The organism is Bacteroides sp. AM16-24 (assembly GCF_003471885.1).
Taxonomy (GTDB): Bacteria; Bacteroidota; Bacteroidia; order Bacteroidales; family Bacteroidaceae; genus Bacteroides.
In genome coordinates this window covers 57,672-113,288 of the sequence record NZ_QRKI01000004.1, presented here as the reverse complement: position 1 = coordinate 113,288, position 55,617 = coordinate 57,672, and the positions used below count along the sequence as shown (strand labels likewise).

The 55,617-nt window shown below is 45.8% G+C and carries 65 protein-coding genes and 1 tRNA gene (2 of these 66 running past the window's edge); 36 read left to right on the top strand and 30 right to left on the bottom strand.

What is annotated here, in order from left to right; translation table 11 throughout:
• From DW182_RS06770 to DW182_RS06760, 3 genes are all read right to left on the bottom strand, one after another.
• A protein-coding gene (locus tag DW182_RS06770) for a primase-helicase family protein (protein WP_004328112.1) crosses the window boundary here: on the bottom strand, window positions 1-466 show its 5' portion. The gene continues 740 nt to the left of window position 1, outside the view; only the first 466 of its 1,206 coding nucleotides appear in the window; the start codon lies at window positions 464-466; its stop codon lies beyond the left edge, outside the window.
• A gap of 277 nt (window positions 467-743) precedes the next feature.
• A complete protein-coding gene (locus DW182_RS06765; protein ID WP_004328110.1) occupies window positions 744-1,133 on the bottom strand; it encodes a hypothetical protein in 390 nt (129 codons plus the stop codon).
• Window positions 1,130-2,353 (bottom strand): site-specific integrase, encoded by a 1,224-nt coding sequence (locus DW182_RS06760; RefSeq protein WP_005775881.1) that lies wholly within the window; start codon window positions 2,351-2,353, stop codon window positions 1,130-1,132. The genes DW182_RS06765 and DW182_RS06760 overlap by 4 nt, the downstream gene beginning before the upstream one ends.
• Before the next feature lie 302 nt (window positions 2,354-2,655).
• On the opposite strand from DW182_RS06760, the gene DW182_RS06755 reads away from it, so the two are divergent.
• A complete protein-coding gene (locus DW182_RS06755) occupies window positions 2,656-5,319 on the top strand; it encodes a transglutaminase family protein (RefSeq protein ID WP_118295161.1) in 2,664 nt (887 codons plus the stop codon).
• 50 nt (window positions 5,320-5,369) lie between these two features.
• Here the strand turns inward: DW182_RS06755 and DW182_RS06750 are convergent, their stop codons facing one another.
• The 4 genes from DW182_RS06750 to DW182_RS06735 all read right to left on the bottom strand — a co-directional run bounded on the left by DW182_RS06750 (window position 5,370) and on the right by DW182_RS06735 (window position 8,545).
• Window positions 5,370-6,143, bottom strand: a complete 774-nt coding sequence (locus tag DW182_RS06750) for a copper homeostasis protein CutC (protein WP_118295062.1) — start codon at window positions 6,141-6,143, stop codon at window positions 5,370-5,372.
• A 132-nt stretch (window positions 6,144-6,275) separates the two neighbouring features.
• Window positions 6,276-7,811 carry a ribonuclease Y gene (rny, locus tag DW182_RS06745; RefSeq protein ID WP_021967590.1) on the bottom strand — a complete coding sequence of 512 codons (1,536 nt, stop codon included), beginning with the start codon at window positions 7,809-7,811 and terminating at the stop codon, window positions 6,276-6,278.
• 141 nt (window positions 7,812-7,952) lie between these two features.
• The gene (locus DW182_RS06740) at window positions 7,953-8,243 is read right to left on the bottom strand and encodes a cell division protein ZapA (protein WP_007213043.1); all 291 of its coding nucleotides are present in this window, start codon (window positions 8,241-8,243) and stop codon (window positions 7,953-7,955) included.
• 8 nt (window positions 8,244-8,251) lie between these two features.
• Window positions 8,252-8,545: a hypothetical protein gene (locus tag DW182_RS06735; protein ID WP_044155370.1), complete on the bottom strand. Its 294-nt coding sequence runs from the start codon at window positions 8,543-8,545 to the stop codon at window positions 8,252-8,254.
• A gap of 641 nt (window positions 8,546-9,186) precedes the next feature.
• Here DW182_RS06735 and DW182_RS06730 point away from each other — a divergent pair.
• The 12 genes from DW182_RS06730 to DW182_RS06680 all read left to right on the top strand — a co-directional run bounded on the left by DW182_RS06730 (window position 9,187) and on the right by DW182_RS06680 (window position 15,873).
• Entirely contained in the window at window positions 9,187-9,570 is a 384-nt protein-coding gene (locus DW182_RS06730; RefSeq protein WP_118295061.1) for a DUF2141 domain-containing protein, read from the top strand.
• Window positions 9,571-9,596: 26 nt separating this feature from the next.
• On the top strand, window positions 9,597-10,199 hold the full coding sequence (locus tag DW182_RS06725; protein ID WP_118295060.1) for a hypothetical protein: 603 nt from the start codon (window positions 9,597-9,599) through the stop codon (window positions 10,197-10,199).
• Between the two features lie 20 nt (window positions 10,200-10,219).
• Complete coding sequence (locus DW182_RS06720; RefSeq protein ID WP_044533421.1) at window positions 10,220-10,837, top strand: hypothetical protein; 618 nt, start codon at window positions 10,220-10,222, stop codon at window positions 10,835-10,837.
• Between the two features lie 123 nt (window positions 10,838-10,960).
• Window positions 10,961-11,164: a hypothetical protein gene (locus DW182_RS22420; protein ID WP_233564094.1), complete on the top strand. Its 204-nt coding sequence runs from the start codon at window positions 10,961-10,963 to the stop codon at window positions 11,162-11,164.
• Window positions 11,165-11,183: 19 nt separating this feature from the next.
• Complete coding sequence (locus DW182_RS22415) at window positions 11,184-11,456, top strand: hypothetical protein (protein ID WP_233564093.1); 273 nt, start codon at window positions 11,184-11,186, stop codon at window positions 11,454-11,456.
• Window positions 11,457-11,513: 57 nt separating this feature from the next.
• Entirely contained in the window at window positions 11,514-12,101 is a 588-nt protein-coding gene (locus DW182_RS06710; protein ID WP_118295059.1) for a hypothetical protein, read from the top strand.
• Complete coding sequence (locus DW182_RS06705; RefSeq protein WP_118295058.1) at window positions 12,098-12,871, top strand: hypothetical protein; 774 nt, start codon at window positions 12,098-12,100, stop codon at window positions 12,869-12,871. The genes DW182_RS06710 and DW182_RS06705 overlap by 4 nt, the downstream gene beginning before the upstream one ends.
• Before the next feature lies 1 nt (window position 12,872).
• Window positions 12,873-13,157 carry a transcriptional regulator gene (locus DW182_RS06700; RefSeq protein ID WP_007666109.1) on the top strand — a complete coding sequence of 95 codons (285 nt, stop codon included), beginning with the start codon at window positions 12,873-12,875 and terminating at the stop codon, window positions 13,155-13,157.
• A gap of 184 nt (window positions 13,158-13,341) precedes the next feature.
• Entirely contained in the window at window positions 13,342-14,184 is an 843-nt protein-coding gene (locus DW182_RS06695) for an alpha/beta fold hydrolase (RefSeq protein WP_118295057.1), read from the top strand.
• The gene (locus tag DW182_RS06690) at window positions 14,185-14,655 is read left to right on the top strand and encodes an RNA polymerase sigma factor (RefSeq protein ID WP_007666083.1); all 471 of its coding nucleotides are present in this window, start codon (window positions 14,185-14,187) and stop codon (window positions 14,653-14,655) included. It begins immediately after the preceding gene.
• Entirely contained in the window at window positions 14,645-15,238 is a 594-nt protein-coding gene (locus DW182_RS06685) for a hypothetical protein (RefSeq protein WP_118295056.1), read from the top strand. The genes DW182_RS06690 and DW182_RS06685 overlap by 11 nt, the downstream gene beginning before the upstream one ends.
• A gap of 50 nt (window positions 15,239-15,288) precedes the next feature.
• Window positions 15,289-15,873, top strand: coding sequence for a nucleosidase (locus DW182_RS06680; RefSeq protein WP_118295055.1), 585 nt, complete (start codon window positions 15,289-15,291; stop codon window positions 15,871-15,873).
• A gap of 4 nt (window positions 15,874-15,877) precedes the next feature.
• On the opposite strand, the gene DW182_RS06675 is transcribed toward DW182_RS06680, so the two are convergent.
• Window positions 15,878-16,237: a YbaN family protein gene (locus DW182_RS06675; protein ID WP_007666073.1), complete on the bottom strand. Its 360-nt coding sequence runs from the start codon at window positions 16,235-16,237 to the stop codon at window positions 15,878-15,880.
• Window positions 16,238-16,346: 109 nt separating this feature from the next.
• Here DW182_RS06675 and DW182_RS06670 point away from each other — a divergent pair, with 109 nt between their 5' ends.
• The 3 genes from DW182_RS06670 to DW182_RS06660 all read left to right on the top strand — a co-directional run bounded on the left by DW182_RS06670 (window position 16,347) and on the right by DW182_RS06660 (window position 18,226).
• Window positions 16,347-17,204, top strand: coding sequence for a phosphodiester glycosidase family protein (locus DW182_RS06670; protein WP_118295054.1), 858 nt, complete (start codon window positions 16,347-16,349; stop codon window positions 17,202-17,204).
• 114 nt (window positions 17,205-17,318) lie between these two features.
• The gene (gene queD, locus DW182_RS06665) at window positions 17,319-17,651 is read left to right on the top strand and encodes a 6-carboxytetrahydropterin synthase QueD (protein WP_118295053.1); all 333 of its coding nucleotides are present in this window, start codon (window positions 17,319-17,321) and stop codon (window positions 17,649-17,651) included.
• A 29-nt stretch (window positions 17,652-17,680) separates the two neighbouring features.
• Window positions 17,681-18,226 carry a radical SAM protein gene (locus DW182_RS06660; RefSeq protein ID WP_118295052.1) on the top strand — a complete coding sequence of 182 codons (546 nt, stop codon included), beginning with the start codon at window positions 17,681-17,683 and terminating at the stop codon, window positions 18,224-18,226.
• Between the two features lie 81 nt (window positions 18,227-18,307).
• On the opposite strand, the gene DW182_RS06655 is transcribed toward DW182_RS06660, so the two are convergent.
• The 6 genes from DW182_RS06655 to DW182_RS06630 form a co-directional block, all read right to left on the bottom strand.
• Window positions 18,308-18,380, bottom strand: a tRNA-Trp gene (locus DW182_RS06655).
• A gap of 75 nt (window positions 18,381-18,455) precedes the next feature.
• On the bottom strand, window positions 18,456-19,031 hold the full coding sequence (locus DW182_RS06650) for a uracil-DNA glycosylase family protein (RefSeq protein WP_118295051.1): 576 nt from the start codon (window positions 19,029-19,031) through the stop codon (window positions 18,456-18,458).
• Between the two features lie 108 nt (window positions 19,032-19,139).
• Window positions 19,140-21,233 carry a KamA family radical SAM protein gene (locus DW182_RS06645; protein WP_118295050.1) on the bottom strand — a complete coding sequence of 698 codons (2,094 nt, stop codon included), beginning with the start codon at window positions 21,231-21,233 and terminating at the stop codon, window positions 19,140-19,142.
• Window positions 21,234-21,724: 491 nt separating this feature from the next.
• The gene (locus DW182_RS06640) at window positions 21,725-22,351 is read right to left on the bottom strand and encodes a hypothetical protein (protein ID WP_118295049.1); all 627 of its coding nucleotides are present in this window, start codon (window positions 22,349-22,351) and stop codon (window positions 21,725-21,727) included.
• Window positions 22,352-22,472: 121 nt separating this feature from the next.
• Window positions 22,473-23,864: a sodium:alanine symporter family protein gene (locus DW182_RS06635; protein WP_118295048.1), complete on the bottom strand. Its 1,392-nt coding sequence runs from the start codon at window positions 23,862-23,864 to the stop codon at window positions 22,473-22,475.
• A 288-nt stretch (window positions 23,865-24,152) separates the two neighbouring features.
• Window positions 24,153-24,794: a helix-turn-helix domain-containing protein gene (locus DW182_RS06630; protein ID WP_044264935.1), complete on the bottom strand. Its 642-nt coding sequence runs from the start codon at window positions 24,792-24,794 to the stop codon at window positions 24,153-24,155.
• Between the two features lie 155 nt (window positions 24,795-24,949).
• Here DW182_RS06630 and DW182_RS06625 point away from each other — a divergent pair, with 155 nt between their 5' ends.
• The 3 genes from DW182_RS06625 to DW182_RS06615 all read left to right on the top strand — a co-directional run bounded on the left by DW182_RS06625 (window position 24,950) and on the right by DW182_RS06615 (window position 27,342).
• The gene (locus DW182_RS06625) at window positions 24,950-25,123 is read left to right on the top strand and encodes a histone H1 (protein ID WP_007213067.1); all 174 of its coding nucleotides are present in this window, start codon (window positions 24,950-24,952) and stop codon (window positions 25,121-25,123) included.
• Window positions 25,124-25,291: 168 nt separating this feature from the next.
• A complete protein-coding gene (locus DW182_RS06620; RefSeq protein WP_118295047.1) occupies window positions 25,292-26,557 on the top strand; it encodes a putative DNA modification/repair radical SAM protein in 1,266 nt (421 codons plus the stop codon).
• Window positions 26,558-26,571: 14 nt separating this feature from the next.
• Window positions 26,572-27,342, top strand: coding sequence for a TIGR03915 family putative DNA repair protein (locus DW182_RS06615; protein ID WP_044532474.1), 771 nt, complete (start codon window positions 26,572-26,574; stop codon window positions 27,340-27,342).
• 25 nt (window positions 27,343-27,367) lie between these two features.
• Here DW182_RS06615 and DW182_RS06610 read toward each other — a convergent pair whose 3' ends face one another.
• The 6 genes from DW182_RS06610 to DW182_RS06585 form a co-directional block, all read right to left on the bottom strand.
• Window positions 27,368-28,036, bottom strand: coding sequence for an MgtC/SapB family protein (locus DW182_RS06610; protein ID WP_118295046.1), 669 nt, complete (start codon window positions 28,034-28,036; stop codon window positions 27,368-27,370).
• A 266-nt stretch (window positions 28,037-28,302) separates the two neighbouring features.
• Window positions 28,303-29,283 carry a lytic transglycosylase domain-containing protein gene (locus DW182_RS06605; RefSeq protein ID WP_118295045.1) on the bottom strand — a complete coding sequence of 327 codons (981 nt, stop codon included), beginning with the start codon at window positions 29,281-29,283 and terminating at the stop codon, window positions 28,303-28,305.
• Window positions 29,284-29,366: 83 nt separating this feature from the next.
• Window positions 29,367-30,092 (bottom strand): SDR family oxidoreductase, encoded by a 726-nt coding sequence (locus tag DW182_RS06600; RefSeq protein ID WP_118295044.1) that lies wholly within the window; start codon window positions 30,090-30,092, stop codon window positions 29,367-29,369.
• A 10-nt stretch (window positions 30,093-30,102) separates the two neighbouring features.
• The gene (locus tag DW182_RS06595; protein WP_044532998.1) at window positions 30,103-30,564 is read right to left on the bottom strand and encodes a GNAT family N-acetyltransferase; all 462 of its coding nucleotides are present in this window, start codon (window positions 30,562-30,564) and stop codon (window positions 30,103-30,105) included.
• Window positions 30,565-30,569: 5 nt separating this feature from the next.
• Complete coding sequence (locus DW182_RS06590; protein ID WP_044532997.1) at window positions 30,570-30,995, bottom strand: secondary thiamine-phosphate synthase enzyme YjbQ; 426 nt, start codon at window positions 30,993-30,995, stop codon at window positions 30,570-30,572.
• A gap of 69 nt (window positions 30,996-31,064) precedes the next feature.
• Window positions 31,065-31,925 (bottom strand): ion transporter, encoded by an 861-nt coding sequence (locus DW182_RS06585; RefSeq protein WP_044532996.1) that lies wholly within the window; start codon window positions 31,923-31,925, stop codon window positions 31,065-31,067.
• Between the two features lie 215 nt (window positions 31,926-32,140).
• Here DW182_RS06585 and DW182_RS06580 point away from each other — a divergent pair, with 215 nt between their 5' ends.
• On the top strand, window positions 32,141-32,911 hold the full coding sequence (locus DW182_RS06580) for an SDR family oxidoreductase (RefSeq protein WP_118295043.1): 771 nt from the start codon (window positions 32,141-32,143) through the stop codon (window positions 32,909-32,911).
• A 26-nt stretch (window positions 32,912-32,937) separates the two neighbouring features.
• Window positions 32,938-33,402, top strand: coding sequence for a MaoC family dehydratase (locus DW182_RS06575; RefSeq protein ID WP_007666016.1), 465 nt, complete (start codon window positions 32,938-32,940; stop codon window positions 33,400-33,402).
• 394 nt (window positions 33,403-33,796) lie between these two features.
• Here the strand turns inward: DW182_RS06575 and DW182_RS06570 are convergent, their stop codons facing one another.
• From DW182_RS06570 to DW182_RS06550, 5 genes are all read right to left on the bottom strand, one after another.
• On the bottom strand, window positions 33,797-34,111 hold the full coding sequence (locus tag DW182_RS06570; RefSeq protein ID WP_118295042.1) for a nitrous oxide-stimulated promoter family protein: 315 nt from the start codon (window positions 34,109-34,111) through the stop codon (window positions 33,797-33,799).
• Window positions 34,108-34,851 (bottom strand): GrpB family protein, encoded by a 744-nt coding sequence (locus DW182_RS06565; protein ID WP_118295041.1) that lies wholly within the window; start codon window positions 34,849-34,851, stop codon window positions 34,108-34,110. The genes DW182_RS06570 and DW182_RS06565 overlap by 4 nt, the downstream gene beginning before the upstream one ends.
• 151 nt (window positions 34,852-35,002) lie before the next feature.
• Window positions 35,003-35,275, bottom strand: coding sequence for a zinc ribbon domain-containing protein (locus DW182_RS06560; RefSeq protein WP_007666010.1), 273 nt, complete (start codon window positions 35,273-35,275; stop codon window positions 35,003-35,005).
• A 38-nt stretch (window positions 35,276-35,313) separates the two neighbouring features.
• Entirely contained in the window at window positions 35,314-36,060 is a 747-nt protein-coding gene (locus DW182_RS06555; protein WP_118295040.1) for a GNAT family N-acetyltransferase, read from the bottom strand.
• Between the two features lies 1 nt (window position 36,061).
• Window positions 36,062-36,511, bottom strand: a complete 450-nt coding sequence (locus tag DW182_RS06550) for a GNAT family N-acetyltransferase (protein ID WP_118295039.1) — start codon at window positions 36,509-36,511, stop codon at window positions 36,062-36,064.
• A gap of 400 nt (window positions 36,512-36,911) precedes the next feature.
• Between DW182_RS06550 and DW182_RS06545 the strand changes: the two genes are divergently transcribed.
• From DW182_RS06545 to DW182_RS06505, 9 genes are all read left to right on the top strand, one after another.
• The gene (locus tag DW182_RS06545; RefSeq protein WP_118295038.1) at window positions 36,912-38,663 is read left to right on the top strand and encodes a helix-turn-helix domain-containing protein; all 1,752 of its coding nucleotides are present in this window, start codon (window positions 36,912-36,914) and stop codon (window positions 38,661-38,663) included.
• Window positions 38,664-38,862: 199 nt separating this feature from the next.
• Complete coding sequence (locus DW182_RS06540) at window positions 38,863-39,081, top strand: hypothetical protein (RefSeq protein WP_115502420.1); 219 nt, start codon at window positions 38,863-38,865, stop codon at window positions 39,079-39,081.
• Complete coding sequence (locus DW182_RS06535; RefSeq protein ID WP_118295037.1) at window positions 39,078-40,298, top strand: DUF3575 domain-containing protein; 1,221 nt, start codon at window positions 39,078-39,080, stop codon at window positions 40,296-40,298. The genes DW182_RS06540 and DW182_RS06535 overlap by 4 nt, the downstream gene beginning before the upstream one ends.
• A gap of 21 nt (window positions 40,299-40,319) precedes the next feature.
• Window positions 40,320-41,228, top strand: coding sequence for a FimB/Mfa2 family fimbrial subunit (locus DW182_RS06530; RefSeq protein WP_118295036.1), 909 nt, complete (start codon window positions 40,320-40,322; stop codon window positions 41,226-41,228).
• A 41-nt stretch (window positions 41,229-41,269) separates the two neighbouring features.
• Window positions 41,270-42,229 carry a fimbrillin family protein gene (locus DW182_RS06525; RefSeq protein ID WP_118295035.1) on the top strand — a complete coding sequence of 320 codons (960 nt, stop codon included), beginning with the start codon at window positions 41,270-41,272 and terminating at the stop codon, window positions 42,227-42,229.
• Between the two features lie 28 nt (window positions 42,230-42,257).
• Window positions 42,258-43,148, top strand: a complete 891-nt coding sequence (locus tag DW182_RS06520; RefSeq protein ID WP_118295034.1) for a fimbrillin family protein — start codon at window positions 42,258-42,260, stop codon at window positions 43,146-43,148.
• Window positions 43,149-43,188: 40 nt separating this feature from the next.
• On the top strand, window positions 43,189-44,814 hold the full coding sequence (locus DW182_RS06515; protein ID WP_118295033.1) for a fimbrillin family protein: 1,626 nt from the start codon (window positions 43,189-43,191) through the stop codon (window positions 44,812-44,814).
• A 200-nt stretch (window positions 44,815-45,014) separates the two neighbouring features.
• Window positions 45,015-46,493 carry a metallophosphoesterase gene (locus DW182_RS06510; protein ID WP_118295032.1) on the top strand — a complete coding sequence of 493 codons (1,479 nt, stop codon included), beginning with the start codon at window positions 45,015-45,017 and terminating at the stop codon, window positions 46,491-46,493.
• A gap of 250 nt (window positions 46,494-46,743) precedes the next feature.
• Entirely contained in the window at window positions 46,744-47,205 is a 462-nt protein-coding gene (locus tag DW182_RS06505; protein WP_118295031.1) for an HU family DNA-binding protein, read from the top strand.
• Window positions 47,206-47,383: 178 nt separating this feature from the next.
• On the opposite strand, the gene DW182_RS06500 is transcribed toward DW182_RS06505, so the two are convergent.
• Together DW182_RS06500 and DW182_RS06495 are read right to left on the bottom strand one after the other, a co-directional pair.
• Window positions 47,384-48,304 (bottom strand): Rpn family recombination-promoting nuclease/putative transposase, encoded by a 921-nt coding sequence (locus DW182_RS06500; RefSeq protein ID WP_199678555.1) that lies wholly within the window; start codon window positions 48,302-48,304, stop codon window positions 47,384-47,386.
• Between the two features lie 140 nt (window positions 48,305-48,444).
• Window positions 48,445-49,137, bottom strand: a complete 693-nt coding sequence (locus tag DW182_RS06495; RefSeq protein ID WP_233564092.1) for a hypothetical protein — start codon at window positions 49,135-49,137, stop codon at window positions 48,445-48,447.
• A gap of 167 nt (window positions 49,138-49,304) precedes the next feature.
• On the opposite strand from DW182_RS06495, the gene DW182_RS06490 reads away from it, so the two are divergent.
• The 4 genes from DW182_RS06490 to DW182_RS06475 are packed head-to-tail and all read left to right on the top strand — an operon-like array spanning window position 49,305 to window position 52,075.
• Window positions 49,305-49,556, top strand: coding sequence for a hypothetical protein (locus DW182_RS06490; protein ID WP_118295028.1), 252 nt, complete (start codon window positions 49,305-49,307; stop codon window positions 49,554-49,556).
• A gap of 1 nt (window position 49,557) precedes the next feature.
• Window positions 49,558-49,968, top strand: coding sequence for a type II toxin-antitoxin system VapC family toxin (locus DW182_RS06485; protein WP_117987380.1), 411 nt, complete (start codon window positions 49,558-49,560; stop codon window positions 49,966-49,968).
• A gap of 19 nt (window positions 49,969-49,987) precedes the next feature.
• The gene (locus DW182_RS06480; RefSeq protein WP_118295027.1) at window positions 49,988-51,748 is read left to right on the top strand and encodes an AAA family ATPase; all 1,761 of its coding nucleotides are present in this window, start codon (window positions 49,988-49,990) and stop codon (window positions 51,746-51,748) included.
• A gap of 9 nt (window positions 51,749-51,757) precedes the next feature.
• A complete protein-coding gene (locus DW182_RS06475; protein ID WP_007665990.1) occupies window positions 51,758-52,075 on the top strand; it encodes an MGMT family protein in 318 nt (105 codons plus the stop codon).
• Here DW182_RS06475 and DW182_RS06470 read toward each other — a convergent pair.
• Window positions 52,065-53,240, bottom strand: a complete 1,176-nt coding sequence (locus tag DW182_RS06470) for an MFS transporter (RefSeq protein ID WP_044532388.1) — start codon at window positions 53,238-53,240, stop codon at window positions 52,065-52,067. The two genes, DW182_RS06475 and DW182_RS06470, sit on opposite strands and share 11 nt — an antisense overlap.
• Before the next feature lie 43 nt (window positions 53,241-53,283).
• Window positions 53,284-53,727 carry an HD domain-containing protein gene (locus DW182_RS06465; RefSeq protein ID WP_118295026.1) on the bottom strand — a complete coding sequence of 148 codons (444 nt, stop codon included), beginning with the start codon at window positions 53,725-53,727 and terminating at the stop codon, window positions 53,284-53,286.
• 102 nt (window positions 53,728-53,829) lie between these two features.
• Here DW182_RS06465 and DW182_RS06460 point away from each other — a divergent pair, with 102 nt between their 5' ends.
• Complete coding sequence (locus tag DW182_RS06460) at window positions 53,830-54,132, top strand: GNAT family N-acetyltransferase (RefSeq protein WP_021967813.1); 303 nt, start codon at window positions 53,830-53,832, stop codon at window positions 54,130-54,132.
• A 69-nt stretch (window positions 54,133-54,201) separates the two neighbouring features.
• Window positions 54,202-55,038, top strand: a complete 837-nt coding sequence (nfo, locus tag DW182_RS06455) for a deoxyribonuclease IV (protein WP_118295025.1) — start codon at window positions 54,202-54,204, stop codon at window positions 55,036-55,038.
• A 114-nt stretch (window positions 55,039-55,152) separates the two neighbouring features.
• On the opposite strand, the gene DW182_RS06450 is transcribed toward nfo, so the two are convergent.
• Window positions 55,153-55,617: the 3' portion of a glycoside hydrolase family 28 protein gene (locus DW182_RS06450; protein WP_118295160.1), read on the bottom strand. The gene runs 834 nt beyond the window's last position; the window shows 465 of its 1,299 coding nt (coding positions 835-1,299); the start codon falls outside the window, past its right edge — the gene reads right to left on this strand; it ends in the stop codon at window positions 55,153-55,155.

Sequence of the window (55,617 nt, the reverse complement as noted above, 5' to 3'; positions counted from 1 at the left end):
TGACATTGTTTTGAAACACAGCTTTCAGGAAGTTCAGGAATGTACTCTTGCCCGTGTTGCGTTCTTCTGATACCAACAGCAGGATAGGCAGTTTCTGCACGGGTTGCAGGTAGAGCAATTGAAGATAGTCCATGCCCAATTCATACTGTTCACCGAAGATATGGCGCACCAATGACCGGATACAGGGAAACTCGCCTTGTTGCGGACGGTGTCCTATCGGCTCGTAGAGGTTCAGGAACTTGTCCACCACGGGACGGTAGTCCACATGGTCGGGGACGGTGCAGAAGCCGTCGTACTTCGGCACGGTGGCGAGATAGTCCTTGCCGTAGTCCTGCCGCAGTGTTTCGTTGTTCCACACGATGCGCTTCTTCACATAGCCTCCGTTCAGACGGGGCTGGTTCACTAACTTGTAGAGGGTAGTACCCACACGGATAAACTCCTCATTTTCAAAGTTGCCTTGTTTCATTAGCACTTCATTTTTTTGTTTAATCAGTGCAAAACTCGGCAATTAGCGCAGAACGGATTAACAACTCACGCATACCTCACGTAAGATTTTCTTGGATTTGGCTTTATGACATACAACAAAAGCCCGAAGAAATGCCATTCTAATGGATTTTTCTTCGGGTTTGTCGTAATCGTACGTATGAATGGCAATACACCTATTCACATACTCGTATAAATACATTGTTGGCAATGGGAATACGCATAGGTCTCACTACTTCATGTCGTCATATCATTAGAACTTATGCCTGATAATTAGACATATCCCAACCATTTATACCCAGCGAAAAGAAGATATTTGTTTTCTCTTTTCGCAAGTACAGCCTTTTAAATATGGCATTGCGCACCTGTTCCGCACCGAAGCTGTCAATGCGGAAAGCAAGTGCGACTATCATCGGAAAGCTGAACACATCGGCATGATACCCGTTCTCCTGCCGAACATACTTCTGTACCTCGTATTCTTTTAATGCTCCACTGTTATAGATGTTTCTGATGGCAGAACGAAGTGTCGGAGCAATTACTCCGAACAGTTCCACCAATTCCGGCTCGCTCATCCAAATGTTTGAGACATTCTCCGGCATGATGATATTGCCGGATTCATTCACTGTTATGCTGTTTCTTCTCATACTCATGACATCGTTATTCCGTTAAACGTCTTACTCAGTTTGTCGCCGAACATGGTCAGGTCGTTGTCGAGCTTCTGCGTGGTTATCTTTGCGTAGAGTTGGGTCGTGACTATATTCGTATGTCCCAACACACGGCTTACGCTTTCAATGGGCATCCCCTTGCTCAAAGCTAATGTTGCGAAGCCATGACGACTGCAATGAAATGATATTGACTTGGTTATGCCACATTCCCTTATCATCCGTTTCAACGGTTTGCAGATAGACCAATAGTTCAAGCCGGGGAATATACGATTGTCTTTCTGCATCGGTCGGTAGCGTTCGACTATCTGCAAGGGTATATCCAGCAGCTTCACTTGGAAGGCGACTTTTGTCTTGTGGCGTTTGGACAATATCCACTTCTCGCCGTTCACCTCCACGATGTTGTCATTCGTCAGTTCCTGAATGTCCACGAATGACAAGGCGGTGAAACTGGCAAAGATGAAAATGTCACGGATGTATGCGAGCTTGCTGTCTGCAAACTCATGTGTCATGACCGCTTTCAGTTCATCCTCCGTCAGATATTCCCGTTCTTTCACATTGGGGCTGATATGAAACTGGATGAAAGGATTGCGCGGTATCAACCCGTTATAATGCGCTTTCATGACCACGCCTTTCAGCCACATACAGTTTGCCCATATCGAACCGTTCCGCAATCCGGCTTCAGTCGAGAGGTATGCGGCGAACTCCTTGATGAAATCGGGAGTAAGTTCCAACATGGACATATCGCTGCGTCTGTAAAACGACTTGATAAAGGCGGCTACATGGTTTCTTGCCCGTACACGTGCCCGATAGGTAGCCATTACCCTGTCTTTGCCTACCCGTTTCTTGAACACTTCGTTCTCACGGTCGAATGCTTTTAGCAGCGTCTCATACTCGCTGCCGATTCCCTGATAGGCGTTGCGCACCATCTCAGCCGTAACAAATGCCTCGCGGTCTGAAATGCGCTGGTAATGTTTGATGATTTGCGCCTTGATGTTGTCAAGGGCAAGGTTGATGTCTCGTGCCTCGCGGCTCTTGCCTTTCGCCTTGTTTCCTTTCACGTCCCAAAGCGTTTTCGGGATGTTCTGCTTACAACTGAACTGCGCCACAGTCCCGTTGATTGTCACTCGTCCCATGATGGGGACAATACCGTTTTTCTCCTTGCTGCCGTTCACGTAGAACAGAACCTTGAATGTGCTTCTTGCCATACTCGTTTTTTGTTTGCAAAGTTATTACTCAACGAGTTAGACCTTGATATGCCAACCTGTGCCACAAGCTGCCAAATACAACACGGTGTGTTAAAAATCACCATTCGGCGGGTAATGATTTGGAGACCGTTCTTCTTCATAAATCCGCTTTCCTTTACGTTACCTCGATTTTTCGCCTGTCCTCATTTGTCTTCGCAAACGCCTTATTGACAGGCATTACGAAGACATTTGTCCCTTTTTATTCGTCTTTTCCAGAGATATTCTTTAACTTTGTAGCTCACACCTTAATTAATGTAAGTATTATGAGACGAGCTACACAACTTTTCGGAATATGCTGGCTACTTTGTCTGCTTGCTGCCTGTGGAGAATCCCATTTCATGACCGATGCCTCGTATCGTTTGCGCGTGGAGCAGGACTTTCAGCAAAAGAAGGCTCTGATGCCGCAGGGAGAACTATTTACGATACTGGATGATGCTTCGCTGAGCACTTATGAGCAGGAAGCCTTGGAATTCCTTTATGCCTATATGCCACTGGCGGATATTACTGATTATCCCGGTGAATTTCACTTAATGAATATCCGCGCATCCCAGCGTGCCGCAGAGGAAATGCCTTGGGGAAAGACCATTCCCGAAGATTTGTTCCGCCATTTTGTACTTCCGGTGCGGGTGAACAACGAACAACTGGATAGTGCGCGGGTAGTGTTCTATAAGGAGTTGAAAGACCGTGTGAAGTCCCTTTCTTTGTATGATGCCATCCTGGAAGTGAACCATTGGTGTCATGAGAAAGCCGTCTATATGCCTTCCGATACCCGTACCAGTTCACCACTGGCAACAGTGAGTACTGCTTACGGGCGTTGTGGCGAAGAATCTACCTTGCTGGTGGCGGCACTTCGCTCGGTAGGTATTCCGGCACGGCAGGTTTATACACCACGATGGGCACATACGGACGATAACCATGCATGGGTGGAAGCCTGGGCAGATGGTAAATGGCATTTCTTGGGTGCCTGCGAACCGGAACCGGTACTGGATCTTGGTTGGTTCAATGCCCCTGCCAGTCGCGGAATGTTGATGCATACAAAGGTTTTCGGACGTTATGAAGGAAAAGAAGAAGTTATGTCCGTTAACCCCACGTATACGGAAATCAATGTAATTGATAATTATGCACCTACAGCGCAAGTCAAGGTTATGGTGAAAGATGAAGCGGGAAATCCGGTTCCTGACGCCTGTGTGGAGTTCAAACTCTACAATTATGCGGAATTCTATACCGTAGCAACGAAATATACCGACGATAGTGGTGTGTGCGGACTGACTGCCGGAAAAGGGGATATGCTTGTCTGGGCCTCCAAAAATGGTCGTTTCGGTTTTGCCAAACTTTCTTTTGGCAAGCAACCGGAACTGACTGTAACTCTTGATAAGGAAGCGGGTGACAGTTTCACGGTAGATATTGATATCGTGCCTCCTACAGAGAGTGCCAACTTGCCCGAAGTGACGCCGGAACAGCGGGCGGAAAATGACCGCAGACTGGCGATAGAAGATTCTATCCGTAATGCCTATGTCGGTAAATTCATTTCGGAAGAGGCGGCACGCAACTTTGCGAGAGATTATAAATTAGATCGGGATGCAGTAGCTAAGATTCTTATTGCCGCCCGTGGGAACTACAGAGTAATTTATGAGTTCATGACTCGTCTGCGTTCTGAGAACTCCAGGAAAGGAGGAATAGACCTTTTGCAGCAGATTTCGGCAAAAGACCTTCGTGATGTCCGGTTGGATGTGTTGATAGATCACATGCAGTCTCGTGTACGCACGTCGAATACCGGATATTTCCGTAAATATGTACGCAACCCGCGCGTAAGCAATGAAATGTTGACTCCGTATAAGACTTTCTTTGGCAAGGTGATTTCGAAAGAAGATGTTGAGGCTTATGTGGCAGAGCCTATGAAGATGGTTGCATGGGTGGCAAAGAACATCCAGGTGAACAAGGAATGTAATCTGGGGGCACCTCCTGTATCTCCCGAAGGTGTGTGGAAAGCACGTTTGGCCGATGCCCACAGTCGTGATATCTTCTTCGTGTCCATGGCACGCAGCATGGGAGTGCCTGCACGCATTGATGAGGTGACGGGTAAAGTACAACTGATAACTGACGATGGAGCCATAGATGTGAACTTCGAAGCAGCCGGACAGGCATCTGCGCAGAGGGGCAGGCTTGCAGCTAAATATACACCGATTCAGTCATTGGATAATCCGAAATATTATTCTCATTTCACTATTTCCAAAGTAACTCCGCAGGGTAATTTGCAGTTACTGTCTTATGATGAGGGTGACACAGACATGGGTGGCGGCGTTACATGGAGCAGTTTGCTGAAGGAGGGAACGTCTCTGGATGCCGGAGATTATATTCTGGTAACCGGTACCCGCCTGGCAAGTGGTGGTGTATTGGCGCAAATGACATCATTGAATGTGAAAGCAGGCGGACGTACAGAAACGAAACTGGTGATGCGTGAAAACAAAGATGAAGTACAGGTTATCGGAAACTTCAATTCGGAGAGCTTGTTCACAACATTGGAAGGTGGTAATAAGCAAAGCCTGCTTCAAGCCTGTGGCCGTGGATATTTCGTTGTCGGTATTCTTGGAGTGAACCAGGAGCCTACAAACCATGCCTTACGGGATATCTCTGCTTTGAAAACCGACTTGGAGAAATGGGGCAGAAAGCTTGTATTACTCTTCCCGAATCAGGAACAAGTCGGCAAATATCGTGCTGCTGACTTTCCCGGTTTACCCGATACTGTGATTTATGGAATCGACACAGAAGACATTGTCCAGCAGATTGTGAAGAATATGAAGCTGAAACGCAAAGATACATTGCCCATATTTATCATTGCCGATACCTTCAACCGTGTGGTGTTTGTTTCACAAGGTTATACCATTGGCTTAGGTGAGCAGTTGATGAAAACGGTGAAAGGACTATGATGAGAATGAAGAAAGGACTATAAGAAAAGAAACAGTAGAGTGGGAGAGGCTTATTTACAAGCCTCTTCCTGTTTCAGATCGGTCAATGCCTTTATCGTTTCTTTCACACGTTCTACAGTAGTGATAGGGCGTTGATATTCTTCTATGTTCACAGTACCCCCCATCGAAACAGTTCCGTTCCTATGCAGCATCTTGCTTTCGATAGTCTCTCTTGCTGAGAAGTGGAACTCCCGGATACCGGTTTCCGTGGCGATGTGAGCGATATTATTTTCATTTACTCCGCAACCTGCCAGTAGGATAATACGCCCGTCTGCCTGCTGCTGCAATTTCTTTAATAAAGGGATGCCCTGTTCGGCCGTGGCCTGTGCACCGGAAGTAAGAATACGGTTACAACCTAACTCTATGATTTGCTCCAGCGCTTCCTGCGGATTGCGGCATACGTCGAAAGCACGATGGAACGTTATGGACATACCTTGTGAAACTTCGATCAGCTGCCTCATTAAGGACAGGTCTACATCTCCTTTAGCGGTAAGACAACCGAATACAACTCCGTCTGCTCCCAATTGACGGGCGTTGTCGATATCCTTCAGCATAATGCGTTGCTCAATGGGGGAGTACAGAAAATCTCCGCCACGGGGACGGATGATGACGTGCAAAAGAGTCTTTGTTAAGGCTTCCCGGGCAATGACGATATCTCCGTAAGATGGGGTAGTACCTCCTTCCGGTATTCCGGCACATAGCTCCACCCGGTTTGCTCCCCCTGCCTGTGCGGCGAGGCAACTCTCTACGGAGTTGGCACAAACTTCAAATTGATATGGCTCCATAATTGACAATCAGGATTACTTGGTTTGTGGATGCAAAAATAAGAAACAGTTTCGTGAATAGCAAAGAAAACAAAAAGAGGCAGGGATTTTTTGTTTCCCCACCTCTTTATCACTAATTTCAATCTTTACAATTTATTTCGCATAACTTACTGCGCGTGTCTCACGGATTACCGTGATCTTCACTTGTCCCGGATACGTCATCTCATCTTGTATCTTCTTCGCGATTTCACCGGAAAGGTTTTCAGTCTGCTTGTCGTCAATCTTATCGGCACCAACGATTACGCGCAACTCACGACCTGCCTGGATAGCATACGTCTTCGTCACACCCGGATAGGCCATTGCCAACTGTTCCAGATCGTTCAGTCGCTTGATGTAAGCTTCAACAATTTCGCGGCGTGCTCCTGGACGGGCACCAGAGATAGCATCACATACCTGTACGATGGGTGCCAAAAGGCTCGTCATCTCCACTTCATCGTGGTGGGCACCGATAGCGTTGCAGATATCCGGTTTTTCTTTGAATTTCTCAGCCAGTTTCATACCATAGAGTGCATGCGGCAATTCCGGTTCTTCATCGGGCACTTTGCCGATATCATGCAGCAATCCGGCACGTTTTGCTTTCTTGGGGTTCAGCCCCAGTTCCGATGCCATCACAGCACAAAGGTTGGCTGTTTCGCGGGCATGCTGCAACAGGTTCTGACCATAAGAAGAACGATATTTCATCTTACCGATAATACGGATCAGTTCAGGATGCAAACCATGGATACCGAGGTCAATCGTAGTACGTTTACCGGTTTCGATGATTTCTTCTTCCACTTGCTTGCGTACCTTAGATACAACTTCTTCGATACGTGCCGGGTGGATACGTCCGTCAGTCACCAACTGATGCAGTGCCAGGCGGGCTATTTCACGACGTACAGGGTCGAAAGCTGATAATACGATAGCTTCGGGCGTATCATCTACTACGATTTCCACACCTGTTGCGGCTTCAAGCGCACGGATATTGCGGCCTTCGCGACCGATAATGCGTCCTTTGATTTCATCCGATTCAATGTGGAATACGGTCACTGAGTTTTCGATGGCAGTTTCCGTAGCTACACGCTGGATAGATTGTATCACAATACGTTTTGCTTCCTTACTTGCCGTCAGTTTGGCATCGTCCATGATGTCGTTGATGAAAGACTGTGCCTGTGTTTTGGCCTCTTCTTTCAAAGATTCGATCATGCGTTCTTTAGCTTCTTCGGCCGAGAGTCCGGAAATGGTTTCCAGTTTCTCAATTTCCTGCTGTTGCAGTTTATCCAGTTCGTCTTTCTTCTTGTCGATAATAACCAACTGGGCTTCCAGGTTTTCTTTCACCGCTTCAGCTTCCGACTTCTTACGCTGTATCTCTTCCTGGCGTTGGTTCAGCACCAACTCACGTTGTTTCAACTTGTTCTCCGCTTGCTGAATTTTCTGGTTGCGGATCGCCACTTCTTTCTCCAAGTCTGCTTTTTTGTTCAGGAACTTCTCCTTTACTTCAAGCAACTTATTCTTTTTAATCACTTCCGCTTCAGCCTCGGCTTCTTTCAGAATATTGTCATATTTGGACTTCAAACCATGCTTGAAGAACATGTACGACAGAAATCCACCGATAATGAAACAGGCAATGGATACTAGTATTGTTACTGTCATTTCAATTTGTTTTAAGTATATAAATAAAAAACGCACTGCAAGAAAGCCACCCTTGTTTTCAGAAGGGACACTTTCACACAGTGCGTGGATTTTCTAATTCTTTTGCTGGCTTTGGTATTTTGAGGAAAAGCTTCCGGACGTTTACAGTCCTTTGAAGTATGTTTCCAACACCTCTGTCAGTTCTTCTATCTTGTCGGCATACGGACGAGTGTCGTTTCGGTTTTTCATTTTCAGGTTCTCCAAGGCAAATTGATAGGCCACCATGGCTATAATCTTCTCAGGAGTCACATTCTGGTAATGTTCTCGATACGCATTGAGCCGTATATCCACCTGTTTGGCTGCTTCTCTCACCATTTCTTCCTCTTCACGCAATATGGTGAGGGGATAGGTGGAGCCTGCCATCTGTAGGTTTATCTTTATCTTATCGTTCATACATCTTGTTATTCATTCAACAAAGCGATGCATTTATCGACTTCACGCACTAATTTGGACAATCGCAGTTTCGTCTCTTTTACGTCGCTGCCGTTAAGGCTGATTGTCATTGCTGTTTTTAGGTTCGTATAGTCATCTTCCAAAGCTTCATATTCAGCATGTACCTGCTCGCATTCTTCTTGTTTAGTTTTTAGAAGTTGCTTTAATTCAGCATTTTCGCGCCTCAATTCATCATACAAAAAGATCAAATGGCGCAGTCTCGCTTCAAAGGTACTTAATCGCTTCTTTTCTTCGTCAGTCATTACTATACCAAAATTGTACACAAAAATACAATTAACTTGGAGATTACAAAAACTTTTCAGGGAAAAATGTTGCCTGAGCATCGAAATAACATGAAAACGGCACTTATGCGGACTGAAAAGGGTTTGTTTGGCGGATGCCTAAAACTATTCCTATTTTTACAAGAAACTAATCCCGGCATTGCGATGAACTAATATTTTCTTGCATATTACTATTCATACAACAGCTATAAAAGTTTCATACAACAATTATATTTCTTTATTACAACATTTGTTGTAAGAAACTATAATATATATTGTATGAATAATAAAATGCAAGAAAATATTAGTTCATCGCAATGCCGGGATTAGTTTCTTGTAAGGTAGGTATTAGTTTCTTGCAGCGTAAGGGGTAGCTTTTTGCAATGGTGGAATTATTCGTCTCTATTAGGTGATGGTTTACTGAGTATCTGTCATCCTGAGCTTCATTCCTGTGCACTTGTGAATTAATTCCGGAGTATTCGTACCTTCTTGAAAACTTTCTTTTTATTTTTCATAAATTAATTTATAAAATAATTTGGTTTATAAAATAAACCATCTATCTTTGCATCGGAGTTCGAACCCGAAATGTATGATTATTGTAGAATTTTAATAGATGTACAGTTATGAAAACGATTGGTTTTAAGTGGGTTGCATTGTTTGTTGTAAGCGTATGTGCTGTCTCGGTATCAGCACAGAGTGACTTGACAGTGAAAGTGAAGAACATTCGTTCTGCAAAAGGAAAGGTGATGATTGCTGCTGATAAAGGGCAATATGCAATGGTGGATGCTATGGGTGATACGGTAACACTTGTATTAAAAGAAGTGCCCGAAGGAAAATGTAAATTGTATGTCTATCACGATGAAAACGGTAATTATCAACTGGACCGGGAAGACGGGATACCAGCAGAGAATTGCGCGATTGTAGATTTGGACATGACGGCTGAAGCAAAAACGATTGATGTAGAGTTGAAAGATGTAAAGGCCTTACAGGACAAAGCAAAAAAATAATTTTATATATAAAGAGAAACACTGTTATGGAAGACAAGAAAATGACTGAAAAGGAGAGTTTGGAACTTATCACACAGATGATACAGAATAGTAAGAAAAACCTTCGGTTGGGGAATGTGAATATCCTTTTGCTATGGGGGTATCTTTGTACGATAACTGCACTTGTGGTTTATGTTCTGATTCTGATAACTGGTAATCCGCTTTGGAATTGGTTATGGCTGGCTATACCGGTTATTGGTTTTCCGGTGATGCACTGGTTGAAGAAAAAGGAAGATAAGCCGGTTTTGACTTACACGGATAAGGTTTTACTTGCTATCTGGAGTAATATCGGGCAATATGGAATTGGTATTTCTATAATATCTGCTCTCTATTTTGACTCCATGTTATTATTGTTGCCGATTATTCTGCTGCTGTGCTCATTGGGAGTTAATATTATGGGGAGTATCATAAATGATTCATGGATGAGAAATGCTGCTGGTTGTGCATTGGCAATATCCGTGGTTATGATATCGCATATTCTGTTTAATCCGCCTGAATTCAACTTTATGTATCCTGCCTTTGCTGTTTGTTTTGTTATTATGTTGATTATTCCCGGACATCGATTGAACAGAAGACATACAAAAGAGTAATTGCATTAAATCAATAAATTATGGAAGATAGAAAAATAACCGAGCAAGAGAGTTTTGAACTCATCTCTCAAATGATACAGAATACACGTCGTAATCTAGATGCGGGGAGCGGAAATATATTTCTGTTGTGGGGATATATTGGAACCATAGCGACTTTAGTTGTGTACGGAGGCTTATGTTTTACGAAAGACCCTCATTGGATGTGGGGCTTTTGGGGAATACCTGTTATTGGAATCCCTTTGGGAATATATTTAGAACATAAATCACAGAAACGGGCTAAAGCCTATTCGGATAAGGTGCTGACTGAAATATGGCGTATACTGGGTGGACTTTGTATGGCTGTGGCAATAGGAGCTACCTGTATGAAACAGTTTGAATTTATCCTGCCGTTAGGAACATTGATTATGTCGTTGGGGAGTATTATTACAGGTGTTATTGTTCGCTACAAGGCTTTTTATCTTTTTTCGTCAATCGGGTTGGCGATAGGCTTGTATATGGTGTTTGTAGCAATGGGAGAAGATGCTCCTACCTATGTTTCTTTACTTTGTTTCGCTGTGGCTGCTGTCTTTGCAATGATTATTCCCGGGCACATGCTGAATTATGCAGCAAGGAAAGAAAACTATGTTTCAAATAACTAACTGGAGGAAATACTATGAACTCACTTCTAGGCTGTCTTCTTATTGGAAACATGGTGTTGCTGGCTTTCTTGCTGGTGAAGGTGCTCGATCTCACAGATTATTAATTTCTAAAGTAGACATGAAATGATGGATGTTGCAAGATTAGATAAACAAAAGAGCCAATTATGGTGGACGGTTACGATACTGATGATAATGTGCATGTATTGGCTTTCCAATGTCGTATTATGGGTTCCTTGGAGTCATAATCCGCAGTTGGGAATACTGTTGATGCTTACGGTGAATCCTCTTTTCTGGGCGGCAAGGTATTTATATATGTCTGGCTTCTGAAAATAGAACAGGGAATCTGATGAAAAAAGCCCTTGTGGTGGCATCGCTTGCCGTTGGGATATCGTTGATTTTTGATTACCTGTTTTTTGCAGTATACATGGGGTCGAAGGATGTTTGGCATATCACGACTTTTTATGGTTATGCCTGGTTGGCTGTATTGACATTCGGCGAGGTACTTTTATTAAAGAAAAAGTTGCTTACCAGACAATATGCTGTGACGACAAGGCTGTTGCTGATATTAACCCTGTGTTTATTGTTTCTGCTGTTCTTCCTGTTTTATTATTTAATGTAAGATAAGGAATGAATGTTCGTTTGTATGTATGATTTCGGATAAATAAAATAGTTGGTAATGGATAATAAAAATATGACTGAGAAAGAGAGTTTGGAACTCATCACTCACATGATACAGAACGCAAAGTACAAGATGGCTGAGAACGCCGGAATGCCTTTTCTGATATGGGGATATTTGTGTACGGTGATATCTCTGGTGATTTGGTTTCTCCTGAAAGAAACCGGTAATTACAACTGGCAATGGATGTGGTTCCTGTTGCCCGCGATTTCTTTTCCTGCCACCTTGTGGATAAACCGGAAGAAGCAGAAGATGGCACGAACCTATATCGACCGGATATTAGGGTACGTCTGGACCGTATTTGGGCTGGGTGGTTTTCTGATAACCTGGGTCGCTATCTTCTACTGGAGTTTGCCTGTCTTGTTCATCATACTGCTGATAATGGGAATGGGTACGGCGTTGACCGGTCTTATTGTAAACATGAAGGTAGTGACTATAGGAGGAACTTTGGGAGCTCTGTCGTCATTAGGTTGCCTCTTTATACACGGATTCGACCAGATATTGCTTTTTGCATTGGCTTTTATTTTTATGATGGTTATCCCGGGACATTTTCTGAACTATAAAGCGAAGAAAGGAGGCGGTATATGACAAAAAGTCGTTTCGAGAATTTCCTGACCTCTTGGAAGTTCTTTTTGTTACTTGTACTTTTGCAGTTCCTTTTGATGCCGATGGCGACGAAAGGCTTTAAGTTTGAGGCTGCGGGAGATTTGATATTTTATACACTGGGGCATGCCTTTATTATGGATATGTACGCTTATGCTGTTTATTTTCAGATAGTAATGATATTGGCTCTGATGGCTGTTATTGTCTGTAGAGGTAAGTTCAGCAGATGTTTTATGGCGATTGCAGGGTGTTTCTATCTGCTGTATGCCGTGATACAAAATATGGCTGTGACGGAACAGTACGGTTTCAGCATGGTGACGGTGAATGTGGTGATGATGGGATTTGTGGCATTTATCTGGTTTTGGTCTGCGTGGAAGGGTAATACCGTATTCTCTTTTGATAATATTACCTGGAAAACGGGTTGGACAATTCCTGTTGCTCTATTCTGCCTGTGGTGGCCGATGGATTTACGTACGGCTTTGCCCGACTTCCGGTTGCACTATCTGCTGGATAGCGGCGCTGTGCTGGGCTTCTGCCCGATGACGCCTGTCTTTCTTACTTTGCTGATATTGAGTAAGCGGAGTGTAAGCAGGGTTGTGTTGCGGGTGACGGCAATGGTAGGGGTTATTATAGGATGTTACAATATGGGCTATTTTGCCACTGATACCGGATTTTATCTGGGACTGTATCATTTGCCCCTGTTGGGTATATCCCTATTTGCATTGTTGAGTAGTAAACGAAAGAAAAACGAATGATATGTTTAAAGAACTGAACCCTTTGCTCCACTCTGAGCTGCGTTTAGCGGTGATGTCGTTGCTTATTGGCGTTGAAGAGGCAGACTTTGTCTTTATTCGCCAACAAACAGGGGCAACGGCCGGCAACCTCAGCGTGCAGATTGACAAGCTCAATAAAGCAGGCTATGTGGAGGTGACAAAGACGTTCAAAGGAAAAATGCCTTGTACTCTCTGCAAGATTACGCCGCAGGGGGTGGACGCCTTTGAGGAATATGTGGAGGCACTGAAAACGTATATTATAAAATAATGAAAGCAGACTTTGTGATCAGAGTAGCTGGCTTTCTCTTACTAATTTCTGGATGGCTAAACAAATGATATATCCGGAAAACTTATAGAATAGACAGAAATCAGATTGAAGTTTTCCGATACTATTCTCTTTTTCTTGTAACATTCCGGAGTGGCCCGTATCTAAAGGAAAAACTTTAGAATATATGGCGATGAAAAGATTACTTTTGACCCTGATGTTATTGGGAACTTCTCTTTTGATTTTTGCACAGGATTATCCTTTTTCGGTAGTAAAATCGGGAACAGGAAAACAAGCGGTTATATTTATACCCGGTTTTGCATGCTCGGGTGATGTCTGGGCAGAAACAGTCAGCGTACTGAAAGACAGCTATACCTGCTATGTGCTGACGATGGCGGGCTTCTCGGGCGTTGCACCTGAAGAGTGTCCATCATTCGAAAGATGGAAAATGCAGATTGCAAAGTTTATCAAAGAGGAGCGGATAGAGAAACCTATTCTTGTGGGGCATAGTATGGGAGGTGGTTTGACACTTGCAATTGCGGCTGAATTCCCGGAGCTTACAGGAAAGATTGTGATTGTAGATGCCTTGCCTTGTCTGATGGCTTTGACAGTTCCTGATTTTAAATCTGCTCCTGATAATGACTGCACTGATCTGATTGACAGGATTACAGCTATGGATGAGGAGCAATTTGTGCAAATGCAAAGAATGAGTGCGGCAACGCTTACCACTGATTCATTGAGATTTGCCGAAATAGTAAACTGGGGATTGGCATCTGACAGAAAGACGTATGCTAAACTCTTCTGTGATTTCTCGAATACAGATTTAAGGGAATGTATAAAGAATATAGTTGTTCCTTCTCTCGTACTTTTGGAGCCTTATTTCAAACATATAGATACGGTCATTAAGAATCAATATAAGAATTTGTCAGTAGCACAAATCAGATATGCAGATAAAGGCTTGCATTTTGTGATGTTTGATGATAGGGAATGGTTCATCCATCAAATTTGTGAATTTATAAAAGAGCGTTAAGTGGAATTTGAAGATATATATAGGAGGTACTGGAATAAAATATTCCGCTTATGCATGGGGTATGTAAATGACTACAGCTTAGCTCAGGACATGGCTCAGGAAACTTTTATTAAAGTCTGGCAATATCTGCCTACCTTCAGGAATGAAGCCAATATTGATACTTGGATATTTCGTATTGCAACCAATAACTGTCTGCGTCAGCTGGAACGGAAGAAGCAAATCTTATCTACGCAGTTTCCTGCCGATTTATTTGAAGATGAAAAGACGGATATTGAGCCGCAGATTCAGTTACTATACAAGTTTATTGCAGAACTTTCGGAGATAGACCGCATTATCATTTCGCTGGAACTGGAAGATGTCAGGCAAGCGGATATAGCGCAAATCATTGGATTGTCGGAGAGTAATGTCCGTGTAAGAATTCATCGTATAAAAGCCCAGTTAACAAGAAAATTCAAAGAATATGGAGAGTAATATTGATATAAAAGAATTGTGGAACAGGCAGGCTGTTCCGGCTGCCGATCAATCTGAAATATTGAATAAGATCAGCCGTTTCAGAAAGAGCGGTCTTAAAAAGGGGATATTTCTTGATGTTATCTTAGTGTTGACTATCCTTTTTATGATATTTATCTGGATCTATTTCAAACCGCAATTCTTGAGTACTAAGATTGGAATCATTGTGGGAATCTTGCCGATGTGTATTGTGGTGGTGGTCAATCGGAAGATAACTTCTTTGTATAGGTCATTGGACGAGAAACAGTCGAATATCGATTATCTGAATAATTTGCTTATGCTGAAAGGGAAAGAAACTTTCATGCAGACTAAGGTAATGAGTTTATATTTCATTTTGCTATCCTTCGGTATCCTTCTTTATATGTATGAATATACTCTTAATTCATCTTTTACGTTCAGACTGATAGCGTATTCTGTTTTGTTTTTATGGATTGCCCTTAATTGGTTTGTTCTGCGTCCTGTAATGATTAAAAAGAATAGGCGGAAGATGGATTGCTTGATCAGACAGATCGAAAAGATTAAGTCGCAAGTGGATGAATTTTAGTTTCTAAAAAAAAGTTGTACATTTACTCGCTCAAAATAAAAAGATGCAGTATGAAAATTTTAGTTACTTACGCCGTACAGGGTGAGTTTACGGAGTTAAAGTTTCCCGGATTGATAGGAGAGGAAGAAGTTCACATCGGCTATATTCGTACAGGAGTAGGCAAAGTGAAGTCAGCTTATTATGTTTCTGAAGTGTTCAATCAGGCTAAGCCGGACTTGGTGATCAACGTAGGTACGGCAGGAAGCATTGATTGCCAGGTAGGAGATATTCTGGTGTGTCGTCATTTTATAGACCGTGATATGCAGAAGTTAGCCGATATGGGCTTGGAATATGAGATTGATTCTTCTACTTTGCTGGCAGAGAAGGGATACTGTATGCATTGGGCAGGAGAAGGCATTTGTAATACAGGCGATACTTTTCTGACGGAACTTTCGGATGTGAAAGGCGATGTGGTCGATATGGAAGCTTTTGCGCAAGCCTTTGTTTGCCGTGCCAAGAACGTGCCTTTTATTGCTGTGAAGTATGTGACGGATATCATAGGACAGAACTCCGTGAAGCATTGGGAGGATAAACTGGCTGATGCTCGTAAGGGGTTGGGGGAATTCTTTGAACAGATAGGTGGAGCGGTAAAATAAGCATCTACTTCAGCGTCTTAAACGAAAGGATATGATAGGTTACTCCTGCTGCAATAATCAGGAGTATTACTTTTACCCATATATACGGTATGATAAAAAACACGCAGTAGAGCATGGTGATCCACATCAGCGAGATGGAAATTATCTTTGCACGTAGAGGGATGGCTTTGTTTTCACGAAAGTTGCGGATATAAGGGCCGAGATGCTTATGATTTAATAACCAGTTATACAGGCGAGGCGAACTTTTAAAGTAGAGTGCAGCCGTGAGTAGCAGAAATGGAGTAGTGGGTAGCAACGGCAGAAAAATGCCGAGGATACCAAGTGCCAAAGAGAGTGTACCAAGTGCTATATAAAGGGTTTTCATGCCGCAAAAGTACTCTTTTTTTGTTTACGGAGAAAGTTCTGTTTGCTTTGTTATCTGACATTCACTTTAAATGCTTATGTTTGCGAAGAATTTTCAATAAAGTCAAAACATGTATTTGAGAAAGTCCGTCTTCGCGCTATTGCTGATACTGTGTAATGTATTTGTTGTGGTGGCACAGACCACCGCAGACTCTTTAGCACTTGTTACTGCTCGCTGGAATGTAACTTCTATGGGAAAAGGTGTACTTTGTCGTGAAGCGGAGTTCGTATCTTTGTATGGTGTTCCGCAGCATGTCGCTATTCTTGAAATCAAACCGGAGCAACATCGGTTTGACATTTTAATTCATTCTCCTAAAGAAGAAACCAGTAATGCTGCCCGTCGTTCCGGTGCAGTGGTGGCTATTAACGGTTCTTATTTCAATATCAAGCAAGGAACTTCTATCTGCTATTTGCGGAAAGACGGGGTGGTTGTGGATACTACTGCGACCGGTGTACTCAGTACTGTATCCAATGGTGCCGTGAAAATAGATAAAGGGAAACTGGACATCATAGCCTGGAAGAAACAGGATGAGAAAACTTGCGAACAGAAAGAAGGGAGTATTCTCGTTTCCGGTCCGTTGATGCTGCTGGATGGAAAAGCTTGTGATTTGTCTGTTTGTAACCGGTCATTCGTTCAGACTAAACATCCACGGAGTGCCGTAGCTCTGATGAAGGATGGAACGGTATTTCTGATTGCGGTTGCTGGCCGTTTCGAAGGTAAGGCGGAAGGTATCAATATCCCTGAGTTGACACATCTTCTTCGTGTATTGGGTACAAGGAAAGCTTTGAACCTGGATGGTGGTGGTTCTACTACACTCTGGAGTGCTTCTGCACCGGATAATGGAATTGTAAACAAGCTTACTGACAATAAACTTTATGATAATAAAGGGGAGCGTAAGGTTGCCAATTCACTTTGTGTTTACGAATAAAAGCAGAAGATTTAAACTGTAATCCTTAGAATTTTTGTACTTTTGTGCCGTGCCGAGGTGACATTAGGTGCGACAACAGATAAAGTATTTTTTTATTAGCGTATTAACAAGAATATGTATACAGTTATCAAACGCATGGAAATATCAGCTGCCCATAGCCTGAAACTTTCCTATCGCAGCAAATGTGAGGATCTGCATGGTCACAATTGGATTATCACAGTCTACTGTCGTTCCCGGGAACTCAATGCCGATGGAATGGTAGTTGATTTCAGCCACATCAAAGAAACGGTGAAAGGAAAGCTCGATCACCGTAATCTGAATGAAGTTCTTCCATTCAATCCTACTGCAGAGAATATAGCTCGTTGGATTTGTGAGCAGATACCTACTTGCTTCAAAGTCGAGGTGCAGGAATCCGAATCCAATATAGCTACTTATGAGAAAGAATAACTCTACTGAAAGCGGCACGAATATTTTTTATGAGAAAGATTAATGAGATTTTTTATAGCTTGCAGGGTGAAGGCTATCACACTGGCACGCCTGCTGTCTTTATCCGTTTTTCCGGTTGCAATCTGAAATGCTCTTTTTGCGATACACGGCATGAGGAAGGTGTACTGATGTCCGATGATGAAATTATTGCCGAAGTACGGAAATATCCAGCTGTTACAGTTATCCTGACGGGTGGAGAACCTTCCCTCTGGATTGATGAGATTTTTATCGACTGTTTGCACCAGGCGGGAAAGTATGTCTGTATCGAAACGAATGGAACGAACCCATTACCCCAAAATATTGATTGGGTGACGTGTTCTCCCAAGCAAGGAGCGAAGTTGGGAATTACCCGCATGGATGAGGTGAAGGTCGTTTATGAAGGTCAGGACATTGGAATCTATGAATTGCTTCCGGCTGAATATTTCTTTCTGCAACCCTGTTCGTGTAGTAATACTACGGAAACAGTGGCATGTGTCATGCAACATCCTAAATGGCGATTAAGTTTGCAAACACATAAACTGATTGATATCCGTTAATGAATCGGGTAGTGTTATAAGATGACAGAGGTAATAAATGAAAATAGCTGCAAGTAAAAACTCACAGCTATTTCTATCTTGCACGGGAGGAGAGGCTCGAACTCCCGACACCTGGTTTTGGAGACCAGTGCTCTACCAACTGAGCTACTCCCGTGTTTGCGGCTGCAAAGGTAATGTAAACTTTTAAATATGCAAGAGGGATGAGCGATTATTTTAACGCTCTTTCGTCTTATAACATCTGTAAGTCCTGATACATAATGCGGTAGGCGGCTGCTTTTTTTTCTAAAGCAAGTGGATAAGCACGCGAAGAAGAGGGCATCCGATAAAGTCGCATAGGTCTGCCATCAAAAATAAATTCTGTAAAATCTCCCACTTTCGGCTTATCAAGAGAGAACTGTTCGCATAAAGTTTCCGTTGCTTTCTCACCTGTAGTAACTATGGCTTTACACTTTGGTAAACGGCGGAGCATGCCCTCGATATCCGTAGGTTCTACAACTTCCAGGAATTTGTCGGATGCGTTGTCCTGCAATCGTCGTATGGCGGTAGCTGTATCAAATAGGGCAATGCCTTTTTCTTGCAGGAAAGGGATAATGCGATCTTTGTCGAAAGCTTTTGCCGCTTCGTTCAGAAAATGATTCTTATCATTGAAGAACAGGAGTCCTACAATCCGCCACATATCATTGTTCCAGTTCGGATAATAAAACTCCATCGACCACCTTTTCTTTTGAGGTGGAAAACTTCCCAGCATTAGCAAACGGGCGTTAGCAGGAAGAAAGGGGGCTAAAGGGTGTCGTTCGATTTTCATACTCACTATTTTTAGGATAAAAAATGTCTGAAAAGCCCGGAATATAATTCAGACTTTTCAGACGACTCTGTGATTTTCTTATGCAAAAGTACAGATTATTTCCGGAAGTTACTCTGCTATTTCCAGATTACTCATTTTTTCTGTGATGCGGAAAGGGAAGTCCGGATATTCGTATAGGCTGAATCGTGATTCGGTTTTGCCTTCCGTATAATTCCAGATACTTGCGTAGTCTTCTACATCTTCTCCCATGGCGCGCAGTTGGCGCAGGTAGGCAGCTATGGACTTATTTTCTACGATATAGACCTGTCCGAGCTGGTTGATTATCGGGCTGTGGCGACGTGTTCCGTCGTGGTCGAAACGAAGGATGCGCTTTCCGTCTTCAGTCATTCCCACCAGATTGAATGTCATGCTCTTTCCGATGGCAGGCAGGTTCAACACGCTGCGGTCTGTAGCAAGGAACGGAAGATGATGTATCTTCAGGAACTGGCGGATACAGGAGGCGGGATCGAGTGCCGTTTCAAGCGATGCAGACAGATTGAAGGCATCTTCTTTATTTAGTTTGCCGAAACGCTTCTCTTCTTGTTGTTCCTGCATGGAACGGCTGTTTGGCGTAAAGACTGCGTTGTTTTCTTCGAAACCTTTTACGGAAAATGTATAGTAACAGACAACTCCCAGTTGGTTAAGTACCTGGCGCAGGCGGGTGGTGTGTCCCCGACGTGAGGCAGCTACGTTATACACAAGTTGGTTGGTAATCAGCCAGCCTGCCGATAATAATTTACGTATGCCTTCTTTTGCTTCGGGAGTAACCTCCAGTGGCGTTTGGAAGTGTGTTTGAATAATGAACTGGCGGATACCGATGACGGATGCTTTCTCCTTGAAAGTTCGCAGAATTTCTACCAATTCATCGTTGATACGCATTGGAAGATAAGCAGGTAAACGCGATCCGAGACGGATACGCTGTAATTCGGCATACTTTTCTCCTTCCGGACGTTCTTGATTGGCTTTCCGTTTACGGGCAGCCATACGGTAAACGGCTTCCAGAATTGTGTTCAGCGTTTTGTTCTGACTCATGAGGGCATCTCCACCTGTAATGAGGATATCACGCAATTGGGTATCTTCCTCAAAGTAAGCCATCAGACGGCGTAATTTCTTCTCCCATGTTTCTTTAGGACGCAGGGAGTCAAACTCAAAATTGAGTCGTTTACTCTGGAAGTCATACATGCGCTGGCAGGAAGCACAAAGCCCGCCACAAGCGCGTCCCATGGTGTCTGGAATGAGGATGGCTACTTCCGGATAACGACGGTGGATGTTGTGTCCGTCGGGCAGGAGCCAGCCGGCCGCATTGGGTTTTCCGGCTTTTACTATGTCTTCACGTTCCCAGGCGCGGATTTGTCCGTAAGTTTCTACCAGTTGCGGGGAATAGAGGATGTAGCTGCGCAGAGATTCATCGTTGTATCCTGTGCTGCCGGGATTTAACAAGTGCAGATAGTAAGGCGTAACGAAGAAAGGCATTCCTTTCTTGCGGGCACGAGATAGCAGATACATGGTTTCAGCCGAAAGTGAATTACCAAGGAAGCGATTCAATTCCGTAGGGCTTTTGGTAGCCATGGCCAGATGGAAACGGAAATCGTTCCACCATTCGCTGACGAGACGGTATTTCTCTTCATAGCTGATGCCCTCTTCAAAATGGAAACGTGAAACAGTGGTACGGTGCTCTATCTTTTGTATCAATGCGTGCAGAATACGTTCTTTGTTTTTGGCACGGATCAGTTGCACGTCTTCGTTCAGTCCGCTGGGCCAGCGCTCGGTCCACGCTTTGACGCGTTGGGGTGCGGGGAGTGGGGCAGCAGGATGCTGTAAGCGTTTGAATTGCTGGAAAATATCCAGGAACACGTCTGTTTCCACATCTTCTTCCAGGTTTCCGGTAAGAAACGCGTATAGAAGTGACAGGGTAGAAACAGTCATTTGTTCATCGGTAGAAAGTTCATGGACTTCCCGGCCGTCATATTCAATCAAAAGTCGAATTTGCCTGATAACTTCACTTTCCGTATCAGCTTGACTGGTAATGAATTCCGAAATGCCTTGCTTGAAGCTTTCCGTACCGTCGCTCTGTTCGGCGATGCGTACAATTTCGGGAAGTTCATTTCGATACAGTTGCTTCAACTGGGATAAAGTGAGTGCAAGCATTTTCTTTTGTTTCATAAGCGGTTGTTTTTTAATGATTAATACTGAAATAGTTACGAGTTACAAGTAATGAGTTAAGTAACAAGTAATAAGCTACAGCTGATGAGTGTCTTTTCGGGGTGATTCTCTGATAGACTAAAGCGTCTGGTGGCTTACTCCGATAGTTCGGAAGTTTGACAGCTTGAAATAGACATTCTGAATTATCGAATTGTCTGAACTAATAGATTTTCTGAAATACCAGCTTATCAGGGTTATCAATTTATCAGAGTTTTCAGCTTACCTTGTGTAACTGTTTGTCACTGGTAGCTTGCAGCCTGTAGCTTAGCGGACAAAGCCCGCTGTATCTTACAACAATCTCTTTACATAAAGTGTTGTTGTTCCTTCGAATAAAAAGTTGCATAAAAATAACAAAAAAGAGCGAGAAAATCATTTCTCGCCCTTTTTATTGATTGTTTCTTTAGAGAACTTTCTCTTTTGATAACAGTTTTTGTCTGATAGATATTTCAAACTTATTTCTCTTCTGTGGCTTTACTTTTCGGCTCTTTTTTAGCAAGTAGCACAACGTTATACACGTATTCTGTCATCCATTGCTCGGAGTATCCCAAACGCTCTTTATATTGACGGACTGCCATAGCCGTCTTATGTACATCGTCCTTTTTCCATACGGTTTTAGTACAAACGTCATGTACGGTCTTTTCGGTCATAGTGCGCAGCGCGCCTTTAAAAACAGAGGGCACACGGAACTTCCATTGCATCAAGTTGCCCATCAACATCATCAGGTCTTGTGAAAAGCCTTGATACATAAACAAGTATGCCTGCACATCATTCTGCGTGCGGCAATGTTTTTTTACGGAGGCATCGATTTCCTTGAAAAAGTTTTCACTTAGTCCATAGTCCTGCATCAGCATTTTGCGTGAAGCGGTCTTTTCGGCTTGTCCCAGTCGTCCGCCCTGAGTCGGTATTTTGAACAGACGTTTGAAGTTGGCTACATCCGGCACGAAACGAATGTTCGTAATTCCCAGATTAGCGGCAATCACGGACTGGAAATAAACACGTGTCAGTGACACGAAATCTTCCACGTTTTTGGAGGAAGTACCCTCGGAATTCTTTTTAAATAGTTTGGCAAATATACCCATCTGATTTATGTTTTATGATTTATGATTTATAATTGCCGGGGCAATTGCGGTTGCAAAAGTACGAAATAAGTTGATTTACACCAACAATTGTATAAATCATAATTTATAAATCATAAATCTCTTACCAGCACTCTATGTCATTTTCCACTTCTTCGAGGCGGTCTTTTGTGAAAACAGGGTCTTTGATACCCGCGCGTTTCTGTGCACGGTAGTCTTCCAGCAGTTTGAAAGCGTATTTACCGAGCAGGCTGATGGCAATCAGGTTGCAGAGCGCCATCAATCCCATGGTGACGTCTGCCAGACTCCATGCCACATCCAGTGCAGCGAGTGCGCCAAATAGTACCATACCACCTACCAGGATGCGGTAAATGCTCAATATCCATTTCTTCCGAGTAAGATAACGCACATTGGCTTCTCCATAATAATAATTACCCAGAATGCTGCTGAAGGCGAAAAAGAACAAAGCAATGGCAACAAAAATGCTTCCTGCCGAGCCAATCTCGTTTGTCAGCGCCTGTTGCGTAAGTTGTACCCCATTGGCAGAGCCGTCCAGTGGCGCACCACTGAAAAGTATAATGAACGCGGTGCAGGTACATATAATCAATGTATCGGTGAAGACGCCCAAGGTCTGTATCAGCCCCTGCTTTACGGGATGTGTGACGTGTGCGGTAGCCGCCACATTGGGAGCGGAACCCATACCGGCTTCATTGCTGAACAATCCCCGCTTGATGCCTTGCATCAATGCAATACCTACGCCACCACCCAATGCCTGTTGCCAGCCGAAGGCATGGCTGACGATGAGTTTGATAACGGCAGGAAGTTCAGTGATATTGATAGCTACGATAATCAGTGCCAAAGCAATATATCCCAATGCCATAATGGGGACAATGATACTGCTCACTTTAGCAATGCGCTGTACACCACCAAAGATAATAAGCAGCGTAGCTATGGTAATAACCCCTCCTACAATGACGTGATCGAAACCGAACGCATGTTCGAAAGCTGCACACAGTGTATTGCTTTGCACGGAGTTGAAGGCGAAGCCGAAAGTTATCGTAATGAGTACGGCAAACACACTACCCATCCACGGTTGTTTCAATCCTTTCCGCATATAGTAGGCGGGACCGCCAACAAAGGAGTCTTTGCCTTTCACCTTATATAATTGTGCCAATGTGGATTCTACAAATGAACTGGCAGCCCCAAACAGGGCAATGACCCACATCCAGAATACTGCTCCCGGTCCGCCTACAGCAATGGCAGTGGCTACACCCGCCAGATTGCCCGTGCCTACGCGGCTGGCAATGGAGATGGCAAACGCCTGAAATGAAGAGATATGCTTTTCACCTGGCTTGCCGTTTGTTCCTGCTGAGTCACCTAGTAAACGTACCATTTCCCTTATCATGCGGAACTGTACGAAGCGGGTTTTCAGCGTGAACCAAAAGGCACATCCCAAAAGCAGAGCGATAAGGATATAGGTCCAGAGAATATCGTTGATTGAATTGATTATATTCATGCTATATTGTTTTATATTTACTTGTTTAATGATAAACTGTCGGTTCTTCTGTCTGAATTTATTGATTATAAAGGTCGCAAAAGATATGTTTTGTAACTGATTGAATATTAATGTGTTGTGTTGAGGCGTTCTAAGACTGCAGCTGAGGTACCCTAAGTATCATACTGAGGTATCCTAAGTATCATATTGAGATACCCTAAAATAACAACTGTTTTTGGTTTTTGTTTTTCTGTAAACAACTTTTTCCTCATACCCAAAAAGTAAAAGTCAGGATTGAAGAATGATTATTTATTTTAATCTGAAGTGAAACTTATGACCTTCAAATACCGGTTCTACAATATCAAACCGGATGAACTTGGCAAGTAAATGTTCTGCTGCACGTCGGGAAAGGCGTGCCAGCCTACAATACCTGTTCAGCGATAGACTATCATTTTCTTCCAACAAGTCAAGCAACAACTGTTCGCGCTCTGTATAAGTTATCAGTTCTCCCCGCGGACTACCACTTTGCTGCCATACACGCAGATGCACCGGTGTGGCGAGTATATTCTCATCCTTGATGCGCAGATAAGCCAGCGGTTTTCCTGTTTCATCCTTGGCATATACAGGTTTTTGCAGACTTTCCTCAATCTGCACTACCAGCACGCTGCGTCCTTCTGCCTGAAAGGTCTGCATGGTATAGTTCACTTCCGGCTGACAGTACATTTGCGCTGCCGCCTCTATCATATATTGTTCCTCGTCAGAGCGAACTCCGGCTATCTTTCCGTTATCTTTAACTCCGATCAGCAACCGCCCGCCGTCTGTATTGGCAAAGGCGGAGAGCGTTTTTGCGATCTTACGGGCATCGGAAATCTCAAATTTAAAGTCCTGCCTTTGGTGTTCGCCTTCGGCTATGAGCATGTGTATGTATTCCGTATCTGTAAGGGTTTTCATGCCTGCAAAAGTAGGCAAAAAACGCCAGAGGACGCCTTTTTGCGCAATTTTTGCGGATTATTTCAAAAAAAATATTGTTTTTCTGCATTTATTTCAAGAAAGAGTGTATTTTTGCCAGACATTATTAACGAAGTAATATTAATAAGAAAAGGATTATGAAAGAATTAGTTGAAAAAGTTGCTGAATTGTATGCAGCATTCGAGAAAGATGCAAAAGCTCAGATTGAAAATGGTAACAAAGCTGCCGGTACTCGTGCACGTAAGGCTTCTTTGGAAATCGAAAAATCAATGAAAGCATTCCGTAAAGCATCTTTGGAAGCTGCTAAATAATAAGCACGCTTACTGAAAGAATTGAAAGACCGTCTCAATGAGAGCGGTCTTTTTGGGTTTTACAGGTATGAAGAGACTCTGAATAGTTATTCATTATTTAACTTCCCATTATTTGTTTCCTTCTCTTCGAATTGCTACTTTTGACCCAATTATAGTTGAGTAGCGGGTATGAACGAAAACGTCCTTAATAAACTGAAGATACTGGCGGAATCAGCGAAATATGATGTTTCGTGCGCGTCCAGTGGTACTGTGCGTTCCAACAAGCCCGGTATGTTGGGGAATACTGTCGGCGGCTGGGGCATTTGCCACAGTTTTGCTGAGGACGGGCGTTGCATTTCACTATTGAAGGTGATGCTGACAAACTATTGCATTTATGATTGTGCCTATTGCATCAACCGTCGCTCCAACGATTTACCGCGTGCCACGCTTACGGTAAGTGAGCTTGTCGATTTGACGATGGAGTTCTATCGCCGTAACTATATAGAGGGATTGTTCCTTAGCAGTGGAGTGGTGCGAAATCCTGATTATACAATGGAACGCTTGGTGCGCGTGGCAAAAGACTTGCGTACCATCCATCGTTTCAATGGCTATATCCATCTGAAAAGTATTCCCGGCGCCAGCCGTGAACTGGTGAATGAAGCGGGGTTATACGCCGACCGTCTCAGCGTCAATGTAGAAATACCGAAAGAAGAGAATCTGAAACTTCTTGCCCCGGAGAAGGACCATAAGAGTGTATATGCGCCGATGCGCTATATCCAGCAAGGTGTTCTGGAGAGTTCGGAAGAACGGAAGAAACACCGCCATGCTTCCCGTTTTGCTCCTGCCGGACAGAGCACGCAGATGATTGTAGGGGCTACGGCAGAGTCGGACAAGGATATTCTGTACCTTTCATCCGCCCTTTATAAAGGTCCTACAATGAGGCGTGTCTATTATTCCGGCTATATCTCTGTCAATACTTATGATACCCGTTTGCCTGCCCTGAAACAGCCGCCGTTGGTGCGCGAAAACCGTCTTTATCAGGCAGACTGGCTGATGCGTTTCTATCAGTTCAAAGTGGAGGAGATAGTGGATGACTCGTATCCTGACCTGGATTTGGAGATTGACCCTAAGTTGTCATGGGCTTTACGCCATCCGGAGCAGTTTCCTGTGGACATCAACCGGGCGGATTATGAAATGTTGCTGCGCATTCCGGGGGTAGGAGTGAAGTCGGCGAGGCTGATTGTGGCATCCCGCCGCTTTTCTAAATTAGGCTTCTATGAATTGAAGAAGATAGGCGTGGTGATGAAAAAGGCGCAATATTTCATTACTTGTCACGAACTGCCCATGAAGACAGTGAATGAGATGACCCCGCAGGCAGTGCGCAGTCTGTTGATAACAAAACCCAATAAGAAAAAAGTGGATGAAAGGCAGTTGTTGCTTGACTTTCAGGATTAAGAGAATCTCTTTTCATGACGATATTTATCTTTGATAATACCTTCGAAGGCTTGCTGACTTCCGTTTTTGAAGCCTATTCCCGTCGGACTTTCCCTGATGCTCTGCTTCCGGAAGGAGAGCCGTTGCCCCTGTTTCATGAGGAAGTCTTCACGGTAATCACCGAAGAAGAGAAAGCAAAGCGCGTGTGGCGTGGTTTGCAGAAGAAACTTTCTTCCGGCGCTTTGTCCTGCCTTGCCCAGTGTTGGCTGGCGGAAGAAGCAGAAACGCCGATGTTGCTGTTCCGCTATATCCGCAAGGCGATTGATGCTCCCCGTTCCATTGAGACGAACTTTGCCGACCCTGATGTGCTGGAATTTTCACGTATGTGGAAGCGGGTGGATTGGGAACGTCTTCGTATGCTCCAGTTTATCCGTTTTCAGAAAGCTGCCGACGGCACTTTCTTTGCTGCCGTGGAACCGGAAAAGAATGCCCTCCCTTTGGCCATCGACCACTTTAAAGACCGTTTTGCCGACCAGCCCTGGTTGATATATGACATCAAGCGGGCTTACGGATTCTATTATGATTTGAAAGAAGTACGTCAGGTTACATTTGAAGAAGGTTCGCGTGAGGGGCATCTCGTTACCGGTATGCTGGACGAAAGCCTGATGGACAAGGACGAAAAACTCTTTCAGCAACTCTGGAAGACATACTTTAAAGCCATCTGCATCAAAGAACGGCTAAATCCGCGGAAACATAAACAAGATATGCCAGTACGTTATTGGAAACACATGACGGAGAAGCAATAACGGCAGCAGCTATCCTATGCGGCAGCTATTCTATCTGTTCCACCGTCACGTCCGGCCATTCCTGCATCAGCGACAGCATGTGTCCTTCGTCATTGCTCCGCTTGGATTTGATGACCATAGTCACTATGTATCTCTCCGTTTCTCCATAGCCGAGCCTTTCCATTTTGTAGGAGACCAGCATATAATTCCGGGATTTGAATTGGTCGGAAACTTCTTTGAGTATGTCCTTGTTTGGAGTAGAGAAGGTTATCATGGAACTTTTCATTCCTACACTTTTGAACAAGATGCTGAGGAGCTCCAGTCCTGCCAAAGTCAATAGAGTGGCGGCAATGCCGATCACATACATTCCGGCTCCAACCGCCAGACCGATGCCTGCGGTGGCCCATATTCCTGCCGCAGTGGTCAGTCCGCGTACAATCTGTTTTTGCAGGATGATGGTGCCTGCACCGATAAAACCGATGCCGCTGACTACCTGTGCCGCCACACGGCTTGGGTCCAGCGATACGCTGTTTTCCTTGATGATGTCCTGAAAGCCGTATTGGGAAACAATCATGATGAGGGCACTGCCCAATGATACTAAGAAATGAGTGCGGTATCCTGCTTCTTTGGCACGGTATTCACGGTCCAGCCCGATGATGGCACCCAGAATGCCGGCAACTAATAGTCTGAGTACGAAATCAAAATTTAATGCCATATTACCTCCTTTTTGTTCTAATTTATTGTTTCTAAATATGGTTTGTGTAACTGGTTGATAGTCAAATGTGTTAATATAACCCATAATGAGGTACCGACTGAATGGCATTCACCTACCGACTGAATCATATTCACCTACCGACTGAATGGGGATGAGGTTACGATCGTATCTCCCAAATTCTTGTTTTGTAAATAATTATATGTGTTTTTAAATGCAAATATCTATCCTCGCGTTGATAAGCTGTCTTAATTGAGACGAAACCTACATCAATCAATCACCCAATTCTTATTATGGGGCACCGTCCGCTTCGGGTCGTAATGCATTCCCGCCTGTGTCGGTATTTTCAGAACGTATGTACGTCCACTTTTGTTTGGCAGGGAGGTGTCGCGCAACCAGGGATTGGCGTCCTTCAGTTGGGCATAGGTGACGCCCTTGTCTCGGGCAAACTGCGCCAGGTTGTCGATACCCGTATTAACGGTGACCTCCGTATAAGGAATGGCCGGATAAAGATGTTCCCGTTTCAGCAGGAAGCCGTAACGTTGCGGATTACTGATGACAGCTTTGGCGGCAAGCAGGCGAAACATATAGCGGGAAGTCTCCTCAACCAGCCAGAGGTCTACGGCCTGGTCTACGAGTTGCTTTTTCAGTTCGGAAGAAATGCGTCCCTGTCCGCCATTGTAGGCGGCAGCTACACAAAGCCAGTTGCCATATCGCTGGTAAGCATCTTTCAGATACTTGCATGCCGCGCGGGTTGCTTTTTCCACATGATAACGCTCATCAACGCTGGGGTTGACTTCAAGGCCGAATTCGCGTCCGGTGGTCTGCATGAACTGCCACATTCCGGCGGCTCCTGCCGGACTGCGGGCAAGGGTATTCAGGTTACTTTCTATCACGGCAAGATATTTGAAGTCATCGGGCACACCGTTTTCTTTCAGTATCGGCTCGATGATGGGGAAGAAACGGTTGGCACGTTTGATGGTCAGCATGGTGGTGGAGTGCATGTAGGTGAACGACATCTGTTCGCGGTCCATGCGCTCGCGGTGGTCGTAACGTCTCAGGTCAATCTCCTGTCCGGCAAAGCTGATTTTGTCCGGTACGGAAGGGGAGGTGACGCAATAGGGAACTTCGGATTTAACGGATTGCTGTTCAGGGTCTATCGTGCTGTGCCCAAACAGAAATGGAAGTGTGGCACCGGCGCATAGAGCAACTGAGGTAACTATCAGGATATGTATTGAGTTTTTTTTCATTTTCAAAAGTTTGTTTGGTTCGAGGTCGAATATACAATATTTACGGGAATGAGGCAAGAACTATGGTGTCTTTACAACGAATCTTAGTTCTTTATAGGCAATCTTTCCCATAACCACCGGGGGATCATTCGCCAGAAAAAGACAACTACACGATATCTGTCGTCGATCACAATGACCCGTTTTTTCCGGTTCAGGGCACGGACGATACTCTTCGCTACCTGATTGGCTTGCATCAGCATAGGGAACTTACCGCTTTTCAGTAAGTCGGTAGCGACGAAGCCCGGGCGTATGTCTGTGAAATGGATATTCAAGTGTTGCATCCGGGAGAGTTGTGCCAAGGCTTCGATGTAAGTATTCTGGAAACGTTTTGTTGCGGAATAGGCCGGGGCGATGCCCAATCCTTTGGTGCCTGCAATGGAACTGATGACAGCAATATGTCCTTCGCCACGGGTTTTGAAGTAATTGAAAGCGGAGGTTACCATGCGGGTGAATCCTTCTACGTTGGTACGGGTGGTATTTAGCTCTATTTCCGGTTTTAGGTCCGGGTTCTGGCTACCTATGCCGGAGCTGAGAAAGAACAAATCCATGCCACCTAACTTCCGGATGAATGTTTCCAGCAGGGTGGGAGCATCCGGATCCGTTACGTCCAGACGTTGGATTACGATTTGTCCGGGGGCGGTGGCTTGCAGTTTCTCCAATGCTTCTTCCCGTCTTCCGGCAATACCGATGTGCCAACCTTGCTGAACCAGCAGTTTGGCAACTTCTTCTCCTATACCGGAGGTGGCTCCTATAATGATAGCTCGTTTCATAGTTACTGTATTAGTAGTTTGTTAATTGCATGTGCAGGATGGGGAAGGGCTTACCTTGCGCATCTGTTTCATCTCGGTCTATTACTTCAAAGCCCCTGTTACGGTAAAAGCGGAAAGCCTGTTCGTTTTGTTCGTTGACATCCACTTTGCGGAACCCTCGTTCGTTTACGGCAAACTCTAATAATGTCTTGCCATATCCTTTTCCCTGTTCGTCGGGGTGGATAAACAGCATTTCTATTAAATCGTCGCTTAGTCCCAGAAAGCCACTGATACGGTTGTCTTTATTCTTTATAATATAGAGTTGCACTGCGGGGAAATAAACGTTCTGTACCAGAGGTTTGTAGTACTGAATATCTTCTTCACTCAAGAAGTGATGCGTACTGCGTATGGAAGCTTCCCAAAGTTCAGAAAGTTCGGGATAATCTTTCTCTGTGGCGACGAAGATATTTGTAGGCAGATTGTTCATTTTCATATATTCTATTGTCCGATGACGGTTGCTACTATTTTTCTTCCACCGCCATGATTGCGGAATTCACAGAGGTATATACCTTGCCAGATACCCATATTCAGTCTGCCTTCAGTGATAGGTATGCTCAGACTATTACCTGTCAGGGTCGATTTGGCATGGGCGGGCATGTCGTCATCTCCTTCGCAGGTATGCATATAGTAGGGTTCCCGTTCTTTCACCAGGTGGTTGAAGATGGCCTCCATATCGGTCTGGACATCCGGATCAGCATTTTCATTGATGCTAAGCCCGGCGCTGGTATGCTTGATGAACAGATGTAAGAGTCCGGCTTGCGGCAGGCGAGGCAGGTTACGTATTATTTCATCCGTTATCAGGTGAAAACCACGTGCACGGGGACGTAGGGTAAATTCTTTTTGAGTAACAAAACTTTGTTCCATTTTATATATTGTTTAAATTAAGAATGAAGAATTTCCTTTCGGAGTACCTCTACAGCGCAGCTAAATTCTTCATTTCTCATTCTTCATTTCATTGAGTGATGAACCGCAATACTTGCAATATTGTGCACCCTCATCGTGTCCTCGCCTGTGACAGTTGGGGCACTCTCTTGCTACACTCTTTTCATGCTTTTTCATCAGCGATACGGAAACGATACCGGTGGGCACTGCGATGATTGTGTAACCTATCAGCATGACACAACCCGAAAGGAACTTTCCCAGGGCGGTGACAGGAGTTATATCTCCGTAACCTACGGTGGTAAGCGTGACGCAGGCCCAATAGATACTGTTGGGAATATTGCTGAACTGCGTATTGGGCTTTCCTCCTTCAATCATGTACATCAGTGTTCCGATAGATATCACCAGAATAACCACAAACATGAAGAAAACAGCGATTTTCTTGCTGCTGTCGCGTAGTGCTGTCAGTAGCATTTGCCCCTCTATCCAGAAGTTGAATAGCTTGAAAACGCGGAATATGCGTATCAAGCGGAAAGCCCGTATGATAAGCAAATAGCGTGCTCCGGGGAACAGAAAAGCAAGATAAAGCGGCAGCGTGGCCAGTAAATCGATGATGCCGAAAGCGCTGAAAGCATACTTTGCAGGTTTGGGTGAGCAATACAATCGGGTGATATATTCGAAAGTGAAGAAGCCTGTCAGCAGATACTCCATCACGATGAAAGGCGTTTTCAGCCATACCGGCAACCCTTGCAGACTTTCGAGTATGACAAGCCCGATACTGAGCAGGATGCACCAGATCAGGATAACGTCGAATAGTTTTCCGGCGCGTGTATCAGCTTCGAATATGATGATATATAATTTTCGCTTCAAAGCCTGATTATGCATCAGTTCTGTGAATTTATCTTTCAGTTTCATGTTTCGTAATGTTTGTCACAAAAGTAGGAAAACCTTTCCGAATAAGAAAAAGGGGACTTGACTTTTTGTGACTTGCTGGAATATGGAGTATATTTGTTACCTGTTTTCACGATTTAAAAGTAAACAACCATGAAAAGAATAATAACCTTCGCTATCGGGGTTTTGTTCATGGCGTCATTTGTAGTTGAAGTTATAACCTTTAATATAGAGAGCGTATGAATAAAGTATGTGTTGTGACGGGTGGAGCTGCAGGCATCGGACGTTGTACTGTCGAAATGTTTGCGGAGGCCGGATATACGGTGTACTTCATAGATAAGACGCCGGAAATGGTGCAGGTTGTGGAAGAGAAGATGTCTGAAAGAAGTCTTTCTGTGACGGGATTTGTGGGGGATATTGCTGAGGAGGAAACTTTGAGGGACTTTGTTGATTTCGTCTTATCTCTTGAGAACCAGATAGATTGTCTGATAAACAATGCCTGTCTGACGAACGGAGGGATATTGAGTAGCTGTTCATACGAGGATTTCCTGTATGTGCAGCGTGTGGGAGTGGCTGCTCCTTACTTCCTGTCTTTGCTGTTCAAGGATTATTTCAGTGGGGCGGGGGCCATCGTGAATATATCTTCTACCCGTGCTTTCCAGTCGCAAGCCAATACGGAGAGCTATACGGCTGCCAAAGGTGGAATAACTGCTTTGACGCATGCGCTGGCTGTCAGCCTTTCCGGCATTGCCCGGGTGAACTCCATTGCTCCGGGGTGGATTGATACAGGCAGTTATCACGAGGATGATTATGTTCCGTCTTACACGGAGGGCGACATCATGCAGCATCCTTCGCAGAGGGTGGGAGAGCCGGCTGACATAGCTCGTGCTGTTCTTTTCCTTTGTGACGAACGAAACTCTTTCATTAATGGAGAGAACATCACGATTGACGGCGGCATGAGTAAACTAATGATTTATCATAATGATTATGGTTGGGATTATCAACCGTAGAAACTATTAAATATAAAAAGAGAATAATGGAAAAAGTAATTATTAACTCGTACGAGGAATTTGAAAAGCTGGTAGGCCAGCAGATTGGCGTTTCTGATTATGTAGAACTTTCGCAAGAGCGCATCAATATGTTTGCAGATGCTACGTTGGACCATCAATGGATACATGTAGACACGGAACGTGCAAAAACAGAAAGTCACTTCAAGACTACCATTGCGCACGGTTATCTCACTTTGTCTATGCTTCCGCATTTGTGGAACCAGATTATTGAGGTAAACAACCTGAAGATGATGGTTAATTACGGTATGGAGCAGATGAAGTTCGGGCAGGCGGTGTTGTCGGGACAAAGCGTGCGTCTGGTGGCAAAGTTACATTCGCTGGCAAATCTGCGTGGTGTGGCGAAAGCAGAGATTAAGTTTACAATTGAAATAAAGGATCAGCCTAAGAAAGCGCTTGAGGGGATTGCAGTGTTCTTGTATTATTTCAATTGAGGTATCCTTTTTCCATTGGGATTAACTTATATCTGAGCGGTTATGAATTAAATGATGATTTACTGTATATTTCACCGATTAGTAATTATGCTTACAAAAAGCGAGTAGATTTCTTCCTTTCCCGCAGTTCTTCCTCCCACTCGTTGAGTGAACCTGATTCAGTCAGTGACTGAATGCCTTTCACTCAGTGACTGAATGCCTTTCACTCAGTGACTGAATGCCTTTCACTCAGTGACTGAATGCCTTTCAGTCACTGACTCATTGTACCCCCATTCAGAAGGTGTCTGGGAGGGGGTAGGGAAGGTGACAAGATAGGAAAGAAAAAAAGATGAAAATTGTACACAAAAAACGTATCTTGATTCATTTTTGTAGGGATATGAATTGATACTCCTTCTTATCTCTTCCTAATATATTCCTGCCACAAATGTCGGATAGCCGCCACCGGATGATAGAACAACATTCTCGGTCCCGCCCATCTCATCACTACTCTCATCCGTTCTCTCATTTCCGGCTTATAGCAATGCACGGTACAAATCCGGCAAGTTGATTTCCCGTCTCCGAACGGACAACGTGAAAGCCGTGTCTGCGCATACTCCAACAATTCCCTGCATTGCGGGCACAGTGTTCCGTTCCCCTCTTTCTTCCGGCAGTAGAGGCGAATCATCTGTTCTACGGTTTGCTTTTCCTTTTCGATGCGGGAGTGTTTCATATAAGTTCCAAATGTTTTAATCGTGAGCGGATAGCCCCTTTTCCCCGTTCGAAAATATCAGATAGTTCCGCAATTGTTTTTCCTTGATTGTATAATGTTGTCAAATAGTTATCAGCTTTTTCTTCCCAGGGCAGATAAGCATTTCCGTATTTTTCTTTTTCAGCAGATACACTTTTCTTCTCTTTGGGTAGCATTTTTGCCAATTGAACGATGTGCCTGATGAACTCTGTTTTCCCTTCCGTATATGCCTCTCTGTCATGCTCGTACTTCTCTTTTAATTTCTTCTTGAGTTCTCCGTAATCATGAGCTACATCCGGGTGAGTTTGGAGGTAGTGGCAGAAAACAGGCTCATCCCAATGTCCGGCATATCTTACGTGGATATGATAAGCCTGTCCCTGAAACCCCTGTAGGGTATATCCTTTCATGAACATCATGTGCGGGGCAGGTTTTTGAGGCTGTGGAGAATAAATATAACCTATGCTCTCCAGACTTTTGATTAATTCGTTGGTGTTGGTTTCACCATTGATTTCTAATAATATGTCTATGGTTGGCTTTGCGATTAGTTGTTCGATGGCAGTACTTCCTATATGGTCAATGCGGTAGATGTTTTTGCCAATAGTATCGTAAAGTATTCTTTCTTCCTGATCGTATAATTTAGCCCAGTCTTTCTTATGCTCAGTCAAGATGATGGGAAACAATGTTCCTAACTCTTCATCGGACATTTCTGTCAATTGTTTCATAACGGGATTCGTTTTTATTTGTGTTGTAAAAGTACGCTTTTCCTGGTAAAGGGGGACATTATTACGGGCTTTTTTTATGCTTCGGCAAGTTATTCTTTTTTTGCCATCGCATTGGCAAAATGTTGTCAATACGGTGGCAAGATGTTGGCAATTAATTCTGCCAGCGTTTTAGCTTCGGAAACTCTTGCTTCATCATGGCAATTGCCTCTTCTTTAGTCACTTTCTGTTCCGAATCTTTGTTGAATTCCTCAACAAACTGAGCACAGTGTTCTATCATTTCGTCCATGGTGCAGTCCTGAGTGAACTTTCCATTCTGATAACAGTAAGTGCAGTAGTCTGCGCTGAGGCTACCGTCAGCATTTGTTCCGCAAACTTCATTGGATGTCAGCGGCATTCCGCAGCTCTGGCAAAATTTCATTTCCATAATTGTTCTTGATTTTAGAGTTTTATAAATATGTATTCTTATTTCAATTGCAGCAATTTCTTTAGCAATCCTTCATTCAGCAGATGTACAGTCTCGAACTTCCCGTTATAGAATACCGCCCAATTATTGAAGATGCAAGGCAGTTGCTTGGCTTTTTCCAGCGTGTCGACTTCTATCAACTGCAAAGGCACCTGATTATTCTCACAATAATTATAGATTTGCTCGATGCAGTTGGGAATGTAAGGACATTGCACGCCGTAATATATAGTCAGCTCTTTATTCTCAATCGTCTGTTTCCTTGCATCCGCCGTAAATTGCGGTTGGCTGCCGTCAAGGGAAAGAGCTAATAATTCGTATTCGTCATTAATGCTATCCACTACCTTGAAGCCATATTTCAGCATAAATTTCTTGTCGGACAAGAAAGGCTTCTTCTTTTTGGAAGACAGCACACAGATACCCGATTTCCCTTGTGCCTTGGCATCGTCAATGCACGATTGCAACAGGGCTTCTCCATATCCTTTTCCCTTGTAGCTGCCTGCCACCCACAGGCAGTAGATATACAGATAGTTATCTCCCGTCACAGGCACCCAAGCCTTTTCCAGCGGGGCATACTCGATAAACACCTTGCCTTGTGCATCCAGTTTGCGGAAGACGTGCCCTTCTTTTACGCGTTCGGACAACCAGTTCCGCTTATCATTTACACCTGTTTGGTGCTTCTTATCAGAAATGGCGCAACATAAATGTTCGCTCACAACGTTATCCGGGGTCAATGTGATAAATTCCATATTATTTCTTGCTAATTTTTAAATAAACCATGTCCCGCAATTGTTTTCCGTCCTCATACATGGGGTGGTCGTAGTTCTTGATGAAGAAATCGGGTATCCGGTGGGAGTAGGTGAAGCCGCACCGTTCATAAAACGGTATGGTATAAGTACTGTCTCCTGTGCCCACTAACATCGTCTGATAGCGGTCTTTGTAGTGCTCCAGCAGAAACTTTATCAATTGTGTTCCATATCCTTTGCGCTGATAGTGCGGATAGGTTGCAATGTTCTTTATTTCATAGGTTCCGTTTCCTTCATCGGTGATTACGCAGGCGGCTTTTAAGTCTCCGTCGTAGAGGGCAAACATTTCTCCGCGTTCCAGATAAAGGTCAATCATAGATTCCTGCTCGTCTGCGAGAAGCAGGAGTTCGAGGAATTCTTTCTTGTTCTTTAAGATAGGTACGATATTAATCATATAGTATTGACTGAATTGTTTTCAAATTCCCCAAAGATAGGTAATTGAAACGGGACAGGCAAATACCTCCTCTCTTTTCTTGTCAAATAAATGAAGCGAACCGGTAGTTGCGGGTTGCGTCCTGTAGTGAACCTGATTCAGTCGTATACTGAATGCCATTCAGTCGTATAGTGAACCCTATTCAGTCGTATACTGATTATCCCCCCTTTCATAAGATGCTCAGGGCCGTTTTCAACGTGAAGTGGCATAACAGTATAAAATGCAGTCAATAACCGGTTCACATGAATCAGATTTTTTTCTTATTGAACAACAATTTTCTTGCGTTAATTGGCTGCCAATCGATAAATTTCTGTAGTTTTGTAACTTCTGAATTCAAAATTGATACTAACACACAACAAATATGAAATATAGAACTTGCCTGACAACACTTCTATACAGCTTCCTTTTAGGACTCATCCTGCCCGCTTCGGCACAAAATTCTCTTCAACACCAGAAAGACTCTTTACGTCATGCCCTCGAACATGCGGAAGGCATTGATAAGTTGCAGACTTACAACAAACTGTACTACATCTATATGGCAGAAGCCGGCGATGACCAGAAAATGGATACGCTGATGACGCTGTTTGAGCAGGCGGAAACCGAAGCCATCAGGCAAGGCAACACACAAATGCAGGGAATGGTGTACGGCAATAGGATTATCTCCTATATAAACAGGAGCGAGCACGACAAAGTCATAGAAAAGGCGCCCGCCTATCTCGACTTTTATATCCGGCACGACTTGTGGAAATTCTATTATCAGATACACATGCAGCTTATCACCGCCTACAACCTGAAAGGAGACTATGAACTGGCGGCCGCCGAAGCCGGGAAAATGTATACCCGTGCCCGGGAGCGCAAGGACAAGGCAGGAATGGCAACCGCACTCTATGCCACCGGCATCATCTATAACCTGCAGAAGAGGCCGAAAGAGGAAGAAGACTGCTTCCGGGAGAGCATCAGCCTGTTGTGGGAAGTTTCCGGTTACGATAATATCCTGACGCAATCCTATGCCTTCCTGTGCGTGTCGCTTCGTGCACAGGCACGCTATGACGAGCTGCTGCAACTGGTGCCCGAATATGAAAAAGCCATCGCCCGCTTCGAGAAAGCCACCGGCAGGGTGCAGCCCGAAGCTCGGGGAAATCTTTATGTGGCACTGATGAACACCTATATAGATATTAAAGAATATGACAAGGCGGGCATATACCTTTCCAAACTTGAAGGTAGCGTCAACAACAGCATGTCGAAATTCGAACTGCTGCGGGCAAAGGCGCTGATATTGCAGTCGCGGGGAGATTACCGCACGGCACTTGCCGTTATCGACAGTGCCGTAATACAGGTTCAGGAATCGGCTTTCAACCTCAATGCCGTGCGTAAGATAAAGATGGAGATACTGGCACGGGCGGGGCGCAATGATGAAGCGTTCAGTCTGCTGGACGAAATCATTGCGGCGAACGACAGTATAAATAATGTGGAAGTCAACGCCCGCTTTGACGAACTGCGCACCCAGTATGAGGTGGAAAAGCACATTGCCGAGAAAGAGCGTAATTTCCATTATTTCCTGTTTGCCCTTGGCATTTGCCTGGTTTTGGTGTTGCTCCTGGCAGGCGTCTTCTACTATAACCGGATTATTTCTACCAAGAACCGCAAGCTGTACGAGCGAATCAAGGAACAGGACAGGCTGGCGGAAGAACTCTCCAGAATGGCACAAGCCTGCGAAAGTACCGCATCGTCGGAAGCCCTGCCGCAGACATCCGATACTGCCGCCACCGTTGAGCAGCACCGGCTGGTTGCCCGTTTGCGCGAGTATCTGCTCTCCGGTGATAACCTTTCTAATGCCGAGATGAACCGTGACGAGATTATCTCCGCGCTCGGCACCAATAAAAACCTGCTGACCGACGCCGTCAGAGCCGTGACGGGGAACTCTCCCATGGAGTATATGCGCATGCTGAAACTGGACGAGGCACGCAAGATGCTCGACCATCATCCCGAACTTACGATTGAGGCGATAGCTTTCAGTTGCGGCTTCAATATCCCGAGCACCTTCTACCGTCTGTTCCGAAAACAGTATGGCATCAGTCCGGCGGAATACAGGAAACAGGCAAATAAATTATAAACATCTACTTATCAATCCCCCCAAAAATCAAAAGCACGGTCCATCCGTGCTTTTTTTGTGTCCACATGCCCCAGAAGTATCTGAGGAGGGTGTGTTGCAATATAATTGGGACAAAATGCAATAAAGTCGGGACAAAATGCAATAGTGTTTCATCCGTAAATCGCTTCTTTTGCAGCATGATTTCTAAAGAACAAGAGCGATGAACGAATACATGTACCTTCTTATTGTGGCATTCATTTTTTGTATGGTGATAGCCATTTTTTGCCTCTTCCTGTATTGCCGGAAGATTGAACGGAAGTGCAACCATTGCATTGCGAAAAGCCTTCGTGAACTGGACCGTATGTTTAAAGAACTGGAACGCATGCAGGTGGAAAGGGAAACTATCGAAAAGATATTTAAAATGAGGATAAACTTATGAAACACTTACAAAGACATCTACTGGTTCTGCTCCTGGCGCTGCTGCCGGGAGTGGCAAGTTTCGCCGGAGAAGCGGCGGACAGTCTCTACATCTTTCGCTTTGTGCAAGGAAAAGATGCGTTCTACGCCCCCTGGCGGGACAACAGTGCGCAGCTCGAAGCACTCCTGACCCTGCTACGTGCACACCGGGAGGCCATTCTTTCGGGCAGCATTCCGGTGCGCGTGGATGGATATTGCACCGGACAGGCCCCGGACGAAGAGAACCGGCGCATGGCTGCCGTGCGCAGCAACCGGGTGAAGTCGGAACTTATCGGACGGGCAGGAGTGACGGAAGCCTGCTTCGTGACTGCCAACCATGCCGTGGAGTACGCAGAAGGAGTGCGGAATGTAGTGACCGTGACGCTGTGCATCCCCGCCGATATCAACGAAACGAAAGAAGATTTACCCGACGCGGCTGACACGGATTTAAAGATTGTTCAGCAGGAGCAGAGGGCTGTTCAGCAGGAGCAGAGGATTGTTCAGCAGGAGCAGAGGGCTGTTCAGCAGGAGCAGAAGGCTGTTCAACAGGAGCAGAAAGCTGTTCAACAAGAGCAGAAAGCTGTTCAACAAGAGCAGAAAGCTGTTCAGCAAGCCCAGAAGCCTGCCCGGCAAGCGAAGAGCGAAGCGGCAACCCCGGAACAGCCAACGCCCACCCGTTGGAAAGAACAATCCCTTTCCCTCCGCACCAACCTCTTGTATGACGCCTTCCTGCTGCCCACCCTTGGCGTGGAATGGCGCATCAGCCACAGCATCGGCCTCAAGCTCGACGGCAGCTTCTCCTGGTGGGGCGGCAATCACGGCAAAGTGCAGAAAGTGTGGCTCGTCAATCCCGAAGTGCGGTGGTATCTGCTGCGCGACAGACGCTTCTACGTAGGCGTCTCCGGTAGCTACGGCGAGTACAACATATATAAGTATCTGCCCGGCAAACTGCTGAAAGGCGACACCGGCTATCAGGGCAAGCTATGGAATGCGGGCGTGACGCTGGGTTACCAATTATCCCTCTCCCGCAGTTTCTCCCTCGACTTCAACCTCGGCCTGGGCTATACCCGTTCCGCCTACGACAGCTTCGGCATGACCGACGGCGTGCGCATCCATAAGCAGCAAGACGGAACAAAGAACTTCCCCGGCCCCACACAAGCAGGCATCAGCCTCGTGTGGACTATCGGAAACAACAAGTAAAACCATCTAAAACCAACGCATATGAAAAGGAACATCAGACAATGTCTTATCGTAGCAGCCACAGCGCTATCCCTTGCCGCCTGCGACGTGGAAGACCCCATCTACAACACCCCGCACCCGGAGCAAGGGGCAATAACCCTCGTTACCGACTGGAGCGGCATCGGTGAGGGACTGACCGCACCCGCAAGCTATACGGTAGAAGCCGGCGGCTACTCCGCCACCCTCACCGGCACCACCAACCAGCTCGAATCTCTTTTTGAACCGGGCAGCTACCACCTGCATATCTACAACACGCCGCAGCACATCACCGTTTCCGGCATCACCGCCACCGTCGCCGGGGCTTCGGGCAATGTGGACGGTGCGGGCCCCTTCGTGCAGGAGATGCCCGGCTGGCTGTTTACGGATGCGGTGGATGCTGTGATAGAGCCCGATACGGAGCAGACATTCACCGCCGTGATGCAGCAGCAGGTGCGGCAACTGACGCTCGTCATCGAGCCTACGGGCAGCACCACGGACAGGATAGAGCACATCGAGGGCTACCTGTCGGGCGTAGCAGGTACGCTGGATTTTTCTGCCGGCATCTACGCCACACCCACGAACGTGGAATTGCAGTTCGCAAAGATAACCTCCGGCGCCAATGCCGGGAAGTACGCGGCAACCGTGCGCCTGCTTGGCATAGCGGGTGAGCAGCAGAAGCTGAACGCCATCATCTGCTTCACGGGCGGCAGCCCCGAAGCCCTGAACCTCACGAGCGACCTCACCACGGAGCTTGCCGCCTTCAACACCGACAAGCGGAAGCCCCTTACCTTGGGCGGGAAAGTAGTGGAGACGCCTACCGGAGCCGACTTCTCCGCCACCATTACCGACTGGACACCGGGCAACGGCGAGGGCGGCGAAGGCGGCTCGGCGGGAATGGAAACGAACAATTAAATGAATTATCACTATTAATAACACTAAAAAAAAGTAAGATTATGAAACTTAGAAACTTATCAATCATTGCCGCAGCAGCCCTTGCGCTTGCCGCCTGTAACAACGACAACGAAGCAGTCACCGACAACTGGAACGGCGAAATCCGCCTCACCAGCGGCATCACCTCCCAGACCCGTTCCTACGGCCTCGACACACAGCTTGGCGCAGGCCTGCAAGTATCTGCCTGGGTGGACGACAGCAACAACCTCCCCCTCTACCAGAACAACCTGCTCACCGCCGACGGCACCGGCGGCTTCACCTACGCCAGCGACATGTACTACATCTCGCCCGACCCCGTGAACATCTATGCCATCCATGCCAACCCTGCCCCGGTGGGAGATGACTTCCCCGCATCGGTGTCCCACGAAGTGAAGGCCGGCCAGACCACGAAAACCGCCTACGCCGCCTCCGACCTGCTCTATTCCACCAAGCGGAACGTGGCCCCCACCGCCTCTAACGTGGACCTCACTTTCTACCATTTGCTATCTAAAGTAGAAGTAGTGCTGAAGCGCGGCAACGGCGCCCCCGACCTCTCCGGTGCCATCGTGACCCTGGAGAACACCGCCCTGAAGGCCACCTTCACCCCCAAGAAAGCCGCCGACATGAGTAGCGAGGCCGAACGCCGGGCGATGATAGCCCTCGCCGCCGACCCCAACCCCGCCACTCCGATTACCATCCCCACGGTGGTGACGACAGACTTTAACGCCACCAATCTCCAGTACGCCGAAGCCATCGTGGTGCCCCAGGAACTAACCGCAGGCACCGTCTTTATCCGCGTGAAGCTGGCGGACAATACGAACTTCGTCTACAAAATCCCCGCCGGAGATGCCTTGGAGCTGGAAAGCGGCAAGCGGTACATCTATAAGATAACCGTGGACTATTACGGCCTGACGCTGGAAACCGACATCAAGAACTGGGAAACCATAGGCGCACCCGTAGAAGGCTCTGCATTTCAGGAGTAATCCGTAAACAATAAATATAAAGAAAAAAATGAAGAAGACGAACATACCAATATATATAATGTACCTGTGGGCAGCCTTGGTTTTGGCTGCCTGCACAGGCGATGACGATGCGGCATGGCCCGAAGGCGGCGTGCCGCTGGAACTCTACGCAGCCGTAGAGGGATATTCCTCCGCCAACGCCCAGACACGGGCTACCACCGAAAACAGGTGGGAAGGGGGAGAAAAGGTGAGGCTGTGGATTAGCTCTAGCTTCTCCGGGCCGGCTTGGGATGTATACCCCTCCGTCGATTCCGATGGAAAGCTGATTGTAAATTTAGCCTGGGTAAGCCCGGATGAGGAAAAGGGGATTCAAGGGTTATATCCGTCGGTGAGGAATATTGATCCATTCTCTGTACAGGCCGACCAGAGCAATGAAGGATATCAGGATAGCGACTGCATGGCTGCTCCCTACCTCCTCATCACCGTAACGTCCCCCGATAAGACCCTCGTCTTCCGCCACGTTATAGCCAAAGTGGTGGTACACCTCAAAGCGGGCAACGGCGTGGACGACGATGAACTGCGGACCGCCACTGTAACCTTTGAAAACCTTGAGTGCACGGGAGGGAGTATCGATTTCAGAAATGGAACCGTAGGGCAAGTGACCCCCGACACCGACCGCATCACCCCCAACGAAGTGACCCCTGCCGCCGACGGATACGTACGCACCGTGCGCGCCCTGCTCCTTCCCCAAGATATGTCGAAACGGAAGTTCGTGAAAATAGTCATCGGAGGAAAGACCTTTTACTACACCCCCGCCGCAGGCGAAGCGAACTTCTTCAGTGGCAAGATGTACGAGTACCGCCTCACCGTGACCTCGGAAGGTATCGAAAATATCGACATGGAAGGAGAAGGAGGAGGTACGTGGCATCCGGTCGAGTAGAACAGTAACAACTAAATTCATCAATAAAAAAAGAAACCGTATGAAACAACATCATTCCATATTTCCCCCGGCAGCATCCCTGGCCTGCGCCCTCATCCTGATGCTGGCGGCATGCACGTCCGACGCACTGGACGAACTGCCCCCTGCCGGCACCGACCCCGATGCCCGCCCCCTCACCATCACCGTGAGCGACGGCGGCATGTACGCCACCGGACAAACCCGCGCCCAGGAACGCGGTTACCGCACCGTCTTCACCGAAGGCGACCGCATCGGCCTCTACGTGGTGAAGGACAAAACCCTGGAGGTGAAAAACCTCTGCCTTACCCTACAGGGAGGCAAGTGGACGCTGCCTGCCGGCGCTTCCCAGCTCTTATACTCACCCGGCAGGAGTTATCATGCCTATTATCCCTACCGGAAGGATGGAGATTTGACCGGCAGGGTATTGCCCGGCGATGAAGACTTCTTTAAGTTTGTAGTCAGTGCTTGGCCTGTTGAACTCATCCAGAGTACCTACGCCCAATACACCGCCTCCGACCTGATGACGGCCCGTGGCGTGTATAGCAACCACACGCTCAGCTTCGCGATGGAGCACCGCATGTCTCTGTTCATCCTTCAGGTGCCTGCTACGAAATATACCTATACCGAAAAGATAGACGGCCAAGAGATTTCTAAGAGCTATTACCGCTACACGGCGGTGATCAGTAAAAATGTATATTGGCAGGAGAACCCCTGTACGGCCCGCCTGCTGTTGAATACTAAAAACTCCACGATCTTGGCTCCGGGACCGTATGAGTATTACTACAAGGGAAATCGGGAGACTTTCTATTTGGACTATTCCCAATTAAATCTTCAGCCCGGAAAATATACCGTCCACGAGATTGACGGCAATGAGGCGATAGAAGAGCGGCCGTTAGCGGCGGGTGACTACTATATGCAGGACGGCAGCATCCTGCCCGGGGATGAAATTAGCAAGCTGTCCCGTGATGAACGGAAGAGTTGTCTCGGCGTAGTCTTCTGGGTGGGTGAAATCGAGGGGATACACTGGACGCAGACCGGCCGCCTAGAAGGCGACCGCCTGCTGATGCGCGACCATCCGGAGTGTGTGCACGGCATGGTCGTTGCGATGCACGATGCCTCTCAGGAGGTGAAGTGGGCCATCGGAAAGGGGGAGACTGAGTATGCTTATGATTGGGCCGATTCATTCAATGACTTCACGCCCGGAGAGGAGACCGATTGGGAAGAAATACGGAAATCCGATACAGATTTCGGTTATTGCAGATCCCGTTTAATGGCACTTTACGGTTCTCGGCACAACGACACCACCTTTCCGGCCCGCAATGCGATAGCCACTTATGCTGGTGAGCACCCCGCGCCCGCAGGCAGCAGCGGGTGGTTCTTACCGGGCAAGAATGAGCTTGCCACGCTGTGTTTCGGTGTGCCTAAAAATTATACTGAGGAGGGCTCCACCTACTATTACGAGAATCTTCAGATGCTCAATAAAATCAATCCCCAGATTGCTATGGCGTCCGGTAATGAGCTTATCGGGGAGTATTGGAGCAGCAACGAATCGGGTACTGTTGCCTGGCGTGTAAATCTTGCCCCCCCCGGCTATAACACGAAGCCCAAAGCCGATACCTATAAAGTCCGTGCCGTGCTGGCCTTTTAGCGGCCTGCGTGCGGAAGCTGCGAAATAAAACGATTTATTAACCCCCGTCCCGCCAAAGAAAGGAGGACACACAGCCACAGGACGGTGTGATAAACCTGGTTATAAGTAGATTAATCAATAAAATCAGTACCTGCCATCATCAGAAAGGAGGTTAATGCAGGTGCTAAAGAATAAAATACAAACCATTAAAAAAGAATATTATGAGTTACGGATGTTACTTAGAACTGATAAACAGAGCTTTCAATAAGATTGAAATCACTGTTGAACCTACGGATAAGAAAGAATGGGGAAAGCGGGCTATGAATAAAACGAATCACAATCTTTCTGACAATGACTATTACAGACTCGATGAATATGAAATGAAGCCCAAAGGTATTCATGTGTTGACGGCTCACGGACATTTTCGTGTCACTATCTCGATTGACGGGGAAAAGGAACAGTTACAAAAAGTCTTCGACCTTGAAGACGGACGGCATTCCGGTGCTGTTTGTCGGTATTTCATTTACCCGTCATCATCTTCCGGCATGGATTATGCCGTGCTTGTATCATGCGGGAAATATCTGCAATTGTCGAAGAATGGCAAGAAAGAGAGTGGCTTCGTTAATGATAAAGGATGTTACAAATTTGAATTCTTCCGCCTCTCCGCCCGTCGGTTTGGTGTGATGAACGATTATCATTTCGGTGATACTAATTGTGGGAGTCAAGCGTCTGTTGTAGATAAGCTGATCAATTTACAGAAACGTCCTGAATTTATCGTCATGCCGGGCGATTTGTTAGATTGCCCTACGGCGCCTGCCGGGGATGTTAATCCGCTACATTTTCCTGCCGTGCGTGATATATGGGGAAATCTGATTGACGGACTGGAAGAACAGTCTATACCCGTTGCCGACGGACTGGGCAATCACGACTTATGGACAGGGTTTGGCGGTGAGAATGTGAAAGGCGATATTCAACAAAGAAACAAAAAGCGGATAGCGGAAGGCAGCTTGTTTCTTCCATACGGCATTAGTACTGCGGATAATGCTGCTAATTATGGGAACAAAGGTTATCACTATACATGGTTTTTTTCTCTGGAAAAGAACGGAAAGAAAGTGCTGGTTGCATTTTTTATGCTAAACAATTTGCCGGGCAATGCAAACCGCACTGATCCGGGAGATACGGGACACGGTCATGATGAGGGAACCTATGCATTCGGCGCCTTGGACTATCTCAATGCAAGTATGCAGACGATGGCATGCAAGCCAGGTTATGATTACAAGGTGGGCATCCCCATGTTCCATATCAACTATGGATGTGATGTGAACGGTGATACGCATGGTAATCCGGAGAGATGGTGGACATACGCCGACAAAAAGGCTTTAAAAGATGTTTTAGATAAAGCTCCAATACAAATCGTGACGGCTTTCTTCGGCCATGAGCACGTTGGTTCTATAGAGAAGCAGGCACTTTATATCGGAAATCGTAAGGACCCGGCCAACAAAACAGGATATTCCGGTTATCGCTGTGCCTGTTCTATTGATAAGCCACGTCTCAATATCATTGATTTGGAATTGGTGGAAGAAAACGGCGGCTGTAAAATTAAGATTACACCTCGATTTATAGAAGTTGCCAAATTGACTTCTACGGATGATTGCTTGCCGATGATAAAAGAAGAACTGCAAAGCTGTATCGAACTATAGTGAGGAAGTCCGCGCCGCTCCGGATGTTTTTCATCCGGCGGTCATTGCGTATAAGGATTTTCAAATCCTGTTTTCTTCTTCTATTTCTATCCGGTACCCCGGTTTTCCCGTGTCTCCGACAAGGCATTCCCGAGTCAGCGACATGACCGCCCCGAGTCGGCGACAAGAGCGCGTCGAGTCGGCGACACGGGAAAACGGGTTCCGGCTCATTTTTTTTATTCATTTATTAACACTTAAAACAATCAGAATTATGCCATTTTGGAAAAAGATGCTTAATCAGAAACAAGCGGTTTACTACCCCCGCGCGATAGTGCAGGGCAAACCCGTGGAAACGGAGACCATTGCCAAGGACCTGGCAAAAATCTCCACAGTGAGTAACTCCGACGTTCAAGCCGTGCTGGGCGACATTGCAGGCGTGATGCACATCCGCATGAGCCAGGGCAAGAGCGTCCACATCAAAGGGCTGGGCTACTTCCGCTACGTGCTCGACACCACCGGCGTGAAGGACCTCAAGGACTTCGACTTCGAAAAGCAGGTGAAAGCCGTCCGCGTGGAGTTCGTCCCCGAACGCACCCGCCTCAGCAGCGGCGCCTACACCCGCGCCCTGGTGGACAGCGAACAACTGGAATGGATTGAACTTTCAGCCACCACCGAAGACCAGGACCCGTCGCATGGCGGCGATGGCGGGATTGAAGAAAATCCGCTGGGATGAGAAAAAGTCCGGAGCGGTCACCGGACTTATTTTATGAACACAGGTTTAAGAATAATGGGAATCGGGGGTTGGCATTCAGGGGGCATTTGTAAAAAAACTACGCTGGAAAACAGAACGTCCCGCCTGCTTCTCAAAAAACGAAAATCGGGCGAGACGAAAATGAATAATATCTTGCTATTTATAATTCTTCTATATCTTTGATGGCTAAACCCGTCACCTGGTGGATGACTTCGGAGGAGATATTCAAGGCTTTCATCGTACGGGCATTCTCTATGTTTTTCTCCTGCTTTCCTTGCTCAAGCCCTTCTGCAAGTCCTTCCTGTCTGCCTTCTTGTCTGCCTTCTTGTCTTCCTTCCTCTCTACCTTCCTCTGCCGCCGTACTCAGCACATCATTCTGAATCATTACGGCATTGATATGTTCGTCATACGCCAGTTGTTCCGCCCTGTCCATATTGTAATAAATCAGTTTGCGGCGTGCTTCTTCCAGCCCGGGAGCTTTCGTATCGGGGCGGATGATGCCGGTCTTCAGATATTCTATCCACTCCTCAAGCGGGGTGACGGCCACCTTGTTGAACTCATTCACTCGAATCAGGAAGTATTCGGGGAAGATTTCGGCAGGAAGTTTGCGCACGATGGCGTCCTTCTCCTTGGTGGTGACCTCCAGAAAATCGCCCGTATGCACGCCCACAAAGGAGTTCTGACCGTGGTACAAGTAATCGTTGCCCTTGCCGATGTCGAAATAGAGAATGCTGATGGAGTACACTTTCTTCACTTGAGAGTAAAGTTCTCCCAGCTCAATATGCTCCGTGATGGCCTTGGCAACGCCGAAGAGGATGCGCTCCAGATAGTATATCTCGCGGGTGTTCTGCACCTCGACGATGATGATTTCATCCTTACTGTTGCGCGCCTTGATGTCCACACGGTTGAATTTGTCGTTTTCACGTTGCTGGTTGCCCTCGCTTTCCAGTATCTCGACGATGCGGATAGGCTCGCCCAGCAACACGGTGAGGAAACCTTCGAGCACGCCGAAGTTGGCTTTGTTGCGTAGCAAACGCTTCACCGCCCAGTCAAATCGTATATATCTGTCTTTCTGTACCATAACTTCTGTTTTTTTCTGCTTACGTACAAAGGTAAGCATAATTTCTGTTTCCAACGTGTCGGGAAGCGATTATTTGTTTGATTCATTTTTACGCAGGTATGAACCAAATGTGCTAATGTGATTAATGTGCCAATTTGCATTTATAGCTTTGAGTTCAGGTAAGAGCTGTATTTGTTAAGCAAAAATTCATTAGGGTTCTCTAAGCTCATAATGTAATTCATTAGATTTTGTTCCTGAAGTTGGTCGTATGCCTTCGCAAACTTTTGATCTTTTCTCAGTAAATCTTTAGAGATAAACGTCTTGAACATAAAAATACGTTCTTTCCGACTAATAATGTCTCCGATTGCATATCCGTCTTGAAAGCTTAATGCACATTTTTCCCGTCCTGTTTCTGAGATAAAAATAATGCCTATATAACTATTTTTTATATATTGGTTAATAAGCTCTTGTTTGCCAATCGCTGCCCCTTTTAAAAACCTTGAATGATAGCGGGAGAAAAAATGAGGAGGAAAAATATAAATGTTATGCTCGCGTGCAACAATATATTCGTAAACATAAGTTCCTTCTTCGGTTTGCACCTGGGATATAGCGATACATGCGGCATCCTCGGCCAGCTTTTTGGTTATTGCATAATAGAATATGAACCAATCGTTATTTGTTGTCTTACTGAAATAGTGAATCGGATTAAATATCATCGGCAAATGAAGGCTTTTAATAATCGCCCTGCGTATTTTAGAATCATAATTTCTTTTGAGATAAGGAACTATATTTTCAAATATATCGTTTTGCATCTCCCTTCTAAGTGCGAAAGGACTCATTGTTCTTGTTATCATTTTTTTAGTGATTGATATTGCGGTCGCAAAGGTAACCAAAACAAACTGCAATTAACCAGGTTAATATGAATTTCAACTACTGATTGGCATGAATAACTATTTTATATCGGGTTTGTTGTATATTGGGGATAAACCTGTATCTTTGTTACATTAAAAAACAGAGCGTTATGGACAATACATTAAAGCTGACCGAAACCTATTGGGAAATGCTAAAGTCACTGAATGATGATATAAAATTGCGATTAGCCACCCGGTTGACCGCTTCTGTTATTGCCGGTAAAGATGCCCGCAAAGACAGGACTGATGAGATGATAGAAAAGCATCTCGGTAAATGGAAGGATGAAAGAAGTGCCGAGGATATCATAAAGGACATTTATGCAGGACGGAATAGTATTAAGGCTCCCCTGAATTTTGATTAAAATGAATAAATCGTCAAAGTATTTGCTTGATAGCAATATTTGTGTCTATATCCTAAGAGGGAAAAAAGGCATGCGCGAGCAACTTCAAAGAGTTGGGTGGGATAATTGTTGTATTTCGGAGATGACTGTTGCCGAACTTTTATATGGTGCTGAATGTAGCAGTGAGATTGAAGAGAACAAAAAAGAAGTACTTTCATTTTGTGCTGATATTGAAATCATTCCTGTAGGAGTGGCTTTATCAGAATATGCTCACCAAAAAGCAACTTTAAGGAAAAAAGGAAGCCTTATCGATGATTTAGACCTCCTAATAGGCTCTACAGCAGTAGCTATTGATTGTATTATGGTCACGGAAAATGTGAAGCATCTTAATAGGATAGAGAATATTCAAATAGAAAATTGGATTACTTTTTAAAATAGCAGGAGGACAGAAAATGGACCCAATGAAATACATAGTACCCGGCAGAAAACGTCTCCCTTACGGCATGATGAACTTCGCGGATATTCGCCTCGACAATTATTATTATGTGGATAAAACCCGCTTCATCCCCATGATAGAGGAGGCGGACCGCTTCTTCTTCTTCATCCGCCCCCGCCGCTTCGGCAAGAGCTTGACGCTGAACCTACTGCAACACTACTACGACGTGCGCACCCGCGACCAGTTTGAGGCACTCTTTGGTGACCTCTACATCGGGCAGCATCCCACACCGGACCGCAACAGCTATCTGGTGCTATACCTCAACTTCTCCGGCATCACCGGCGAGTTGAACAATTACCGCAAAGGACTGGATGCGCATTGCCAAATCTGTTTCGACTTCTTCTGTGAGGTGTATGCCGACCTTCTGCCGCAAGGCATCAAAGAAAAGTTGGACGCAATAGAAGGAGCTGTCAACCAGTTCGACTTCCTTTATCATGAGTGTGAGCGTGCCGGGCGGGATATGTATCTCTTCATCGACGAGTACGACCACTTCACCAACGCCATCCTCGCCGACCCCGAAAGCCTGCACCGCTATACCAACGAAACGCATGGCGAAGGTTACTTGCGTGCTTTCTTCAACAAAGTGAAAGCGGGAACTTACTCCAGCATCAAGCGTTGCTTCATCACCGGTGTAAGCCCCGTGACGATGGACGACCTCACCAGTGGATTCAACATCGGTACCAACTATTCCCTCACGCCGGAGTTCAACCAGATGATGGGATTCACGGAAGAGGAAGTGCGGGAAATGCTGACCTACTATTCAACCACCAGCCCCTTCAATCACACCGTTGACGAGTTGATAGAAATCATGAAGCCGTGGTATGACAACTATTGCTTCGCACAGGAGTGTTACGGTGAAACCACGATGTATAATTCAAACATGGTGCTCTACTTCGTCAAAAATTATATAATGCGTGGCAAGGCACCACAAAATATGGTGGAAGATAACATTCGCATCGACTACGAGAAACTGCGCATGCTCATTCGCAAGGACAAGGAGTTTGCCCACGATGCTTCCGTTATTCAGACGCTGGTGAGTCAGAGCTATATCACCGGTGAACTGAAGAGTGGCTTCCCCGCCTCCAGCATCACCAACCCCGACAACTTCGTGAGCCTGCTCTACTATTTCGGCATGCTCACCATCAGCGGAATGCATAGAGGAAAAACCAAACTGACCATCCCCAACCTGGTGGTTCAGGAACAACTCTATACTTATCTACTGAATACTTACAACGAAGCTGACCTCAGTTTCAGCAGCTATGAAAAGAGTGAACTGGCAAGCCAACTCGCTTATGATGGGGACTGGCAAGCCTACTTCGGCTACATTGCCGACTGCCTGAAGACGTATGCCTCGCAACGCGACAAGCAGAAGGGCGAGTTCTTTGTTCACGGCTTCACCCTTGCCATGACCGCGCAGAACCGCTTCTACCGCCCCATCTCCGAGCAAGACACGCAAGCGGGCTATGTAGACATCTTCCTCTGCCCGATGCTGGACATCTACTCCGACATGACACACAGCTACATCGTGGAACTGAAATATGCCAAGTACAAAGACCCCGAAACCCTTGTGGAAAAACTCCGTCAGGAAGCCATCACCCAAGCCAACCGCTACGCCGATACAGATACGGTGAAGCGTGCCATCGGCAACACCCAGTTGCACAAGATTGTGGTTGTATATAAAGGTATGGAAATGCGGGTGTGCGAAGAAGTTATTTAATCAGCCGTTATGGATCAGGTATCATTCCGAAATGAAGTGTATAGCGTAGTCGCCTCCATCCCTTCGGGGCGCGTACTGACGTACGGGCAAATCGCCTACCTTGTAGGCCGCCCCCAGTGTTCGCGCATGGTGGGACAGGCTATGCACAATGCTTCCGAAGAGCGGAATCTCCCTTGCCACCGGGTGGTAAACAGCCAGGGAAGACTGGCGCCTTGCTGGACGGAACAACGCGAACTATTGGAAAAGGAAGGTGTCGCTTTCAGAAAAAACGGATGCGTCGACCTCAAGGCATGTGGCTGGGAAATCTTGAAAGAATCTATTTCTTAGCAAAGATATTGATAACCAACGAGCAACTCGTCAGCAAAATACCTGTCCCTATCACTCCCGTCCAGCCGAAATATTGCCACGAAGTTCCGGCAAGGAAAGTTCCCGTGGAACCTCCGATGAAGTAAGTAGTCATAAAAATCGTATTGATGCGGTTGGAGGCTTGCGGACAAAGGGCGAATGCACTTGTCTGGTTGCTAAGCTGAATGCATTGCATCCCTATATCTATCAATAATATACCGGCTATGATGCCTACATAGCTGTATTGCCCCACATACAGGGTGATCCATGCACTGATAATCAGCGTACAACCTATGTAAGTAAGCCGTTTCACTCCGAGAATATGTATATATCTGCCGATGGACGATGCCGTCAGTGCTCCGGCTATGCCGCAAAGGCCTAACATACCTATGATATTGTTTCCCGCAAAGAAAGGTGCTTGCTCCATCTTGAAGGCCAGACAACTCCACATGGCAAGGAAGGAACCGAATGAAAAACCTGCACGTAGCGAAACGATGCGTAGTTGGGGGTATTTCCTGACTAAGGAGAACAGGGATTTCATCAAGCCGAAGTATGTCCCCTGGAAGTTGGAAGGGAGGTCCGGAAGTATCCTGATGATGACGATGAGGCAGACAATCATCAGTCCGGCGGCAACGAAGTAGATGAAACGCCAACCCATGTATTCGCCTACGATACCGCTCACTACGCGCGAAGCCAGAATACCGGTCAGCAATCCCGAAAGGATGATGCCCACATTCTTCCCTTTGGTTTCGGGGGTGGAGTATTGCGCCGCAAGAGGCATGAACACTTGCGGAATGACGGAACATGCACCTGTCAGCAGGGAGGCAAAAAGTATCAGGTGGATGTTGGGAGCCAGGGCAATGGTGAGCAGGGAGACCACCAGCACGGAGATATTTACGAGGATGATGTTTCTCCGGCGGTATAAGTCGCCCAACGGAATGATGAAAAGCAATCCGAGCGCATAGCCTATCTGCGAGAACATGGCTATCAGATTGGCGGTGAACTCGCTGATGTTCAGATCACGGCTGATGCGGTTCAGTAAGGGTTGATTGTAGTATATATTAGCCACCGTTACTCCTGAAATGATGGCGAGTGTCCAAAGCAAGGACGACGGTATTCCCTGGTTTTCCTTTAGTTCCTGTTTCATGCCGCAAAGGTAACTATTTCATGAAAAACGAACGCATATATTATCAATGATTCATATAGAAAGGCATCAGGCGGTGATAGGCTTTCAGGTATTTCTTCAATCTGCTGATTTCTTTTTCCCCTATGCAGGGCATACGGCGGACGTCCATATTATCCGTCAGGTCGTGAATTTTAACGGCAATCGCAAGGGGATTGGTGGCGCATCTTCCGATGTATTCCTCGTAGTCTTCTTCATCGGATAGCTTGGTGACGCACCGCACGGCTTCGATGATTTCATCCGGGAAACCTTCTTTCTTCAGGTCTTCGCACGTCCATTCCGTGCCTTCCACTACATCGTGGAGGATGCCGACAATCCTTTCTTTCAGGTCACGTCCCATATTCATGACACGGATGGGGTGGTGCAGATATTCCTGTCCGTATTTATCTTTTTGTCCTTTATGAGCCTCGGTAGCGAGGGCGATGGCGTGAGAGAGAAGATGATTGTCCATAAGATTTTTTTTAGAAGTGTTCGATACAAAGTTACTGAAATCTGTTATTTAATATAGAGAGTCTTGTTATTTAATTTATTCACCCAATAAAAGAAACAGATTATGAATATAGAACATTATCCCGAGAAAAAAGTTTTTCAGACAACGGTGGATGGGGAAACTGCCCGTCTGATGTATCATGTCACTGATGGTGCGCTGGATGTGCGCCATACGATTGTTCCCGATGAAATCAGCGGGAGAGGCATTGCCTCTGCTTTGGTAAAGGCGGCCTATGACTATGCTTTAGCCAATGGATTGGTGCCGGTGGCAACCTGCTCTTATGCCGTGGTTTGGCTGGAAAGACATCCCGAATATAATGGAAAGACAGGAAAGGATTATGCCGGAGAAGGGACGTGTGCACTCTAAATTGATTTTGCCATCTTCGGATTTTTCTCTATCTTGCTTCCGTTTTTAATCATCATATAAAGAACAGATATGAAAAAATATATTGGAGCGCACGTGAGTGCAAGTGGTGGAGTAGAAATAGCTCCCGTTAATGCCCATGAGATAGGTGCGAATGCATTCGCCTTGTTCACAAAGAATCAACGGCAATGGGTGGCCAAACCGTTGACGGAGGAAAGCATCCGCGAGTTCAAGGGCAATTGTGAGAAATTCTCTTTTGATGCCCGCTATATCCTGCCCCATGATAGTTATCTGATTAATCTGGGGCATCCGGAAGAAGAAGGATTGGAGAAAAGCCGTGCCGCATTTCTGGATGAGATGCAACGTTGTGAGCAATTAGGCTTGCAACTCCTGAACTTCCATCCGGGAAGCCATCTCAATAAGATTTCGGTGGAGGAATGTCTGGATAAGGTTGCCGAGTCCATTAACATTACATTGAGCAAAACGAAAGGGGTAACGGCCGTTATTGAAAATACGGCAGGGCAGGGTAGCAATGTAGGTAATGAGTTTTGGCAATTGAAGCATATCATCGACCGGGTAGAAGATAAATCACGTGTAGGGGTATGCCTGGATACTTGCCACACCTATTCGGCAGGTTATAATATAGTAGGGGAATATGATAAAGTATTCCGTGAGTTCGACGAGGTAGTTGGCTTCAATTATTTGCGGGGCATTCACTTGAATGATACGAAGAAAGCGTTGGGTAGCCATGTAGACCGCCATGATAGCATCGGGAAAGGCTTGTTAGGAATTGATTTCTTCAAGCGTTTTATGAAAGACGAACGTTTCGACAACATGCCTGTCATTCTGGAAACACCGGATGAAACGCTCTGGGCGGAAGAAATAAAGTTGTTGCGTAGCTTTGAATAGCGTGTAGAATAATATAGATACGCGGACGACGCGGAATAAACGGACGAACACGGATTTTTCATTATGAACTAAAATCCGTGTTCGTCCGTTTATTCCGCGTCGTCCGCGTATCCTTTATTGATTCACCTTCACATTATCCCATTCAAACGATGAGATCACCGACTTATCGCAATCTCCATTCTTCGCCTTGATATTCAGATTCTCGAACTTGAAATTTGACAATTTGTATTGTTCGGATGCACTTACGTTGAAGAATACATCACAATCGAAGTCAATATTACGCATCGTCACGTGGTCTGAGTAGGACATCGGAACATCCTTCCGGTCCTTGAGGTCAAAGAATTGTGTCCACGGCTTGACGTAGAGGAAACTCTTGGCATTTCCTTTGATGTCTTCAACGAGGATATACTCGTAATTCTGAGGAGTGTCGGCACGCATTTTCAACCATAGCAAGCGGCTTGCCTGATTGATTGTGCAACGGCGGAGGATAATATTACGATTATGAATAGATTCGCTACCACAAGTCAGTGCACTATGACAGAAACCATACGTACAATCTTCTATAATAATGTTAGTGTT

Coding starts and splice junctions, on each gene's coding strand:
- queD (WP_118295053.1), top strand. CDS start 17,319: ATGTATACAGTTATCAAACGCATGGAAATATCAGCTGCCCATAGCCTG.
- DW182_RS06545 (WP_118295038.1), top strand. CDS start 36,912: ATGAAATATAGAACTTGCCTGACAACACTTCTATACAGCTTCCTTTTA.
- DW182_RS06570 (WP_118295042.1), bottom strand. CDS start 34,111: ATGAAACACTCCCGCATCGAAAAGGAAAAGCAAACCGTAGAACAGATG.
- DW182_RS06540 (WP_115502420.1), top strand. CDS start 38,863: ATGAACGAATACATGTACCTTCTTATTGTGGCATTCATTTTTTGTATG.
- DW182_RS06460 (WP_021967813.1), top strand. CDS start 53,830: ATGAATATAGAACATTATCCCGAGAAAAAAGTTTTTCAGACAACGGTG.
- DW182_RS06525 (WP_118295035.1), top strand. CDS start 41,270: ATGAAACTTAGAAACTTATCAATCATTGCCGCAGCAGCCCTTGCGCTT.
- DW182_RS06585 (WP_044532996.1), bottom strand. CDS start 31,925: ATGAAACTGAAAGATAAATTCACAGAACTGATGCATAATCAGGCTTTG.
- DW182_RS06500 (WP_199678555.1), bottom strand. CDS start 48,304: ATGGTACAGAAAGACAGATATATACGATTTGACTGGGCGGTGAAGCGT.
- DW182_RS06565 (WP_118295041.1), bottom strand. CDS start 34,851: ATGAAACAATTGACAGAAATGTCCGATGAAGAGTTAGGAACATTGTTT.
- DW182_RS06710 (WP_118295059.1), top strand. CDS start 11,514: ATGGATAATAAAAATATGACTGAGAAAGAGAGTTTGGAACTCATCACT.
- DW182_RS06560 (WP_007666010.1), bottom strand. CDS start 35,275: ATGGAAATGAAATTTTGCCAGAGCTGCGGAATGCCGCTGACATCCAAT.
- DW182_RS06685 (WP_118295056.1), top strand. CDS start 14,645: ATGGAGAGTAATATTGATATAAAAGAATTGTGGAACAGGCAGGCTGTT.
- DW182_RS06630 (WP_044264935.1), bottom strand. CDS start 24,794: ATGAAAACCCTTACAGATACGGAATACATACACATGCTCATAGCCGAA.
- DW182_RS06640 (WP_118295049.1), bottom strand. CDS start 22,351: ATGGGTATATTTGCCAAACTATTTAAAAAGAATTCCGAGGGTACTTCC.
- DW182_RS06505 (WP_118295031.1), top strand. CDS start 46,744: ATGCCATTTTGGAAAAAGATGCTTAATCAGAAACAAGCGGTTTACTAC.
- DW182_RS06705 (WP_118295058.1), top strand. CDS start 12,098: ATGACAAAAAGTCGTTTCGAGAATTTCCTGACCTCTTGGAAGTTCTTT.
- DW182_RS06530 (WP_118295036.1), top strand. CDS start 40,320: ATGAAAAGGAACATCAGACAATGTCTTATCGTAGCAGCCACAGCGCTA.
- DW182_RS06695 (WP_118295057.1), top strand. CDS start 13,342: ATGGCGATGAAAAGATTACTTTTGACCCTGATGTTATTGGGAACTTCT.
- DW182_RS06485 (WP_117987380.1), top strand. CDS start 49,558: ATGAATAAATCGTCAAAGTATTTGCTTGATAGCAATATTTGTGTCTAT.
- DW182_RS06760 (WP_005775881.1), bottom strand. CDS start 2,353: ATGGCAAGAAGCACATTCAAGGTTCTGTTCTACGTGAACGGCAGCAAG.
- DW182_RS06590 (WP_044532997.1), bottom strand. CDS start 30,995: ATGGAACAAAGTTTTGTTACTCAAAAAGAATTTACCCTACGTCCCCGT.
- DW182_RS06580 (WP_118295043.1), top strand. CDS start 32,141: ATGAATAAAGTATGTGTTGTGACGGGTGGAGCTGCAGGCATCGGACGT.
- nfo (WP_118295025.1), top strand. CDS start 54,202: ATGAAAAAATATATTGGAGCGCACGTGAGTGCAAGTGGTGGAGTAGAA.
- DW182_RS06515 (WP_118295033.1), top strand. CDS start 43,189: ATGAAACAACATCATTCCATATTTCCCCCGGCAGCATCCCTGGCCTGC.
- DW182_RS06475 (WP_007665990.1), top strand. CDS start 51,758: ATGGATCAGGTATCATTCCGAAATGAAGTGTATAGCGTAGTCGCCTCC.
- DW182_RS06725 (WP_118295060.1), top strand. CDS start 9,597: ATGGAAGACAAGAAAATGACTGAAAAGGAGAGTTTGGAACTTATCACA.
- DW182_RS06675 (WP_007666073.1), bottom strand. CDS start 16,237: ATGAAAACCCTTTATATAGCACTTGGTACACTCTCTTTGGCACTTGGT.
- DW182_RS06645 (WP_118295050.1), bottom strand. CDS start 21,233: ATGAAACAAAAGAAAATGCTTGCACTCACTTTATCCCAGTTGAAGCAA.
- DW182_RS06605 (WP_118295045.1), bottom strand. CDS start 29,283: ATGAAAAAAAACTCAATACATATCCTGATAGTTACCTCAGTTGCTCTA.
- DW182_RS06650 (WP_118295051.1), bottom strand. CDS start 19,031: ATGAAAATCGAACGACACCCTTTAGCCCCCTTTCTTCCTGCTAACGCC.
- DW182_RS06735 (WP_044155370.1), bottom strand. CDS start 8,545: ATGACTGACGAAGAAAAGAAGCGATTAAGTACCTTTGAAGCGAGACTG.
- DW182_RS06700 (WP_007666109.1), top strand. CDS start 12,873: ATGTTTAAAGAACTGAACCCTTTGCTCCACTCTGAGCTGCGTTTAGCG.
- DW182_RS06740 (WP_007213043.1), bottom strand. CDS start 8,243: ATGAACGATAAGATAAAGATAAACCTACAGATGGCAGGCTCCACCTAT.
- DW182_RS06765 (WP_004328110.1), bottom strand. CDS start 1,133: ATGAGTATGAGAAGAAACAGCATAACAGTGAATGAATCCGGCAATATC.
- DW182_RS06680 (WP_118295055.1), top strand. CDS start 15,289: ATGAAAATTTTAGTTACTTACGCCGTACAGGGTGAGTTTACGGAGTTA.
- DW182_RS22415 (WP_233564093.1), top strand. CDS start 11,184: ATGAAAAAAGCCCTTGTGGTGGCATCGCTTGCCGTTGGGATATCGTTG.
- DW182_RS06465 (WP_118295026.1), bottom strand. CDS start 53,727: ATGGACAATCATCTTCTCTCTCACGCCATCGCCCTCGCTACCGAGGCT.
- DW182_RS06470 (WP_044532388.1), bottom strand. CDS start 53,240: ATGAAACAGGAACTAAAGGAAAACCAGGGAATACCGTCGTCCTTGCTT.
- DW182_RS06660 (WP_118295052.1), top strand. CDS start 17,681: ATGAGAAAGATTAATGAGATTTTTTATAGCTTGCAGGGTGAAGGCTAT.
- DW182_RS06510 (WP_118295032.1), top strand. CDS start 45,015: ATGAGTTACGGATGTTACTTAGAACTGATAAACAGAGCTTTCAATAAG.
- DW182_RS06480 (WP_118295027.1), top strand. CDS start 49,988: ATGGACCCAATGAAATACATAGTACCCGGCAGAAAACGTCTCCCTTAC.
- DW182_RS06670 (WP_118295054.1), top strand. CDS start 16,347: ATGTATTTGAGAAAGTCCGTCTTCGCGCTATTGCTGATACTGTGTAAT.
- DW182_RS06550 (WP_118295039.1), bottom strand. CDS start 36,511: ATGATTAATATCGTACCTATCTTAAAGAACAAGAAAGAATTCCTCGAA.
- DW182_RS06535 (WP_118295037.1), top strand. CDS start 39,078: ATGAAACACTTACAAAGACATCTACTGGTTCTGCTCCTGGCGCTGCTG.
- DW182_RS06610 (WP_118295046.1), bottom strand. CDS start 28,036: ATGGCATTAAATTTTGATTTCGTACTCAGACTATTAGTTGCCGGCATT.
- DW182_RS06635 (WP_118295048.1), bottom strand. CDS start 23,864: ATGAATATAATCAATTCAATCAACGATATTCTCTGGACCTATATCCTT.
- DW182_RS22420 (WP_233564094.1), top strand. CDS start 10,961: ATGATGGATGTTGCAAGATTAGATAAACAAAAGAGCCAATTATGGTGG.
- DW182_RS06575 (WP_007666016.1), top strand. CDS start 32,938: ATGGAAAAAGTAATTATTAACTCGTACGAGGAATTTGAAAAGCTGGTA.
- DW182_RS06625 (WP_007213067.1), top strand. CDS start 24,950: ATGAAAGAATTAGTTGAAAAAGTTGCTGAATTGTATGCAGCATTCGAG.
- DW182_RS06490 (WP_118295028.1), top strand. CDS start 49,305: ATGGACAATACATTAAAGCTGACCGAAACCTATTGGGAAATGCTAAAG.
- DW182_RS06600 (WP_118295044.1), bottom strand. CDS start 30,092: ATGAAACGAGCTATCATTATAGGAGCCACCTCCGGTATAGGAGAAGAA.
- DW182_RS06720 (WP_044533421.1), top strand. CDS start 10,220: ATGGAAGATAGAAAAATAACCGAGCAAGAGAGTTTTGAACTCATCTCT.
- DW182_RS06730 (WP_118295061.1), top strand. CDS start 9,187: ATGAAAACGATTGGTTTTAAGTGGGTTGCATTGTTTGTTGTAAGCGTA.
- DW182_RS06520 (WP_118295034.1), top strand. CDS start 42,258: ATGAAGAAGACGAACATACCAATATATATAATGTACCTGTGGGCAGCC.
- DW182_RS06620 (WP_118295047.1), top strand. CDS start 25,292: ATGAACGAAAACGTCCTTAATAAACTGAAGATACTGGCGGAATCAGCG.
- DW182_RS06495 (WP_233564092.1), bottom strand. CDS start 49,137: ATGATAACAAGAACAATGAGTCCTTTCGCACTTAGAAGGGAGATGCAA.
- DW182_RS06750 (WP_118295062.1), bottom strand. CDS start 6,143: ATGGAGCCATATCAATTTGAAGTTTGTGCCAACTCCGTAGAGAGTTGC.
- DW182_RS06615 (WP_044532474.1), top strand. CDS start 26,572: ATGACGATATTTATCTTTGATAATACCTTCGAAGGCTTGCTGACTTCC.
- DW182_RS06595 (WP_044532998.1), bottom strand. CDS start 30,564: ATGAAAATGAACAATCTGCCTACAAATATCTTCGTCGCCACAGAGAAA.
- DW182_RS06555 (WP_118295040.1), bottom strand. CDS start 36,060: ATGGAATTTATCACATTGACCCCGGATAACGTTGTGAGCGAACATTTA.
- DW182_RS06755 (WP_118295161.1), top strand. CDS start 2,656: ATGAGACGAGCTACACAACTTTTCGGAATATGCTGGCTACTTTGTCTG.
- rny (WP_021967590.1), bottom strand. CDS start 7,811: ATGACAGTAACAATACTAGTATCCATTGCCTGTTTCATTATCGGTGGA.